This is a genomic window from Aquibacillus koreensis, assembly GCF_025154055.1.
Taxonomy (GTDB): Bacteria; Bacillota; Bacilli; order Bacillales; family Amphibacillaceae; genus Aquibacillus_C; species Aquibacillus_C koreensis.
This window is the reverse complement of sequence record NZ_JAOALK010000001.1, coordinates 1-46,398: the sequence shown is the minus strand read 5'-3', so window position 1 is coordinate 46,398 and position 46,398 is coordinate 1. Positions and strand designations below refer to the sequence as shown.

Sequence of the window (46,398 nt, the reverse complement as noted above, 5' to 3'; positions counted from 1 at the left end):
TGGAAGGAATGACCGATTTTTTTAAACTGCTTTTCACTTCACTTTTGATATCTTCACAAAAACACCCTACTTTTTCACTGGTCTCGAACCGTCCCCATGTTCACGACCTTAGCCGACTGTTATATACACTTCTTCAATTCGCTTTTCTGAGATTTTACTTACTTCAAAAGTTAAGTTTTTATATGAAATGGTCAACTGTTCTTCCTTTTTAGGAATGTAACCTAATTGGCCAACTAAAAATCCGTTTAAAGTATCATACTCATCCGATGGTAACTCCACGCCAATTTTATCTTCCACCTGATAAAGATGGGCAGTACCAGACACTAAATAATGGTGTGGGCTAATTTCGTTTATTTCTTCTTCCTCAACATTGGTATAATCATGCTCACTGCGGATTTCTCCTACGATCTCTTCGATAATATCCTCAATCGTAATCATACCGTCAGTTCCACCATATTCATCCAATACAATGGCAATATGAATGTTATTTTTCTTCATTTCCTGAAAAACCATGTCAATACTTTGCGTTTCTAAGACGAAATATGGATCTCGAAGCATGTCACGTAAGTTAAAGTTTTCTTGTGTACCGTCTTCTATAAATTGAATTAAGTCTTTGGAATGTAAAACACCAATGATTTTATCTATGCTTTCTTCATAAACAGGAAAACGTGTGTATCTTTTTAAACTAACTAGATTCACAATTTCTTGTAAATTAGCCTCAATGGAAAGGACAGCCATATCAGTCCGGTGGGTCATAATATCGGATACTACCTTATCATTAAATTCAAAGATATTATTAATCATTAATTTTTCACTCGTATCAATGGTTCCTCTTTCCCCACCAACATCAACCATCATACGTATTTCTTCTTCAGTAGCTTCTTCGTTCTCAGCATTTGGATCTACGCCAAATAAGCGCACGATAGCATTCGTTGAAAAATTTAATATTGCTACAAATGGATAGCTAACCTTGAACAAAATAGTTAATGGAATGACGGCAAAATTAGCGATCATTTCTGGCTTTTGTAAAGCAAGTTGTTTTGGTACAAGTTCACCAATTACTAAGGTAAAATAAGATAACAATATAGTAATCGTGATAACCGATACCGTTTTTAACATGGCCAGACTAAGGGGGACACCCAGATTATATAGTGCGCTAGACAGAGGTTCGGAAAAATAATCCGCAGCAAACGCACTTGCTAAAAATCCAGCTAAAGTAATCCCAATCTGGATCGTTGCTAAAAAGCGACCAGGGGAAGAAAGCAGGTGAAGAAGTTTAATTGCTTTTTTATCGCCTTGATCTGCCATCTTTTTGACTTTATTGTCGTTTAAAGAAACGAGTGCGATCTCTGATGCTGCAAAAAAAGCGTTGACGATAATTAAAATAACTAAAATGATAATTGCGGTTGACATGAAAAGCCTCCATTAATAAATATCTTTCTTATTATGCGTATTTAAATTAAATTCTATGTTATCACAAAGCGAAAAGCTACTCCAAAACTGGAGCAGCTTAACCCATTAACTCGCTTTTTCTAACTTTTCAACTTCTTTATCCTTCGTTAAGAACCATCCTGCGGCAGCTATTCCAATTAGAACGGTGTAGAAGAAGATCTTCCATTCTTTGGAGTGGGCAAACTCGTAAGAAAGGACGCCGATATCTGGATGACCGAGTGTTAATACAGCAAGCTTTACACCTACCCAACCTACGATGGCAAACGCTGCAATCTCAAGACCTGGTTTTGAATGTAATAATTTCACAAATAAGTTAGCAGCGAAACGCATGATAATTAAACCAATTAATCCACCAGCAAAAATAACAAGGAATTTTCCACCATCCATACCGCCAATTGCCGGTAAGTTGGTATTCGGTAATGTCATTGCAAGTGCCACAGCAGCAAGGATCGAATCAACAGCAAATGCGATATCCGCTAATTCTACTTTGATAACAGTTCCCCAGAAGCCTGACTTTTTTCTTTCCTTCTTTTGTTCGTCTTTTTTACTTTCAAACTTTTTAAATAAAAGTTTTCGGGCAATATGGTTAATGGCGATGAACAAGAGGTAAAGCGCACCAATTGCTTGCACCTGCCACACGTCTACAAGGAATGAAATGACAAATAGTGACGCAAGACGGAATACAAATGCTCCGGCTAGACCATAAAATAATGCTTTTTTGCGTTGCTCGTCTGGAAGGTGTTTAACCATAATTGCTAGAACTAACGCGTTGTCAGCAGCAAGTAAACCTTCTAGTGCAATTAGTAATAATAATACCCATCCGTACTCTAATAACAATGAAACATCCATGCTTTATTGTTCCCCTTTATATATGTGAATTTTTTTGCGTTAAGAAAGTGATAAATCTTTAGCTAAGAAGTGTAATCGACGTAGAGAAAAATTGAATGTACCAAGTATAAGAAAAACTAACACATTCGCAAAAGAGCAGATGCGAGTTGTTCTAATTATTTTTGCCCAACATGCTTTGCTTCTATTTTCTGTTCAATCTTCTCGAGCATTACTTTATCCTTTAACAACTCCTCTTTGTTTTTCTTGATTAAATCGTCAAAAGATATCTTCTTTTTATTCATCCGTCCCACCATCCTTTTTCAAAATTATATTATTTGAAAGTTCGTTATGGTTTTCTGGCAAAAATAAAACCTTTACCAGAAAGTGGTAAAGGTTTTAAACACAATAAAAGACCTTCACCATTGGTAAAGGTCTTGCTAACAACGATCGTTGCCAACAAAGCCGAGAGATAAATCTCCGTAATGACGACCTTGCTGTAAAAGCTACTCCCCTTTAGGAGAACTATTCAATTAATTAAGAATAATATATTCTAATTCAAAAAGTTTGTCAATAGAAGATTGTGAACAGGGGGACGGTTCTCCTGTTCACGTTGTCTTTCACTTACAGAAGGTAAGCTAATTTCTCAGTTGATTTGGAAACACAAGAACCGTCCCCATGTTTCCATTACCTATTCTAGATCGTTTGATTTTACGTCACTTAGGATCCATTGATTGTCTTGCCATTTTGCGTGGTAGATCATTTCTTTACTTCCAATCAATTCATTGTGTTGCGTTTGGATAATTTTGTAATTTTCTTCATTCACTTGTTCAATGGTAAAATCAGCTTCTTGGTCAAGCCAAACAGGTGCTTCTGTCGGTACAATGTGTAAACTTCCATCGCGCTCATCAATATAAATTTCTACAAGCGAGGATGCGCGTTCTTCAGACATGATTTCTTCAAAATGACGCTGCACATCACTTTTTGATTCGAACATGGTATTCAAATTGTTGTTATTTCCTGCCTCTAGCACAACTTCAAAATTTTGCTTGTAGTTTTGCATGAGCTCTATAGCAACTTCATCTGTAAACATTGGAATGTCATTTTCTTGTTCTTCATTATCTGAAGAGGGATTTTCATCCGGTTCTGTTTTGTTATTTTGCTCTTGATCTTGGTCCTGATCGGAGCTCTGGTCTTGCTCAGGGCTTTGGTTTTGCTCTTGATTCGTATCATTCTCTAAGTCTTGCTCGGAAGGTTGATCAGTATTTCCAGTACCGGCAGTATTGTTCTCATCATCATAAAACGTGTTCACACCTAAAATGGTAAATAATATCAACGCAGCTACAGTCGCAATCGTTGCTACTACTTTTTTCATGAATATTCCTCTCCTTCCCAGTTGTACTTCATTCTTTTTGAGGGCGTCCATAATATTCTCATGGATGTCTTCTTTCTGTTTCTGATTTAACTGATGGGTAGGAAAATTACCTAACTTTTGATTCGTAGTGCGTTGTTCATTCTTCATTGTAAATCCTCCCACCTTGAACCATTCGAATAGCTTTCATTGCACGGTGAAAATTGGTTCGTACTTTTGTTTCTTTCCAGTTCAAAATTGCAGCAGTCTCTTTCACAGATAATCCTTGAATACCTCTAAGGATTAGAACGTCTCGATAGCTTTTCTTTTGGTTGTTAATTGCTTGGTATAACGCCTGGTTTTGTTCGTTTTCAAGGAGGATTTCTTCTGGAGAAGACTCCAAATGATTTTTTCGTATATGCTCATCGAATGGTTTTGCGTGTTTACTTAGCCTTGTTTCCTTTTTCCTAGCATGATCAATAGCAACATGACGAGCGATGCTAAAAAGCCATGTTTTCGGACTTGCTTCTTCCTTATAAGACTTTAACCCCTTACCGGCTTTAATAAACACCTCTTGTACGAGATCCTCTACATCCTTAGAGCCGGTATAGTAAACGAGAAAGTCATAGACACAATCGCTGTATTGGTAAAACCATTCTGAAATAATTTTGCTCGTGTTTGACATATTATGGTCCCCCGTATCTGGTCTCTCTAACTTAGACGGATACAACTCATTTTTGTGTCACGTTTTTTTTGAAAAAAACGTGAACACAAGAACCGTCCCCATGTTCACGAAAAGAATATACCTTGGTATAATATCTTGCAAATTTGTCCTTCGATAAAATAAGGAGGAGAACGATATGTAAAGAAACTTTTTGGAGGCCTAATTATGATAAAAAAAAGCGTGTTATTGCTCTTTTGTTTGTTTGGCATAATCTTGTTTTTAAGCGGATGCTTTGGTGATTCTATTTCGATACCTGTTGGGGAGGAAGGGGAAAGTATATCTGTTGGTGGCAATGAAGAGGATGGTTTTACACTTGAGACTAAGAACGCAGATGGCGAAAGTGTTTCTCTGAGTTCTTCTAAGGATTTGCCGGATGATTTTCCAGAGGATATCCCATTCCCGGAGGAGTATCAGATCATTAGCACAGTTAAATTGAATGATGCTGGAGAGGAAGGGATGAATGTTTCTTATATGACAGAAACAACCTTTGATGAAGTTTGGGAATTGTATAAGAATTTTATGAATGATAATGGATTTGAAAGCAATACGGAAATGACTAGTAATGAATATAGCTCTTTAGTGATGCAAAAGGATAACGAATCGGTTAGTGTTACGGTCATAGCAGCGGAAGGGGAAAGCACGGTAACCGTTAATCTATCGTATATAAAAACAGCAAGTCCAGAATAAAACAGGGAAGAGACCAATCATTTTGTTGGTCTCTTCTTTTTTTTGCCCAGTAAATGAACACATTATTTAAATTAACCCTAGTTTTTTCGCCTTTTCTTTTGATACTACTTTAGGGCTAAAACCACCTAATTCTATAATGAAACTTTCATGCTCGGTACGAACATTGTAGAAGTCCTCTATATGTGTTCCTAGTATTTCTTTCACTTCTTTATCAAAAAAATTGCTAATCTCGAGACTAGCTTGCGGTGTAACCTGATATACTTTATCATATTTTTGTTTTGATTCCACATTGTGATCAAAAGTATGTTCAAGTTCCAATGGATTATAATTATTTTCTCGTTGATTATAGATTCTTTCAAGTAGTTTAATTACTTCAAAGAAGCCAATAAAGACAATACCCCACATGACGCCACTTGCGAATATAACCCATCCAATGATACCTTGTAATTCCCCCAAAACATAAAAGTCTTCACTAGTTCCAATATACAAGCCTATAAACATACCACCTACGATCACAACAACACCAATAACCAAAAAAGCAGAAACAACCAAATTCTTCCTCACATCCACACAAACACCTCCAAAAAATAAGGAAACACAGGGACAGACTTCATCAACACAGGGACGGTTCTTCTGTTTCCATTTTAATGATTTTAATTTTAATCATGGTAACCTGGGGCAAGTATCCTACATCTCATCCAAGAACGTTCTCACCAGAGACTCTTTCCCCAGAACCCTAACGTCTCTTACCCACACTAACTACATATGATCATTATCACTTTATAATTCTGTTAGATGATATAAACTAGTACCATAGAACGTATTAAAGGAGAAAAACATGGAGCAACTATATTCTATACTAGTCTTTATTCATATTTTTTCAGCGATCATGGGAATGGGTCCGGGCTTCTTCTTAACAACTATTCCTAAATCAGCATCAACGATGACAGAGCTGAGGCATGCGTATGCGATTAGACATAAGCTACACATATTTGTAATGATCGGAGGCACCCTTTTACTCATAACTGGTCTAGCAATGGGAGCAATTCATCCGTATTTGTTTCGCATGCCATGGTACATCATTAGCTTAAGCTTGTACCTCATTGCACTCGCGATGGGACCAACTGCACTAAAGTGGTATGCCAGGCCAATAAAACAATTGCTTGTAAACCACAAAGGAGAAGAAATCCCCAAAGAGTATGATCGTTTATCTAAGTCACTTTTCCTAGTAGAATATTTTGAAAACACTATTTTTATTATCATCATTATACTAATGATCTGGAAGCCTGTGTAGGGATAATAAATCTACCAGAAACTAACATTCATTCATCCCATAAAACTGTTACACAGAAACCACGTAAAAGCCGCAATCCTAATCTTTTTCGTGGTAATTTAGTGAAAAAACACAAAAATTATCTGAAAATTTTGTGATTAGGTGGTAAAATAGTAGGACAAGAATCATGATTTATAAGGAGGATACGAAGATGGCAAAAGAAAATAGTGTAGCAGAACCTGGTTTTTATGGTGAGTTTGGCGGCAGTTATTTACCACATGATTTACAAAACGTATTAACTATGCTTGCAGAGCAGTTTGAAAAATATAAAGATGACCCGGACTTTCAAGAGGAATTTCGCTATTATTTACGAGAATATGTTGGTCGTGAAAATCCTCTGACATTTGCTAGCAACCTAACAGAAAAAGTTGGTGGAGCAAAAATTTATTTAAAGCGTGAAGACTTGAATCATACAGGTGCACACAAGATTAATAATGTTATTGGACAAATTTTGTTAGCAAAACGAATGGGTGTACATCGTGTGATCGCTGAAACCGGTGCTGGCCAGCACGGTGTTGCAACAGCCACTGCATGTGCAATGTTTGGAATGGATTGTACGATTTATATGGGCAAATTGGATACGGAAAGACAAGCATTGAACGTATTTCGCATGGAACTTCTAGGTGCAAAAGTAGTAGCGGTTGAGAAGGGACAAGGCCGTTTAAAGGATGCGGTGGATGCGGCGTTAAATGATTTGGTTGAAAACTATGAAACGACATTCTATTTACTAGGTTCTGCGGTTGGACCACACCCATTTCCGACAATGGTGAAGCACTTCCAATCGGTGATTAGTGAAGAGTCAAAGCGTCAGATTCTGGAGAAAGAAGGGAAATTACCAGCAGCTGTTGTTGCATGTGTAGGTGGGGGAAGTAATGCAATCGGAGCATTTGCCCATTACATTGACGAGCCTGGCGTTCGTTTAGTTGGCGTTGAACCTACGGAAGCTGCAACCATTACAAATGGGGTGCCCGCAGTGATCCATGGTTTTAAATGTTTGACGCTACTGGATGAAAATGGCGAGCCACAACCGACGAACTCGATTGCTGCTGGTTTAGATTACCCTGGTGTTGGACCAGAGCATAGTCATTTAAGTACGACTGGACGAGCGGAATACGCTTCGGTAACAGGCCAGGAAGCGCTTGAAGCTTTTCAAGAACTATCAAGTGTAGAAGGGATCATCCCTGCATTAGAAAGTTCCCATGCCTTAGCTTATGCTACGAAACTAGCAAAAACGCTATCTCCTGAGGATTCAATCATTGTAAATTTATCTGGTAGAGGAGACAAGGATGTCGCTCAAGTATATGAAATGTTAAAAAATAAATAGGTCTATATTTTGACAAAAAAGAGATTTCTACTTGTAATTTCATAGAATATAAATAGAGCTTTTGTCGAAAGTGTTGCTAGTTTCAATAGAAAGACTATAATGAATGTAAGTCATACGACAAAGGCAAACTTATCGAAAGGTAAGGACGCAAAGCTAAGGACCTAAAACTCTCATGAGTCATGGTAGCCTAGTTACCGAAGAATTATCGGATCAATGTAAAAGATCACTATTCTGACGTTTCTAGGAGGCGGATTGGTTTTGAGAGAATTTTTTAAACGAATGTATAAATGCCGAATTAGAGGGATTCATAAAATTAGTGTGAGTGAAGGGATCTGTATCCGTTGTCATCAAACGATTGATCATTTGAGACACGATGTTCCACCACTTGCAGAAGAGCAAATCAGATAAATTAAAAAATATATGAGAAGCTGCCAATCGTATTAGTTGGCAGCTTTTTTGCTTTTTCTATAATTCTATTATCTTTATAAAAAAACGAAACTTTCAATCGATTATAGCGTATATTTAAATGAGATATGAAAGGAGAAAGATATGAAAAAAATCTTAATTGGAATTACCTTCATTTTGGTGTTGGGTGGTTGTGGATTTTTAGAGGATGTTAACAACTCTTTGGATTATACAAAAGAAGCAACGGAACATATCAATACATTAACTGATTTTGCAAAAGAAGCACCGCAAATGATAGAAGATGCTGCCAATGACCCAGCTGCAAAAGAGCAACTTGAAAGCCATTTAAATACGTTACAGGAAGAAATAGAAGGATTTAACACTGTTGACGCACCTGCTATGGTCGAAGATATTCATAATAATCTAGTAAATAAAAATGAAGAGATTCTTAATGAAATTAATAAATTGGTCGAAGATGGTCAATTGACAATTGAAAAAATAGAAAACGCCGAAATCTTTCAAACCATTAATGAAGTACAAGACCTAATGAAACAAATAGAAGACTTAGGGCTATAATTTTATAAATAAAAAAGCGATCATTACCTTTATTGAAATGTTCAGGTAATGATCGCTTTTTTATTCGTCTAATTTCTCCTAAATCTAGACCCTTTATGCTCATTTGGTTGTTCCTCACTAATCTTTGTAAAAATGTCTTGGAAAATCGATTCAATATCTTCATATTCCTCATCTGTAATGGGTTTTACTTTAGCTAACTCCCCATCTTCAACAATTGCTTCCACCAGGAGGTTTAGTTCCTCTACTTGATCCTCTCGCTCTAAAGCAAGAAACTGGCGGTCATCATGAACTAAATTACAGAGGACGGTGTACTCACCATAAGAATCTGGTTGTTCTGGGTCGCCGATGGAAATGGTAACCGGCTCATCAAAAATAGGTTTATCTAATCCATTTTTAATCCGTTTATAGTCGTTGAGATTAATAACCTTATTTTTCTCGGACCTCATATAAACGCTCCTCACTTTTTGGATTAGGAAAGGTGCTCCATTTACAGGGTATGTAATAAAAGTACCTATTATTACCAACACATTTATCTTTAGACTACATAACTAATAATAGAAATTGTTTCATGAATACTGATGCTCACTCCGTGGATTTCAATCAAAGTGTACGGAGTAGAGATGGTTTATAGGAACTAAGACATGGTTATTATCCTAATCTTGTAGAAAAAGGGTAGTACTTATGTCATAATTTGTAGAACGATTTTTCAAAACAGTATTTTACAGTTATTGTAATTCTGTGTTAATATATATTTGTTGTTGTCGAATTTGTAAGAAAATTCAATAGATTCCTTGTGTAAAACAATGCATATTGAGCGATTAAACATAGATAATAACTTTGTGTGAGGGGGTATGAGGGTTCAAATGCGTGGTAAAAGTGAAACAGAGCAGCTCTTAATGTTACTAACGGATGTACATAATAAAGGAAATGCAGGTGCAACGTTAAAAGAAATAATGATACAATTAAAGGAAGAGTTGCCTAAGATTACGAAACAAAAGGAATACTCTATGAAATAATGTTTTTCTAAGGAAACCTTTATTATAGACTTATAGAGAACATGTGCCACGGGGTGCATGCTCTTTTTTCTGATGTAAAATGACTGATTGACTTTCATTAAAACTTAATAACGATTGGAGAAGAAAAATGACGAAGGATAAAAAGAAAAAAGTGAATATATGGGTGAAATTAATTCTATCCACTGTGTTATTAGTTGTTTTATCTGTTGGTGGCTATAGTTTAACCGTCTATCAGAATGCTAAGGAAACTGTTAATGAACATCTCTATCATCAAGTAGAAACAATTGACCGTGAAGTGGTTAAGACGAAAGTGAAGGCGCAACAGTCACTAAATGTGTTGTTATTAGGCGTTGATGAACGTTCGTATGATAGAGGAAGGTCCGATGCAATGATGGTTCTATCGTTGGATCCTAGTGAAGACAAAGCACAACTCATAAGCATTCCGCGTGACACACGTACAGAAATTGTTGGTCGAGGAACCGAAGACAAGATTAACCATGCCTATGCATTTGGCGGACCTGATATGTCGATTGCTTCTGTAGAAAATCTACTAGATATTGAGTTAGATTATTATGTTCGCGTTAATATGGAAGGATTAGCTGAGTTAGTCGATGCAGTTGGTGGAATCACGATTGAAAATGATATTGCCTTTCAAGACTTTCAGATTGGAACACTGCAATTAACAGGTGAAGAGGCGTTAAGCTATGTCCGAATGCGAAAACAAGATCCTCGAGGTGATTTCGGAAGAACAGAGAGACAACGAAAAGTGATTCAAGGAATTATTGATCAAGGTGCTACGATTGGATCGGTGACAAAAATTAACGACTTACTGGGCGTTCTCGGTGAAAATGTAGCAACAAATATGGATTTTGATGATATGAAAAACGTAATGTTTAATTATAAGGATACAAGAAAGAACTTTAGCACGTACCAGTTACAAGGGAGTGGCACGTATATCGACGGCATCTACTATATGACTGTTACGGATGAAGAAGTAGAGAAAGTCCATAATATGATCGTGAAGAAAACTTCATAAAAAAAGAATTAAGTAGTATGAAAATTATCATGGCTGTCCACACTTCTAGAAAAAAAGTAGGGATAGCCATGTATGTTTTTCTTTTACTTATTTGGATTGTTATCATATTAATCGCAACTTGTACAAATGATGTATCCGCACTGATCGAACGTGGTGAGATTCAATTTTCAATTGATACGACCCCTGATTTTTCAGGCTTCTTCCAATTGTCTTTACAACAATCAACAAGTGTATTTGAATTGGGCGGACACGCCTGTATTTTCTTTGTGTTAACCATGCTTTTTTTATATGTCACCAAAGAAATAGTAGCAGCGATCATGTGCTCGATTGTTTTTGCCATTATAACGGAGATGATCCAACCATTCTTTGGTCGAGGTGCAGAACTCTTGGACTTATTAGCATATTTCTTTGGAATTGGATTGTATATGGTTCTATATGGGGTTGTAAGTTTGTGTTTGTTAATGGTGCAAGGGTTCTATCGCCTCTTAACTGTAAAATAAAGTCTACACCATCGTATAACATGTCATGCCAGTAAACGTCTTTTTAAAGGTTGTTGGAGTGTTCGTTTCAACTGTGCCGATGAAAAAGGCGTTTTTAGTTTGAATTATTCAATCAAACCTAATCTTCTATAGTACTTTTGCAAACTTTAGTATCATACACATGAATCCAAATATAAGTTAGTATTTATGACGATTGGCGTTATGTTTGTTGACATGTGGATTATAGTCAATTATAGTTTTTATATCAAACCAAAAAAACTGAATTTTTAGAAATAATGTTGTGCATCACATATTTATCATTAGTGAGGGGGATGTTCGTGGAGGATCAGTGGCGTGCATATGTAGATGAACAAGTAAATGTGCCGCCTTCTGCTGAAGGTGTATTACATGGTCTTACTTATGCAGTTAAAGATGTTTTTAATATAAAAGGCTACGTATCAGGTGCTGGAAATCCTGATTGGAAAAGAACACATCCTATCCCAAGTAAGTCCCATGCAAAGGCAATCGAACTTCTTATGCATGAAGGGGCTACTTTAAAAGGTACGACACATACGGATGAACTTATGTACAGTTTAAATGGTGAAAATTATTACTTTGGCACACCGATTAATCCCAAAGTACCTGAACGGATTCCTGGTGGTTCATCTAGTGGATCTGCAGTCGCTGTTGCGGCGGGATTAGTAGATTTTGCGTTAGGTACGGACACTGGTGGTAGTGTGCGCATTCCTTCCAGTTATTGTGGGATTTATGGATTTAGACCTACACATGGGGTGGTTCCGATTGAAGGGGTTATTCCGTTAGCAAAAAGTTTCGATACAGTTGGCTGGATGACCCAAACAATGGAACGTCTTGTACAAGTGGGACGTGTGCTTATCCGAGGTGGTTCAAAGGATCATGTAATAAAAAGAATCATCATTCCAGAAGATGTTTTGGAGTTGATCGATCTCGAGTTCCGACAAATTACGAACGAGAAAATTGACCAAATAAAAGAGCATGTCGATAAAGTTGAGTCTGTCCGACTTGCATCGGGTGGCTTAGGTGAATGGTTAGAAACATTTAGAGTTTTACAAGGTGCAGAAATTTGGGAAACACACGGAGCATGGATTGAAAAATACAATCCAACATTTGGTCCTGGAATCCGAGAACGATTTGAATGGACTAAATCTATCACAGAAGCAGAGGTGCAAGGGGCACTAGAAAAGCAAAAAGATATCCAAAAACGAATGCAGGACATTTTACAAGATGATGGTGTAGTTATTATGCCTACCGCACCATCCAGTGCGCCGATGTTAAATACTGACGGAGAAGCACTAGATTCCTTCCGACAACGATTGTTAAGGATGACTAGTATCGCAGGTTTGAGTGGGTTGCCGCAGGTTACGTTACCATTAGTTAACAAAGATGGAATGCCTATAGGTATATCCATTATTGCGAACCGGAAGAGTGACTTAGGATTGCTTGCGTGGACAGAGCAGATCTTAAACAAGATTGAAAAAGTCAGGGGAGGATAACAATGAGGTTATCAACGTTAAAACAAAATGGCTTAGAAACTGCTGCGATTAGGGTAAAAGATAACTTTGTCTTGATGGAAAGTATTAATCATAACGAAGGTAAAGAGTGGCCTGTTGAGATCTATGATTTATTGCAACAAGGAAAGTTAGAGGAAGTAATAGATTGGTATGAAAACGGTGGAAAAGCAAAGTTATTAGATTACGAAAAAATACCGATGAACGAAGTAATATATGCTCCGTTATACCGACGTCCAAGAAAAATATGGGGAGTAGGGCTAAATTATATTGACTCTTCCGAACAGTCCCTAGAGGATGTTCCCTATAGTGATCCCGTAAGCTTCATGAAACCAGACACGTCCATCATTGGACCAGAAGATAACATACAAATCCCGCATCAGTCAAAACATACTACAGCAGAAGCAGAGTTAGCCATTATTATTGGAAAAGAGTGTTATGACATATCTGAAGAAGAATCAGAAGGTGTGATCGCCGGTTACACGACAGCTTTTGATATGACAGAATCTAAGATCCATAGTGAGAATCATAGATTCTTGACACGTGCAAAGAGCTTTAATACATTTTTTAGTTTTGGTCCTGAATTGATTACAAAAGGAGCTATTTCAAATGTATCAGAATTGGTCATCCAAACAGTCTTAAACGGTGAAAAGAAACATGAAAATACGGTAATGAACATGAGGTATTCCCCCTATTTTATCGTTTCTTTCCATTCTAAAGTGATGACCTTACTTCCGGGTGATATTATTTTAACTGGAACGCCAGGAGCTGTCTTGATTAGAGATGGCGATGTAGTTGAATCGCATATTACTGGTTTTCAACCACTTATTAATAAGGTGGTTGGATAAGCTTCGCCCATTTAAGTGGGTGTAGGATATAATCTAAAGAAGAAAGAGACGACGAGATCATACTTGTCGTCTCTTTCTTCTCATCTATCACTGATATTCTTGTTCCTTATTTTTAATATATCCCGACAGTAATACTGCGACCATAAGGATCGTTGCAATGATATAGGTAATTGGGCCATGAGATAGGTTCAAGAACCCTTTAATTTTCACATCATCCAAAATCATTTCCCCGGCAGTCCATGCGAGAATGCCGGAACCTACATAAGCAATCCATCGAAACTTGTCCATTGCTTTTACAATCATTTTTGATCCGAAAATCATAATAGGGATACTAATTAAAACACCCATTGCAATCATTTTCATATCACCGTGTGCTGCACCTGAAATCGCAACAACATTATCTAAGCTCATGACAGCGTCCGCAACAATAATCGTGGAGATTGCTCTTAATAATCCAGAATGGGACTTAATAGTAGTGTTTTCTTCTTCCTCAACAAGAACGTTATACGCAATCCAAAGCAATAACAATCCACCAATTGCATGAACAAAAGGAATCTTTAACAGGAATATAACGATTAATGCAAAAAAGATACGCAATATGATTGCCCCAGCCGTCCCCAATAGTATCGCTTTATTCTGCTGGTGTTTTGGTAAGTTCTTTGTTGCCATGGCAATGACAACGGCATTATCACCAGAAAGAATTATATCAATTGCGATGATTTTCAATAGTGCAATGATTGCCCCTGATGATACTTCTGATAGTAGTGGTGTATAAAAGTCCAATCTTGTTTCCCCCTATATAATTCTATGTACAACGTAATCAAAAGCAACTAACAATCAAGGTTACACTTGCGTGGAGTGATAAAGGACCTTATGAATGCATAGAGGTGTAACCACGAATGTGAAGGTTGTCTATACTAAACGTATGATAAATATTGTGTGTTCATTATCTTTTCTGTAAAATTCCGTGGAAAAAATTCATGACTGGTATCTTGCTTTGCTTTATACCCACATTATTTGACTTACACTAGGTTAATTTTATCTGCCGTACTGATAAAATTTATGCTAATTATTTAAATTATTTTTGAAAAACTGGAAATAAATAATGGAGTGTATGACATTTGTCATATATAAATCCTGACGTTTATGACTTCTATCGGTTCTTGCATTTCTTTATCATATAGTTATAACCAAGCAAAAGTGTAGGAACGTTATGCTTAAGGAGGAAAAAATGAGTAGACAAAAACAAGCACAACTTAGAAAAGACGTAAAACCATTTGAAAAAGCTGATACAAAGTCGAGTGTGATGCAATTAGTCAACACGATCCCACCATTTTTTCTACTTTGGTTTCTAGCCTATCAAAGTTTATCGATATCGATCGGCTTAAGTATTGCCTTAGCTGTCATCGCAGCAGGGTTCGTAGTTAGAATATTTATTATTTTCCATGACTGTACACATCAATCGTTTTTTAAAAACCCGAAAGCAAATAGAATTTTAGGCACAATCACTGGTATCCTTACCCATTTTGCATTTGAAAAATGGAAGCGAAGCCACTCCATTCACCATGCTACAAGTGGTAACTTGGATAAGCGAGGAACCGGAGATATGTGGGTAATGACTGTGAATGAATATGTTAAAGCACCATTTTGGACAAGGTTGGCTTATCGTTTATACAGAAATCCACTCGTCATGTTCGGATTAGGACCATTCTTCCTATTTCTTGTTGATAATCGTTTCAATAGGAAAGGCGCACGTCGTAGAGAGCGCTTGAATACGTATTTGATCAATGCAGCCATCGCTGTTATTTATACAGGAATGATCTTATTGATCGGATGGAAGGCATTCCTCATTATTCAATTACCTATTCTATATATATCAGGTATGTTGGGTATTTGGTTGTTTTATGTGCAGCACCAATTCGAGGATTCTTATTTTGAAAATGAAGATGAATGGGATTATGTAAAAGCTGCAGTTGATGGAAGTTCGTACTATAAGCTACCAAAATTAATGCAGTGGATTACTGGTAATATTGGCTTTCACCATGTTCACCATTTAAGCCCTAGAGTGCCGAACTACCATTTAGAAAAAGCGCATGAATCAACGCCGCCGCTGCAAAAGGCGACAACAATAACATTATTGTCAAGCCTAGTTGCGATCGGTTTCCGTTTATATGATGAAGACAACAAAACATTTATAAGTTTCAAAGCGGCTAAAAAAAGGATAACAAAGCCAAAAGTGCAATTTATGCATTCTAAACCAAGTGTGCAAGATGAATAAACCCTTCTTTTGGAAGGGTTTTTTGTTTGAAAATTAGTTAGATACTGAATTAGCGTTAGAAGTCACTGAATTACGGGGGAAACTTACTGAATTAGTGGCAGAAGTAACTGATTAAACAAGAAAGTTACTGAATAGTTGTAAAAATTAACTGAATTAACAAAAAGCCAATTAAACTAGAGCGAAAAGCCCGGTGATTAACTTGGCTTATCCTACAAAAAGAAATATAGTAATAGTAAAAGGAGTTTATTATGCAAAATTGGTTTCACTTGTTCCCTAAAAATACTGGGGTAAGTCCATACTTATGGCTTGTCTTTTGTATAATGCCATTTTATTTTATTGTACGATCTTCATCCACTGTAGAAGTGATTATTGGAATTATCTTAACTTTACTATTTTTTGCTTCGTATCGACTATCTTTTTTATCGAAGGGCTGGCCGCTTTATTTTTGGGTTAGTACAGATATGGTAATCAGCTTAACGATGACGTGGTTGTTTGGTTATATTTATTTTTCTCTTTTCCTTGCGATGTTTATTGGCCATATTCAAAGGAAAGCAGGATTTATTACTTTATATGTGATTTTGCTAGTATCAACAATTGCATCGGTGATTATAGGTTTCTTTATGGAAACAGACATGTTCCTAACACAAATGCCATTTATTATTATTTGTGTGATTGGTGTCATTTTACTGCCTTTTAATATGTACAATCAAATAAAGCAGGATAAATTAGAGGAACAATTAGAAGATGCAAACGAACAAATCTCTAAGTTAATGGTAATGGAAGAACGTCAACGTATTGCGCGTGACTTACACGATACATTAGGGCAAAAGCTTTCCTTAATCGGCTTAAAAAGTGATTTGGCTGGGAAGTTAGTAACCGTTGATCCTGATACAGCCAAGAATGAATTAACAGATATCCGTCAGACAGCTAGAACAGCGTTAAAAGAAGTGAGAGAGATGGTTTCTAATATGCGAGGGACGAATCTAAAAGAAGAGATTGTCCATGTGAAGCAAATTTTAGATGCCGCACAAATCGAGGTTTCCATTGATGGGGACCTAAAACTTATTCAAACACCATCGTTTGTTGAAAATGTACTGAGTATGTGTCTGAAAGAAGCGGTCACAAATGTAGTCAAACATAGTAAAGCAACTGTTTGCCATATAACTATTTGCCAATCACCTGACGAATTGTTAATCCGTGTACAGGATGACGGAATTGGGATGCGTTATCCGATAAGTGAAGCGGAGGGGCATGGCCTTAGTGGTATGAGGGAACGACTCGAGTTTGTGAATGGAAGCTTAGATTTCAAAATAGAGCAGGGCACAACGCTCAATATTAGAGTGCCGAATGTAATCCAACAAATCGAATAGAGGGGGAGGTTCGTATGATTCGTATTGTGTTAGCGGAGGATCAACGAATGCTATTAGGAGCACTTGGATCATTACTTGATCTAGAAGAAGACATGGAAGTTGTGGGAAAAGCTAGAAATGGAGAAGAGGCCATATCACTTGTAAAACAACATGAACCAGATATTTGTATTATGGATATCGAAATGCCGTTGAAAAGTGGACTTGATGCGGCAGAAGCAATGAAAGATTTGCCGTGCAAAGTCATTATTTTAACTACATTTGCAAGAAGTGGCTATTTCGAAAGAGCGAGACAAGCAGGGGTGAGCGGCTATTTGTTAAAGGATAGTCCAAGTGAAGATTTAGCGAACTCTATTCGCGTAATTATGGATGGCAGAAGGGTTTATGCTCCGGAATTAGTAGACCTTGCTTATAGTGATTCCAACCCTTTGACTGAACGAGAAGAGCAGGTCATTGGATTAATGGCTGGTGGGAAAAATACGAAAGAAATCGCAAGTGAACTTCATCTAACAAATGGTACGGTCCGCAATTATGTTTCAGTTATTTTGGATAAACTTGAAGTCACCAATCGTATTGAAGCAATTTCCAAGTTTAAAGAAAAAGGTTGGTTTAAATGAAAGTGGGGAAAGGCTTAATCTCCACTTTTTTCTTTTGCGAATTAAGCTCTTCTGTGTTCCCCCTCGTAATTCCAATCCATTTCATCTGTTCGACATCCAATGATTTTCTACATAATTAAAACCCTCTATTTCCGGTCATCACATTGCCTAAATAAGATAAGTTGTATAGAAGCATGGACTTCGTATCATATACCAATGTAAGATAATAGATTAACCGCATCAAATCGTTTACCATGTAGATATAGTATTTGAGCGAAGGGAAGTGTGTTGCGATGGTAGTTTCGACAAATGTGCCTTTAAGAAAGTTAGGGCAGTCTGCATTAGAAATATCCGCTCTTGGTCTTGGTTGTTGGCAATTCAGCAAAGGAAGAGGTATGGTTGGTCGTTTTTGGGCAGAAATGGATCAACATGATATAAATGAAATTGTAAAGATGAGTTTAGAAGGTGGCATCAATTGGTTTGATACTGCTGAGGTCTATGGGAAGGGTGAGTCTGAAAAAGCGCTGGCAGAAGCATTAGAAAGTATTGGGCTTCCTGCGAACGATGCCTTGATTGCAACAAAATGGTGGCCGATGTTTCGGACAGCTTCTTCCATTACCAAAACAATTGACCATCGAATTGAAGCATTGGATGGTCGTACAATAGATCTTCATCAGATTCACCAGCCGTTCTCTTTTTCAAGTGTTGAAAAGGAAATGGAAGCTATGGTGGAACTCCTTAAAGCAAATAAAATCAAGCATGTCGGTGTTAGTAATTTTAACGAGGATAAGATGAAAAAAGCGCATCAGGTATTATCGAAGCATGGGTATTTTCTAGCTTCTAACCAAGTGAAATACAGTTTATTGGACCGTAGCATGGAGAAGAATGGGGTGCTTGAAGCAGCGAAACAACTTGGCATCACGATCATCGCATACTCACCATTGGAACAAGGGATTCTATCCGGAAAATTTCATAAGCATCCAGAACTTGTAAAAAAGATCCAAGGACCTCGTAAGTATATGTCCTTTTTTAAACCGGCAGGACTGGCAAAAACAAAGCCTTTAATTGATTTACTAGAAGAAAAAGCAAAAAAGTATGGTGTTAGTCAGACGCAAATTGCACTGAATTGGTTAATTCATTTTCATGGAGAAACCGTAGTAGCGATCCCGGGTGCGTCAAAACCTCACCACGTTCAGGAGAACATTGGCGCGTTGCAGTTTACGTTGTCTAAAGAGGACCTGGACGAGATCGATCAAGTCTCTAGACAAGTTGCTTTGTTTGATTGATTTAAAAAGTGGTAGTAATAACAGAAGTTGACTAACCTAAATCACCATAAATAAAATCATATAAAAACAGCGCTTGGATGATTTGAAATCCAAGCGCTGTTTTTTCATGTTGTACTCCAAACCGAAACCAATTAACAATCAAAGCTCATGTTTTGTATTGATTAATTTTCCAAATGCCAGTTGCGTATTCTTGAATCGTACGGTCACTTGAGAATTTTCCAGAGTGTGCAATATTTACAAGGCTTTTTGATAACCATTTACCTTTTGTGCGGTAGGCTTGATCAACTAATTGTTGTGTTTCTACATAAGCCTCAAAATCTTTCAAAATAAAATAAGGGTCGTTGGTGCTAAGGATGTGATAATAAATATCTTTGAATTCTGCCCCTTGATGTCCAAAATGACCATCTCTTAATTGGTGTAGGATCTGAGTGATTCGCTCATCATTTTGATAGAATTCATTTGCCTTGTACTCTCCATTCTGGTAATACTCAAATACCTCTTCGGATCGTAAGCCGAAAATAAAGATATTCGGATCGCCAACTAGATTCTTTATCTCAATATTTGCCCCATCAAGTGTGCCAATCGTCAATGCGCCGTTCATCATCATTTTCATATTGCCGGTTCCAGATGCTTCTTTTCCAGCAGTGGAGATTTGCTCGCTTAAATCTGCTGCGGGAATAATTTTCTCTGCCAAGCTCACATTATAGTTTTCCAGAAAAACAACCTTTAACTTATGCTTTACATCCGGGTCATAATTAACAATCGAAGCAACCGTGTTAATCAGCTTAATTACTTCTTTGGCAAAATAGTAGCTTGGTGCCGCTTTTGCTCCAAAAATGAATGTTCTTGGTGTGATATCTAAATGCGGATTTTCCTTGAGTTCGTTGTATAAATAAATCACATGAAAAATATTAAGTAATTGTCTTTTGTACTCGTGCAATCGTTTGATTTGCACATCAAAAATCGATTGCTCATCTACTTTAATCCCGGTGGTTTGATGGATGTAGTGTGCGAGCTCTTTTTTATTTTCTTGTTTAATCTGGTCCAATTTATCTAACAAAGGACGATCCTTCGCATACCGCAGCAAATGCGTTAGCTCTCGGGGACGGTGAACCCAACGAGGGCCTATCGTATCTGAGATTAATGTAGCTAGCCGAGGATTCGTCATTAACAACCATCGTCTATGCGTGATTCCGTTTGTTTTATTATTAAATTTGCTTGGGTACAGCGTGTAAAAGTTTTTCATTTCTTGTGTTTTCAAGATTTGCGTATGAAGCTTTGCAACACCATTTACACTAAAGCTTCCAACGATGGCGAGTCTTGCCATATGAATTTGCCCATCCGCAATCACTGCCATCTCATGGATGTTGTCACGAAGTGCTGGATGGTCAAGCCAAATCGATTGGCAGAAGCGTTCATTAATCTCATCGATAATCATATATAAGCGAGGGACGAGGGATTGAATCATCGCGATCGGCCACTTTTCCAATGCTTCTGATAAAATCGTATGGTTGGTGTAAGCAAAAACTTTTGTTGTAATTTCCCAGGATTTCTCCCAGCTAAATCCTTCCTCATCCATCAATATCCGCATTAATTCTGGTATTGCTAAACTTGGATGTGTATCATTAATCTGGATAACGACTTTCTCCGGTAAATGTAGTAAGGATTGTCGTACATTAGCTTTATAGTCGTTTATAATCTTGCGAAGACTCGCTGCGACTAGGAAGTATTGTTGTTTGATTCGTAATCTTTTTCCTTCTTCGCTAGAGTCATCAGGATAAAGAATTCCCGAAATTTGTTCAATGGAATGATGGTGTTCTAATTGCTGGTAATATTGTGATTCATCATGTTGTTTTTCCTCACCGGTCATGACCGGTTCAGCACTCCACAACCGCAGTGTATTAACAACCTTGTTTTGATAACCGACAACTGGTACATCATAAGGCATCGCGAGTACTTTATCTGTGTCCTCGTATTTGAATTCCAGTGTTCCATCATCACGCTTTAGCATGTGCACCTTTCCGCCAAACTCAATTTCGAATGCTTCTTCAGGTTTCCTCGTTTCCCATGGGTATGGATCTTTTAACCAATAATCAGGTAATTCCGTTTGATAACCGTTGATAAACCGCTGCTCAAACATCCCATATCGGTAACGGATGCCGTATCCATGCCCGGGGTACTGCATCGTAGCCATCGAATCTAAAAAGCACGCAGCTAACCGGCCTAATCCACCATTCCCTAACCCAGGATCATGCTCCTCTTTATACACGCGTGCTGGTTCAAATCCGAGTTTTGTCAACGTTTTATTACAAACTTCCCACATGCCGCTATTTAATAGATTACTTTCCAACAAGCGACCGATTAGAAACTCCATTGATAAATAATAGACTTGTTTTGGTTTCTGTTTTTGATAATACTTTTCAGAACGCAGCCAGTTTTTGTTGATCTCTTCATTCGTAATAGCACTGACGACATAATATAAATCCCTATTTGATGCATCGGTCATGGATTTACTGAACATTGTTTCTAGCTTAAGTCTTATTGTTTCCGCTAACTCATCAACCTTCCATTTCGTCAATGCTGAAGCCTCCTTGAAAATACAGATCAAATTTCGCTCGCTAGCCTTTCTTTTTATCTCGTTTAGGAAATAACATACCCGAGTGTATTGTAAAGTTCTGCATAGGCTTTGGCGGAGTCATTCCAGCTAAAGTTACTTTTATTCACGTTTTTTAATAAGGTTTTATAGTGTTCCTCATTGTGATAGATCTCTAAGGAATACCGCAGTACATGTAACAAGTCATGGGCGTTGTAGTCAGAAAAACTAAAGCCATTTCCTTCTCCAGTAAGTTCGTTATATGGAAATACGGTATCCTTTAATCCGCCAGTCTCTCTTACAATCGGTACGGATTTATACTGCAGTGCGATTAGTTGTGATAACCCACACGGTTCAAACTGCGATGGCATGACGAAAAAATCACTGGCTGCATAAAGCTGTCTTGCAAGTGCCTCGTCAAAGCCTAGATAGGAAACCAATTTATCCGGGTTACGTTGCCCTGCATGATAGAAAAAGTTTTCAAATTCATAGTCACCAGTACCAAGGACAACAAACTGTACATCCTCTTGTAAAAATTCATCGAGAATCGTTTGGACTAAATGTAGCCCTTTTTGCTCAACGAGACGCGTGATGATTACGTATAAGGGAATGTCTGGATTGACTGGTAAGCCTAACTTTTGTTGGAGACTTTCTTTGTTTTCCTTTTTCTTTACTCTTGAATACTTATAGTTGGATGTAAGGTGCGGGTCTTTCATTGGATTAAACTCATCCAAATCAATTCCGTTAATAATTCCAACTAGATCATCTTGTCTTTCTGTTAGAATCGAGTAAAGTCCTTCCCCGTAATAAGGCGTTTTAATTTCGTCTGCATAGGTTGGACTAACCGTTGTTATTTTATCTGCGTGAAAAATGCCGCTTTTCATACAGTTAAGTAATCCGTTCCATTCCATCCCGCCAATATGCTCTCGAGGTATATTAAATAGCTCATCAAATGTATCCAAGGGTAAAATTCCTTGGTATTTAATGTTGTGGATGGTAAAAACAGTTTTCATATTTTCAATAGGTTGTAGGATTTTAGCAAAAGCGACGGCTAAGCCTGCTTGCCAATCATGCCCGTGGAGAATGTCGGGTTTAAAGTCTAGTACGGCAAGCGATTCTATAACAGCCCGGCTAAAAAATACAAAACGCTCGCCATCGTCATAATACCCGTACACACCTTTTCTACTAAAATAATAATCGTTTCCGATGAAATAGTAGATGATCCCTTGATGTGTGTATTGATAAATGTTAGCTTCCTGGTTTCGCCATCCCACCGGTACATAGACCGAGGACACCCACTCTAGTTTGTCTTGCCACTTCGAAATAACTTCTTCATATAGCGGTAAGATGACTCTTACATCCGTATTTTCCTCTTGCTGGAGCACTTGTGGCAGGGAACCTACGACATCAGCTAATCCACCAGTTTTTACAAAAGGGCTACACTCTGATGCGACGAATAATACATTCTTTTCCATATAAATCGCTCCTTATATAATTGTTCTTTTGGCTATGATATACGGCTGCTCTTTTGCTCCCTTAAGAATCTGCTCTTTCGATATGCTTACATCTTTATCTAAAATAACATTTTCCAAATGGACACCAGGTTCAATCTTGCAACGTTGCATGATAATCGAATTTTTAACGGATGCTCCTTCACCAACATGTACCCCGCGAAATAGAATACTATTTTCGACGCTTCCATCAATGACACAACCAGTGGCAATTAATGATTTCGTTACGATGGATGTACCACGATACTTGGTCGGTGGTTGGTTGCCGACTTTTGTCATAATAGGCGTACTGTCGAAAAACAGTTTTTTATATGCATTGGTATCTAGCAAAGCCATATTTTGTCGATAATAGCTTTCGACAGAATTAACAATGGCGCTATAACCTTCGTAACGGTATGTTTGTATGTTTAGCCGTTCAAGATTTGCTTTAATGCCATCCAAAAAGAAGTGGCTTTTATGATTAGCAATACAGTCCTTAACTAAATCTAGTAATAATGACTTTCTAAGGATGTACACACCGGTAAAAATATGTGCATTTTCTGTATCATTGTTTAAACAAGTGACCCATCCGTCTTCATCTTGAACGACTTTAATACAAGCGTTATGTTCGGAATGGAGCGTCTCGTATGTGGTCGTTAAGATCGTAACGTCAGCATTTCGATCCAGATGGTGTTGAAACATCTTGTCATAAACCGTGTTAGAGATAAACTGACTTCCACTTATTAATACGTAGTCAGATTTTCCGCGTTCGAAATAATCTAAGTTGTTATGAAAATACTTGAGGTCCCCTTTTGAAATATCCGTTGGGTCATTCCAATCAGGGGGAAGGATGAAGAGACCGCCATGACGCCTGTCTAAATCCCAGTCCGCTCCTGAACCCAAATGGTCCATTAATGACCGATACTTATTCCTTGTGAAAATAGCCACTTCCTGGATGTTGGATTTCGCCATATTAGAAAGGGTGAAGTCGATCATTCGAAACCTTCCACCAAAAGGTACGGCTGCTCCACATCGAAAATACGTTAACTCATTTAAAAAATCATGTTCATGCTCTAAATTAATTAATCCCATCATAGTTTCCATGCTAGCAACTCCCCGGCTTTATTATCTCTATGCATTCATCATTTTCTTTTGATTCTCAATTGATAAAACAATTGGTTCCTGATCATCTGATGCGATGAGGGTAGTGTTGTCAGGAATCACGACGTCTTCTTTGGCAATCACACGTTCGAGGTACACATTCTTTCCAACACGTACACCAGGATGTAAAATAGATTGCTTGATCGTTGCGCCTTTTCCTACTTGCACATTTTCAAATAATATCGAGTGGTCTAGTGTGCCTGAAACGATACAACCATTGTTGACCAAAGACTGGTGGACAACAGCGTGTTCATCAATTAGCTGTGGCGGGAAGTTGGAGTCATGTGAATAGGTTCTCCACTCGTTGTTATTTAAGAAACGTTCTAAATCCTCTGCTAATAAATCCATATGTGCTTCCCAATAGCTTTCAATGGTACCAACATCTTTCCAATAGCCTTCAAATCGGTAGGCATAAAGGCGAAGGTTGTCAGCCAACATGGCTGGTAAGATGTTTTTGCCGAAGTCATGATCTGAATCTGGGTCTGTTGCATCTTTTTCTAGATAGTCCTTTAACACGTTCCAGTTAAAAATATAAATGCCCATCGACGCTAAGTTACTTTTTGCATGAAGAGGTTTTTCTTCAAAATCATAGATTCGTAGATCGTCTGTCGTGTTCAAGATGCCAAATCGAGATGTCTCCTTCCAGGGGACTTCAAGTACGGAGATGGTTACATCTGCTTGTGTTTTTTTGTGATGACGGAGTAGTTTGTCGTAATCCATGTGGTAAATATGATCACCAGAAATAACGAGCAAATAATCTGGATCATATCCTTCAATGTACGTTCTATTTTTCGTGATCGCATCGGCAGTGCCTAGGTACCAGTTACCACCGGTATGCTCGGTGAAAGGGGACAATGTGGTCAGTCCGTCATGCATCCGGTCCAAATCCCATGGTTTACCTACACCAATATGTTTATGAAGTTCCAGTGGGGAGTATTGTGTTAACACCCCAACTGTAAACATGTGCGAGTTTAAGCAATTACTTAATGCGAAATCAATAATTCGGTACCTTCCACCAAAAGGTACTGCTGGTTTTGCAAGATTTTGTGTTAACGCACCTAACCTTGTTCCAGCACCACCTGCTAAAAGCATCGTTACGCACTCTTTTTTCATTCACTAATCCTCCTTTAAAAGTGGTTGTGCAACTAGTTGAAACACACTGATTGCGAGTGGTGGAACTTTTACTTTGATATGCTGTTTTTGGTTGTGCCATTCTTCTGGAATTGTATAATGATACGAATTGTTCCGTTGATCTGAACCACCAAACGCTGCTGTATCTGAATTAAACACTTCCTGGTAAGTGCCAGGACGTAATACGCCAACTTTGTAATCGTAATAAACATTTGGAGTGAAATTGCAAATTATGAGAAGGTCATGAGAAGTATCTTTACTTTTTCTAACAAAAGCAATAACGCTTTGGTCCATGTTGTGTGGATCAATCCACTCGAACCCTGCTGGTTCATGATCAAGTGTGTATAGGGAAGGTTGCTTGCGATAAAAATGATGTAGGTCTTTAACATATTCAAATAGTTTGCTGTGTAAGGGGTAATCAAATAGAAGCCAATCTAACTCGTGTTGGTCTCTCCATTCAATATATTGCCCAAACTCTCCACCCATGAATACTAATTTTTTTCCTGGGTGAACCATCATATAGCCAAGTAAAAGGCGGAGATTAGCGAATTGCTGCCATTGATCACCTGGCATTTTATTTAACAGTGATTTTTTTCCGTGAACAACTTCATCATGAGATAGTGGTAGGACAAAGTTTTCACTATACGTGTACATAAATGAAAAGGTTAATAGGTTGTGATGCCATTTACGGTAAACAGGATCATATTCCATATAGGTGAGCATATCATTCATCCAGCCCATATCCCATTTGAAATTAAAGCCAAGTCCTCCAAGGTAAGTTGGTTTACTAATGCCTGGAAGATCTGAGCTATCTTCAGCCATCATTAATGTGGATGGAAAATACTGAAACACGACTTCGTTTAACTTTTTGATAAAGGCGATTGCCTCCAAATTTTCTTCGCCACCAAACCCGTTTTTGATTGGATCCTCACCTTGTCTATCAAAATTAAGGAAAATCATACTAGCTACTGCATCTACGCGGAGGCCATCGATATGAAATTCATCTAACCAAAACATCGCATTGGAGATAAGAAAGCTTTGTACTTCTGGTCTGCCAAAATCAAAGGTGAGTGTGCCCCAAGATTTTTTTTCTGCTTTTCTAGCGTCTGCATATTCGTAGAGGGCTTCCCCATCAAAGCGTCGTAATCCGTGGGCATCTTTACAAAAGTGACCTGGCACCCAATCCATGATTACCCCGATATCATTTTGATGGCAGCTATCTACAAAATACTTGAAGTCATTCGGATTCCCGTAACGACTAGTAACGGCATAATAGCCGGTAATTTGATAGCCCCAAGATAAGTCGAATGGATGCTCCGCTAACGGCAAAAGTTCAATGTGTGTGTATCCTAACTCTTTGACATATGGGATCACTAGTTCAGCAAGCTCCCTATATGTATAATAGCTTCCGTCCTCTTTCGTCCTCCAAGACCCAACATGCATTTCGTAAATCAGGATGGGTGACGCATAAGGATTGTACTTCTCTTTTTTAGTAATCCATGCATCATCATTCCACTGATAGATGTCAGAGGAAGGTGTCATTGATGCGGTAAGTGGGCGAAGTTCTGCCTGTAGCGCATAGGGATCCGCTTTTAAAAACGCTTCTCCATACTTCGGAGTGATTCGGTACTTGTATCGAGTGCCTTCATCGATATCTGAGAAAAATCCTGCCCAAAGTCCTGCTTTACTGATGCGTTCCAAGGCGTAATGGTGACCTGTCCAATTGTTAAAATCACCAGCTACTTCCACAGCTGTAGCGTTTGGAGCCCAGACAGTAAACCTGTATCCTTTTTGATTGTTATACTCGGTCAAATGGGACCCAAGTAATTGATGGCTATAGTAATTGGTTCCTTGATGAAATAAAAAAATATCTTCATCTACAATTGGAATTCGCGCCATGTGAACCCTCCCCTCGGTGTAAAAAAATTAAAAAGAGCGGAATATTTTCTTCTGTTGTGTCATATAAGTTGACGTCATGATGATATTTTGATCTATTATAAATAAGTATAGCACTATTTTTATGAAAAAGGTGTATAATTTTGGTAAACATGTAAGGAAACCTCACGCATTTTTTTGCTTTCTTGTCGATTTTCGGATTTAATAGAAACATAAGGAATATAGGAAGGTATTTGTGGTGGTTATAGGAAAAGGAGACTTTCGATGAAAAATATCGTTGCTTGGGTTGATGACAAAAACAAAATTACGGTGGAGAATATCTTGCTTGATTCGTTCACTGCACAACCTCCACAGGTGAGCAGTGGTCAAGATCGTTTGTTCGTAACATCGGTTAATAGAGTTAATGAGACAACAGCAGAGCTTAAGCTAGAAGGTCATTTTCCAATTGGAAAAGAAGTTACCCTTATTTGGGGAGAACATAACTGTCCAATTCATCCAAGGGCAGTGGTAAGAACGGCTTGGTTTGATGACCAGTATGATGCGAGTGATGAGACACTTGGCTATATCTATCATCCATCGAAAACCTCTTTTGCTATTTGGTCACCAACTGCAACGAACATGGTATTGGTATTGGAAAATAAAAAATATCCGATGGATCGGTGTCCAAATGGTGTATGGCGTACTACAGTTAAAGGGGACTCTAACGGTTGTTTTTATTATTTTTTAGTCACAGTTAATGGGGAAGAGAGTCTTGTCAATGATCCGTACGCTAGAAGTATGACGGCGAATAGTAAATACGGTGTGGTGATTGATCTAGAAAGCACGGATCCAGTTGGCTTCCGCTCTTCATCTTATTCAAAAGTGGAAAAGAAAGATGCGATTATTTATGAGCTTCACGTCCGGGATGCGACTAGTGCATTGGATACGGGCGTGAAGGGGAAGTTCCTTGGTTTGACGGAAACCCTTACACAAAATAAGGATGGCTATTCGACAGGGTTAACGTATATCAAAGAACTTGGTTGTACGCATGTGCAACTCCTTCCGCTCCAAGATTTTGCGCGTGTGGATGAGTTGAAACCAGAAGATGACTACAACTGGGGTTATGATCCATTGTATTATTTTGTCCCAGAGGGAAGTTATGCCACCGATGCAAATGATGCTTATGCTCGTATAAATGAGTGTAAACAAATGATTCATGCATTTCATAACCAAGAACTATCCGTGATTTTAGATGTTGTGTATAACCATGTGTTTAGTCAGGAGGATTCAAGCTTTGAAAAGCTAGTACCTGGGTATTATTTTCGCTATCAGGCAGATGGAAGTTTGAGTGATGGATCTGGCACGGGTAATGACATAGCAACAGAGAGGAAGATGGTGCGCGCATTTATTTTAGATTGCGTGGATTACTGGTTAACAGAATACCAGGTTGATGGCTTTCGTTTTGACTTAATGGGAGCAATCGATCTAGAAACGATGCAACAGGTCCAAACACGATGCCAACAAGAAAACCGTCCTATCCTTTTATTAGGAGAAGGGTGGGAGCTGGATACGGCACTAGCACCTCAGAAAAAGTCGACTAACTTTCATGCTGAGCAGCTACCAGGGATTAGTTTTTTTAATGATACGTTCCGCGACACGCTAAAAGGCAATCTATTTGAAGTAGCGCATGCAGGCTATGTAAATGGAAATGGCCAATTTTATGAACGGATGGCTGCTTTATTGTCTGGGTCTTGTCAGGAAGGGCTTGGTCAAAAGTTGTTTTCTGAACCGAGTCAATCAATCAACTTTGTGGAATGTCATGATAACCATACCTTATGGGACCGGTTAAAGCTATCAAATCCAGATGCTTCCGATGAGGTCCGAAGACGGATGCATCAATTGGCAACAGGGCTCACCCTACTAAGCCAAGGTATCCCCTTTTTGCATGCTGGTCAAGAATTTTTTCGAACCAAGCAAGGGGATGAGAACAGCTATATTTCAGGCGATGCGATTAATCAGTTAGATTGGGACCAAAGAGGCAAAGAGGATGCAAACGTCCAGTGGGTAAGGGGGTTAATAAAGCTTAGAAGGGAATATCCTTTATTTCGTCTGGGCTCAGCTGCCGAGATTGCATATCGGTTCCATGTGATTCAAGCACCTGAACCCGTATTTGGCTTTGTACTATTTGGTGAAAGAGAGGATTTTACTGTATTTGTTAACCCGACAGAAGATGTATTTACTGTGGAGATGCCAGCTGTTGGACAATGGAAAAAGATGATTAGTAACCTGAGTGGTGTAGGTTCTCCAACGAGCTGTCTGTTAGAACAGGTGGCGGAAATTTGGGCTTATGAATTGGTGGTTTGGAAGAAAGATAGATATTGAGATTGCTGATCTGTTAGCACTTTTGAGGGAGTCCTTGGAAGTGCTTTTTTTATGATAAGCAAACGGAGGCATTGAATCTAAATGGACATTTATTCCGTTATTTTGCTATTTTTTAAACATTTCCGCTTGTTTGCGGACATTTATTCCGCTATTGGGCAGACAACTTTAGAAATGTTCTTCAAAATAAACAAATAACGGAATAAATGTCCGGTTGGAAATGCAAAAGAATTTAAAAATATCTCACACCTTCACCCTCTTCAATTTACAACGCATGTTAATTTCACTTCGCATCAAAATCACCAATGAGGACACATTCATTAAAAAAAATGTGTCTATTTTTCCCTCTCTAAAATACATGTGATAAAGCCTTACATCCCAGTAATGAAAACGTTTCACTGGTTAGTTGAATATTCAGAATAATCTCAAAAATATTGTGAGATAATCTGACACGATGCTAGTATCGCTACATTTCAGGTGGTAGCCTATTCCATGTAAGAAAAATTAACAATACTCAGGAGGGGACAGTCTTTGAGAAACAGAAAAAATTATTTATTACTAATTGTTATGGGGTTATTATTTTCGGTCCTAGTGGCATGTTCAGCTGCCGATAATGCAGCAGGTGCTTCGGAGCCGGAGGAATCTGATCCAGAAACAACGGATGAAGGTTCTTCTGAAACAGAAGGGGAAGCTAGTGGAGAAGAGTCTGACACAATCAAAGTCGGTATCCTACATTCACTTAGTGGAACGATGGCAATTAGTGAAACATCTGTCAGAGACTCAGAATTATTAGCCATTAAAGAAATAAATGCCAACGGTGGCGTGTTAGGAAAACAAATAGAACCTGTAATCGAGGATGGGGCTTCTGATTGGCCGACATTCGCTGAAAAAGCTAAGAAACTATTACAACAGGATGAAGTTGCAACGATCTTTGGTGGATGGACTTCCGCAAGTCGTAAGGCAATGCTACCAGTAGTAGAAGAAAATAATGGTTTACTCTGGTACCCGGTTCAATATGAAGGTATGGAAGCATCACCTAATATTTTTTATACAGGTGCAGCGCCAAACCAGCAAATCGTACCAGCAGTTAGTTGGTTGTTAGAGAATCGTGGAACGAAATTCTTCCTATTAGGTTCCGACTATGTATTCCCTAGAACTGCGAACGCTGCTATTAAAGCACAGTTAGAAGCAGATGGTGGAGAACTAATCGGTGAAGAATATACGCCACTTGGACATACAGATTACAATACAATAATCGCAAAAATCAAGAGTGAACAGCCGGAAGTAATTTTCAACACATTGAATGGTGATAGTAACGTTGCATTCTTTAAACAGTTAAAGGACGCAGGAATATCTACTGATGATCTTACTGTTCTATCTGTAAGTGTAGCGGAAGAAGAGATTAAAGGTATTGGTGCAGATGTTATTGAAGGACATTTAACAAGCTGGAACTATTACCAAACAACAGATACACCAGAAAACGAAGAGTTTGTAGCTGCATATAAAGCAGAATATGGTGATGATGCTGTAACAGCTGACCCAATTGAAGCAGGATACTTTGGTGTTTATCTATGGGCTGCTGCAGTAGAAGCTGCAGGTACTACAGATGTTGACGCAGTAAAAGAAGCGGCAAAAGGTATCGAATTTGATGCGCCAGGTGGTCCGGTAAAAGTGGATGGGGATAACCAACACGTTTACAAAACGGTAAGAATTGGTGAAGTTCGTAGCGATGGTCAAATTGATGAATTATGGAATTCAGGAGAGCCATTAAAGCCGGATCCATACTTAGAAGGTTATGACTGGGCAAGTGATTTAAGTGAAGCTTTAAGTCAATAACATAAAAACGGAATGAGGGAAGATGAATAAGACATTCTTCTTCCCCTTCCTTTTTATACGTTAACTACACATTAGAAAGGAGATTTACCAATGAGCGAACTCATGTTAACACTATTCAATGGCGCTAGCCTAGGTTCGATACTTTTACTTATCGCATTAGGTTTAGCCATTACATTTGGATTAATGAACGTTATTAATATGGCACACGGTGAACTAATTATGATCGGTGCTTATGTCACGTATGTTATGCAAAACCTCTTTATTAGCTATCTTCCTTCTCAATATTTCGATTTCTATTTTATCCTCGCTATTCCAGTAGCACTTTTAGTAGCAGCAGGGTTTGGAATGATCATGGAGTTTTCACTCATACGGTTTTTGTACAAACGACCATTAGATAGTTTATTGGCAACTTGGGGTGTTGGATTAATGCTACAACAACTAGCACGATCTATATTTGGAGCACCTAACGTTGGGGTGAAAAGTCCAAGTTTCTTAAATGGTGGACTGGAAGTAGGAACACTTCTTTTACCGTATTCCCGTTTGTTTATTCTAGGACTTTCCATTACATGTTTAATTGGTATTTATTATTACTTCTATCGAACAGCAAGTGGAAGAAGAGTTAGGGCAGTTATGCAAAATCGTCAAATGGCAGAATGCTTGGGTGTATCAACTAGAAAAGTAGACTTGTTAACATTTGCGATTGGATCAGGGTTTGCTGGAGTTGCTGGTTGTGCAATTACGCTACTTGGCGCAATTGGTCCAGCATTAGGAACAAGTTACATTATTGATGCATTTATGGTTGTCGTTGTTGGTGGTGTTGGTGCATTGTTTGGAGCAGTTGCTGGTGCTTTTGGAATTGGTTTTTTCAATACTGCGTTCGAGTACTTAACCAATGCATCGATAGGAAAAGTATTAATTTTCTTATTAATTATTGCTTTTTTACAGTGGAGACCTTCAGGACTTGTTACATCTCGTTCAAGATCTCTAGATTAAAAAATGGGAGCGTTGATTATGCAAAATAGAATCTATCAATCGGTTTTCAGTAGAAAAATAGTATTTAGCCTTATTTTGCTGATATTGTTACTTGCTCCATTGTTTTTATCCGATTTTCGGTTAAATCTACTAGGTAAATTTTTAGCATTTGCGATATTAGCAATAGGGTTAGATTTACTTTGGGGCTACACTGGCGTATTAAGTTTAGGCCATGGGATTTTCTTCGGGTTAGGAGCCTATGCGATGGCAATGTATTTGAAATTAGAGGCGACAGGCGGTAAATTACCAGACTTCATGGCTTGGAGTGGGATCCAAGAGCTACCATTAATCTGGATACCATTCCAATATCCAATACTGGCTATTATACTCGGCATACTCATACCCGCATGCCTTGCCTTATTTTTAGGATATTTAACTTTCCGAAATCGGATTAATGGTGTGTATTTTACAATTTTATCACAGGCACTTGTACTCGTTATTGTCACCTTGTTTATTGGACAACAAAATTTGACTGGTGGAACAAGCGGGCTTACGAATTTTTCAACATTTTTTGGATTTCAAATAAATTCTGCTACAACTCAAACAGTTATCTACTTCGTCACAGTTGTAGCACTAGTGCTTGTCTTTCTTGGGTGTAAAAAACTAGTAAAAGGGCGTCTTGGTCGCGTATTAGTCGGTGTTAGAGACGGAGAAAATCGGATGCGATTTCTTGGCTATAACCCTTCTACTTATAAGACATTTGTTTACACGATTTCTGGTGCAATCGCAGGCTTAGCTGGTATGCTTTTTGTTCTTCAAGTCGGCATTATTTCACCAACGATGATTGGTATTGTTCCATCGATTGAAATGGTGTTATGGGTAGCCTTGGGTGGTCGTGGTACATTGATTGGCCCGGTAATTGGTGCAGTATTTATTAACGCAGCAAAAACTGGATTTAGTGAATCCTATCCTGATTATTGGACATATTTCTTAGGCGCTTTGTTTGTAATCGTAGTTGTTTTCTTACCGAAAGGAATTATGGGATTAGTAGAAAAGCTAAAAGAAAGGTGGAACAAGGTTGATGTCAAAGAATCCAGCAGTGTTGAGATCGAAAAAAATTACAGTTGAATTTAGTGGGTTTAAAGCTATTAACGAGCTAGACTTTCAGGTGAATCGAAATACTGTTCATTTTGTCATTGGCCCAAACGGCGCAGGGAAGACAACGCTATTAGATGTTATATGTGGAAATGCAAGGGCGAGTAAAGGCTCTATAACCTTCAATGAAAAATATGAATTAGCCAAAATGAGCGAGAACGAAATTGTTCACCGTGGTATATCTAGAAAGTTTCAAGCACCATCCGTATTTGCCCATTTAACTGTTTTTGAAAACTTAGAAATTGCGATGAAACAAAAAAAGACGCTTCGCTCCATCTTGCGTGCCAAGATGACAAAGGAAGAGGAGCAAAAGCTTACTGACATGCTTGATTTAATTGGGTTAACATCTGAAAAAGATAAATCTGCAGGATCCTTAGCACACGGACAAAAGCAATGGCTAGAAATTGCGATGGTGCTGATGCAAGAACCCGACCTTGTCTTGTTAGATGAACCAATAGCAGGTATGTCAAAACAAGAAAGAATAAAAACGGGGGAGTTAATTACAAAAATTGCGAAAGAACGTGCAGTTTTAATTGTTGAACATGACATGGATTTTGTAAAAGACTATGCAGATGTCGTTACCGTGATGCATGAGGGGCAGTTACTTTTTGAAGGCTCGATGGAGGATGTCCAAAAAGACCCTAAAGTACGTGAGGTTTATCTAGGAAGAAAGGTTGATGCAGATGCTGAAGTTACAGGGACTTGAAGCTGGCTATGATGAAAGTATGGTTATACGCAATATTGAACTACAAGTAAAAGACCGACAAGTAGTATGTATCATGGGGCGAAACGGAGTAGGCAAAACAACCTTATTAAAAACAATTATGGGAATTATCTCTCCACGTAAAGGGAAAGTCCTATTCATGGAGGAGGATATAACAAAAAAGCGTCCGTCACAGCGTGCCCAACAAGGAATTGGGTATGTCCCGCAAGGTAGAGAAATTTTCCCAAAGCTATCTGTCTATGAAAATTTATTAATAGGCTTAGAGGCTGGTAAAGAAAAGAAAGTAAAGGAAGAAGTATATGCGTACTTTCCGATCTTAAAGGAGTTTCGTAAACGAAATGGCGGTGACTTAAGTGGAGGGCAACAACAACAACTAGCAATCGCAAGAGCACTTGTTTCCAATCCATCTTTCTTATTATTAGATGAGCCAACAGAAGGAATTCAGCCAAACATTGTGGAACAAATACAAGAGGTTATTAAGGATGTGAAGCATACCTTGCACACCTCCATGATTCTCGTAGAGCAAGATTTAGAGTTTGTAAAAAGTGTTGCGGACTACGTGTATGTGATTGACCACGGTTCGATCGTTTATGAAAACAGTGTCGATCAGATTAATGATGATGAGGTGTATCATTATTTAAGCGTGTAAATAAAGGAGTGAAGAAAGTGAAGTTATCTCCAGTTGAGATGGAAAAATTAATGCTATTCATGGCAGGTGAACTTGCACAAAAACGTAAGGATAAAGGGCTCAAATTAAATCATCCTGAAGCAACTGCACTGATCAGTTGCTACTTATTAGAAGGGGCAAGAGAAGGAAAAACGGTTGCCCAGTTAATGCAAGAGGGGAAAAAAGTGTTAACTGCTGAAGACGTGATGGATGGTGTGCCAGAGATGATCGAGAGCGTGCAAATCGAAGCGACTTTTCCAGACGGTACAAAGCTAGTAACAGTGCACCAACCTATTGTTTAGATAGCTAAAGGAGGATGAATGAATGATTCCTGGAGAATATCGACTGAAGAAAGATGATATCGAAATAAATAAAGGAAGAGAAACCCTGACGATAAACGTGTCCAATACTGGTGATCGGCCTGTACAAGTAGGATCCCATTATCATTTTCCAGAAGTAAATCGAAACTTAGCCTTTGATAGAGAAAATGCAATTGGCATGCGTTTGAACATTGCAGCAGGCACAGCGGTACGTTTTGAGCCAGGAGAAGAGAAGGAAGTAGAGCTTGTAGCGATCGCAGGGAATCAGCATGTGTATGGATTGAACAACTTAACTAATGGAAGTGTAAAAGATAAACAAGCAATTCAGGCACGAATAAAAAGTGAAGGATTTAAAGGGGTTGGTGATCAAGCATGAAACTTACTCGTTCACAATATGCATCACTTTACGGACCAACAACAGGAGATCAAGTACGATTAGCGGATACAGATTTATGGATCGAAGTGGAAAAAGACTATACGGTTTATGGTGATGAAAGTGTGTTTGGTGGTGGAAAGGTAATCCGAGATGGAATGGGTCAAAGCGGTACAAGGACTCGTGATGAAGGTGTTTTAGATCTTATTTTAACGAATGCACTTATTATTGATTATACAGGAATCGTAAAAGCTGACATCGGGGTTAAAGATGGTCGGATTGTTGCAATTGGGAAAGGTGGAAATCCAGATGTGATGGAAGGCGTTGCCCCAAATATGATCATTGGCGCTTCCACTGAAGTAATTGCTTGTGAAGGAAAGATTGTAACCGCGGGTGCAATCGATGCACATATTCATTTCATAAGCCCGCAACAAGTGGATGTAGCTATTGCATCAGGTACTACGACCATGCTTGGTGGAGGAACAGGTCCAGCAACTGGAACGAATGCAACAACGTGTACACCTGGGGAGTGGAACATTCATCGCATGCTTGAAGCTGCAGAACACTTTCCGATCAATATTGGATTTCTAGGTAAAGGAAATGCTGCATCTGCGGATCCGCAGCGAGAACAAATAGCAGCGGGTGCAATTGGTTTAAAGCTTCACGAAGACTGGGGTACAACACCTGCATCGATTAGTCAGTGTTTAGCTGTTGCCGATGAGATGGATGTGCAAGTTGCGATTCATACGGATACGCTTAATGAAGCGGGGTTCCTGGAAGATACAGTTAAAGCGATTGGCGAACGTGTCATACATACGTACCATACGGAAGGTGCAGGTGGTGGGCATGCGCCAGACATTATGGAAATTGCATCCTATCCATACGTATTGCCGTCATCAACGAATCCAACCCGGCCTTACACGACAAATACGATTGATGAGCATTTAGATATGTTAATGGTTTGTCACCATTTAGATCACAATGTCCCAGAGGATGTGGCTTTTGCAGATTCGCGTATTCGCCCTGAAACGATTGCTGCTGAAGATATTCTTCATGATTTAGGTGTGATTAGTATGATTGCATCTGATTCTCAAGCAATGGGAAGAGTCGGGGAAGTAATCATGCGTACTTGGCAAACCGCAGATAAAATGAAAAAGCAACGAGGTCAATTAAAAGAAGATGAAGGAACAACTAACGATAATACACGTGTGAAACGGTATGTGGCGAAGTACACGATTAACCCTGCAATCACGCATGGGATGGGCCATGAAATAGGATCGATTGAGCCTGGTAAATTAGCAGATATGGTGATCTGGGACCGGAAATTTTTTGGAGCAAAACCAGAAATAATTCTTAAAGGTGGCATGATTAGCCACGCGCAAATGGGCGATCCAAATGCCTCGATTCCAACACCACAACCCGTCTTTATGCGTCCGATGTTTGGTGCGTTAGGGAAAGCGAAGTATAGCACGAGTTTAACTTTTATTTCTCAAGCCGCTTTTGATAAAAAAGTCCATGAGAAACTAGGATTAGAAAAAAAGATAGGGGTAGTCAAAAACTGCCGGAACATTGGCAAGAAAGACTTACCTTATAATGAAAAAACACCAAAGATTGAGGTTAATCCAGAAACATACCAGGTGAAAATCGATGGTGAACTAATTACGTGCGAACCATTTAATGAAGTGGCATTGGCGCAACGTTATTTCTTGTTTTAAGTTTTATATAAAAAGCGGCGTAATTAACACACCCGCTCCTCAAGTGAAATTGGCTCCCTTTCCGAGGAGGAATCACGAAAAATCCCAGAACCCGGATTTTTCTAAGTTCAGATTCCTCTTGCAGGCACGGCTTCAGCTAACTCAGAAGCAAAGTGCGCTTCTAAGTGGATCTTCAGCCCGTGCTGTTCCTGCAGGAGTGTCGCCAATTTCACTTGATCCGCTAGTATCTACTTCTAGATAAGTCGCTATTTAGATTTAAAATTAAATCAGAAAATTGATATTAACGATTGTTTATTTGCATGGAAATCATTAACAGTTGATTTTAAGAAAAATAACTTTTTACAATATTGAGTCTTAAACTATTCATTAATTAGGATGCTTAAAATAGCGTAGGAAGAATGCAGAGACTCCTACGGGAACAGCACGAGCCGAAGATCCACTCAGTAGCGCTTTTTGCTACTGAGTTAGCTGAGGCCGTGCCCGTGGAATGCGAAGCATTCTTCCGTAGCGGTGTCCTACCACCCAATCCTAGTTACATCGGAGTTTATATATATTCCGTCATAAATAAGTAATTAACTTATAGAAAACAGCCTATTTAAAACATTTTAAAGTTGGAGGTATCAATATGTTAACAAAAGCCGTTATCGGAAATGTAGAAACAGGGGAGCAAGAGCATCAAAATCGTGAGTGGATTGAGTTAGATTGGGAAGAATTAAACAAGCGAATTTTACGTAAAAAAACGGATAAAGGTACAGATGTTGCGATCGCCTTAGATGACAAACAACCGTTAAAGGTTGGCGATATATTGTATCAAGATGATAAATTACAAGTCGTTATTCGGACGAAAAAGGAAAAGGTTTATGTGGTCTATCCGAATTCGATTGTACAAATGGGCAAAATGGCATTTGAGTTAGGTAATCGCCATACGCCATGCCTGATTTCTGAGAATGAAATTGTCGTTCGATTTGATGAAACATTGGAACGTCTATTTGAAGAAGTGGGTGTTGACTATGAACAAACAGAGCGCAGATTTAAGCAGCCTTTCAAATATAGAGGACATAAGCACTAATCTTTTGTACTTAATGCATATTCACGACTCAGCATTTCCGATTGGATCTTATACGCATTCATTTGGAATGGAAACATATATTCAATCCGATGAAATACGAACAAAAGAGGATTTGTTTGAGTTCTTGAAAATGTATGTATTAGAAAATCTAGCGTACACAGATGGGATTTTTGTCAAAGAAGCCTACGAGCAAATGAAAGCAGAAGGCTGGGATGCATTAATTCGATTAGAAAGCATTTGTGATGCTAGTAAAAATGCAGTAGAAACACGAGATGCTAGTCGGATGATGGGGAAGCAGTTCTTGCAGGCTATTTTACCAGTATTTCCAAATGAGCATTTAAAAAAGTGGAAGCAATTTGTCGATGAAAAAAGAATCAAGGGACATTTTCCAATTGCTTATAGCTTATATACGGTCGAAATGGAATTTGACTTGTTTACAGCTCTACTCACTTTTATGTATTCATCCACGGTAGGATTAGTGCACAATGCGGTTCGAGCTATCCCTTTAGGGCAAAAAGCAGGGATTCAAGTGATTCATCAGTTAATACCAGAAATTCATAAAGCGACAAAGCTTGTGATGGAAAGAAGTTTAGAAGATGTTTCCAATCATGCGGTGGGTCTTGAACTTGCTTCAATGCAACACAAGTACTTGCAATCAAGATTATTTATTTCATAACGAAAAGTATGGAGAGGGGAATGGAGTATGAAACCAGTTATAGTAGGTGTCGGAGGTCCAGTAGGTTCTGGAAAAACATCCTTAGTGGAACGATTAACGATGGAAATGCATGGAGACTATAGCATTGGGGTAATTACCAATGATATTTATACAAAAGAGGATGCGGAATTTTTAATTAGAAAAGGGATTTTGCCAGAAGATCGAATTATCGGTGTGGAAACAGGTGGGTGTCCACATACCGCTATTCGTGAGGATGCATCGATGAACTTCGAGGCGATTGATGAATTGAAGCGTCGTTTCGATGATTTAGACATCATTTTGCTAGAGAGTGGAGGAGATAATCTATCTGCAACATTTAGTCCAGAGTTAGTAGATGGCTATATTTATGTGATTGATGTTGCGGAAGGTGGAGATATTCCGCGTAAAGGTGGACCTGGTGTAACGCGTTCAGACCTACTTTTAGTGAACAAAATCGACTTAGCTCCTTACGTTGAAGTAGATTTAGATAAGATGCAAATTGATGCAAAAAATGCTAGAAAGGAACGTCCATTTATTTTTACCAATGTGAAAAAAGGTGTTGGAATCGACCAAGTGATTGATTGGATCAAACACTACATGTTACTAGAGGGAACAGAAGAGGACGCGCATGCTACCGTTAGCGAATAAGGAAAGGGCTATGGCTCCAAAGAGCTATGGCAAATTAGATTTAACCTTTCAATTGTTACGTGGAAAAACTAGAATGGTCGACGTGTACCAACAGCCACCTTTAAAAGCAAGTAGAGAATTATATCCAGAAGGCACTGGAGATGTAACGGTATATTTAATGGAATCTTCCGGTGGACTAGTAGCTGGAGATCGAAATGAATTTCGCATCCATGTCGGGCAAGGGTCAAGTGTTACGTTACGACCGCAATCAGCAACAAAAGTGTACCCTGCATTTAACGATGCTCCAAGCACCCAACAAGTAACGGTTAAATTGGAAGACGATGCGAAATTAGAATGGAATCGTGAAGAGGTTATTCCTTTTCTAGATGCTAGATTCGATAGTAAGACATCGATTCAAATGACACCTAGTTCTTCGTTGTTATGGAGCGAAATTTTATATCCAGGTCGAGATAAACGAGGAGAAGCTTTTGCTTTTCAGGAATGCAACACACATGTAGATATTTGGATAGACGATCAATGTGTTGTTTACGATGCGCTACATCTTCATCCTAAGAAACAAGAATTGAAAAAGTTAGGTGCTTTAGAAAACTATAATTATATCGGAAACTTTTGGTGCTTTTCGCCTAAGGTTAATCTATCGGACGTTCATATGGATTCTATGCTCGTCCAACAGGACAATCATAAATCAGGGATGACAACATTAGAGTCTAACGGCATATTAATACGTTGGTTATCGAATAGTTTGCCGTTATTAAAGAAGGAAATGGATACTATTACAAACTATTTTAATGGTATTGTAAAAGAGAACTAATAGGCTGATAGTCAAATCAAACATAGAAAAACTGCACCCTAATTGTTTTGTGTTAAACAAATGGGGTGCAGTTTCATATTTCTAGTGGTTTTTTCTACTACGTTCTAACCATTCCATGGTCGAGCAATTCATTAAAGTCAATAATCCTTGTACAAAGCCGATGGATCAAATGTTGGTCATGACTGATCACAAGGACTCCCATATTACGTTCCTTTGCAATCTCAAGAACGGCATGCCAAATTTGTGCTTGTGTAATGGCATCGAGCATCGTTGTCATTTCGTCAGCGATTAAGAAGCGAGTATCCGGACCCAAAGCTCTGGCCACACAAAAGCGTTGTAATTCTCCACCAGATAATTCGTTTGGCCATCGATTAAGCCATTTTTGGTCAATCCCTAATTTTGCTAACAAAGCCTCATCCGGTTCCCAACCTTCATTCAACGTCTTTCTCATTTTCCATTTCGGATTTACAGCTTTTTCAGGGTGCTGCATTACTAATTGAATTGGTTGATACCCTTGTGTGGAAACGGGGACACCATCAAGAGTAATGGTCCCTTCGTAAGGTGTTTCGTATCCTGCTAAAGTGCGACCAAATGTTGTTTTACCAACTCCACTCGGCCCAACTAAACCAAGAATTTCTCCAGCATGTATGGTGAAATTAGCCTGACGAAATAACCATTGTTGTGTTCCGTATCGAAAACTAACATGATTTGCTTCAAGTTGCATGTATGCACCTCACTTTTGACTTGACTGTTTATGGAATTAGTAAAAATGGCCAGTTAGCTAACGGACATTTATTCCTTTATTTAGACTAAATTTCTCATTTTTGAAGCTACTCTCGGACATTTTTTCCGCTATTTCTTCACTTTGAAGGAATTTTTTTGCGTTTTCTATGAAATAACGGAAAAAATGTCCGCCAACTGGCTAAATGAATAAAAAAATACTTAGATAGCGGAAAAAATGTCCGTTTAATGATCGTGTTGTTCTGTCATTCATGGATTAAGATTGTGATAACCCAGCTGTAGCTGTTACTGGGCACTCGACCAAGTCCGACTTCTGAATGAATTAACGATTTTTACACGCTTACGAAGGAAATTACTAATCGATATTCGTACGAAAATCATTCTGAGGAAGTGCTCTCCATAATGCTTTACTGTAAGGATGTTGCAATCGATCGCCATTCCCTTCAAATTTGTCAGCTTCAGCGATTTCTAGCACAGTACCTTCATAAAATACTGCTACTTTATCTGCAATCTTTAAGGCAGATTCAATATCATGACTGATAAGCATAACAGCACAGCCTTGGTCAGCAAATTCTCTTAAATTATTTAATGCCTCTTCTATAACAACCGAATCAAGACCTGGTGTTGGTTCGTCCGCAATAATGACACGGGCACCACTTACCATGGCAGTAGAGACGAGAACTCGTCTCGCCATTCCTCCAGATAGTTGAAAAGGATACATTTTTTCTACCTCTTGATTTAAGTGGTATCGCTTGAATACTTTTTTCTGTGCCTCTTTCGGATTTTCTTTTCTAACTGACGTACGCACTTGTGCCCCCACACGCATTAAAGGATCAAGATAGTTCACGGACTGTGGAACAAGAGCAATTTCTTTCCCTCTAAGTTGCTCTTGTCTTTTGGGTGTTAAAACTTCACCGTCAAATGAAATATCCCCACTAGTTGTTGCGTTAACAGGAAGAATACCTAATATTGCATGTGCAAGTAAACTTTTTCCTGAACCACTTGCTCCAACGATCGCCAAAATTTCACCAGAAACAAGCTCGATACTTAGATTGGATATTACCTTTTGTGTGGTTTGGCGAAGACCACTTGTATATTGCTTAAATGAAACAGATAAGTTGTCCACTTTAAGAATTGACATGGGTTAACTCCTTTTATAACGAAATAACAAGTATTTATCGATGGGCATTATGCGGATCGATTAACATACGCAGATGATCCCCAACCTTGTCAAACATACGAACAATAATCAGTAAACAAATGCCTGGGAAAAATGCGAGCCACCACATTCCAACAGATAAATAACGCATCGATTCTGACAAAATGATACCGATTGCTGGTTCGTGCGGCGATAAGCCGAGACCTAAGAAAGTAACTGCCGCTTCATGTAAGATCGCGTGTGGAAACATGAGTAGTATGCCAACCAATATTTGTGGAATGATGTGTGGCATAATATGCTCTTTCGCAATCCACCATCGTGATTTCCCCATTTTTTTTGAAACTTGAACAAACTCTAACGATCTCACTTGCATCACTTCAGAACGGATCACGCGGGCAAGACTCGGCCAGTGAGTGAGCGCGATACCAAGAACAATACCTTTGAATCCACCACCAAAGGTAAAGGCAATTAGAATTAAGGAAACGAGATGCGGTACACTGAGAAACAAATCAATTAACCATGTAACGATACTATCTGCAACTTTTCCCATCGTTGCTGCAACTACCCCGAGAATAATAGAAATACAGGCACTACCAATTGCCCCAATTAGTCCTACTCCAATACTTAATGAAAGTCCCATGATTGTTCGAGAAAACATATCTCTTCCAAGCCAATCCGTACCGAATAAATGATCCAGGGACGGCGAGGCATTCCGAACTTCCAGATTCGTAGCTATACGATCTTCATTTAATAGAAACCCTGTTAAAACAACCGAACATAAAATTAAAGAAAAGAGGATACTAACTAGGAGCGTACGCTGTCGTTTATTTAACTTTTGCTTAAACACGCGCAAGTTACTTAGCTGCATAAGATTGTCCCTCCCTTGTCCTAGGATCAACAACTCGATAGATTAAATCAGCGATGAGATTTCCAACAAAGACAAAAATGGTACTAAAAAGGACTAATCCTAATAACAAAGGAACATCTCCTCTAAGACCTGCTTCTACTGTTGCTTGTCCTAATCCTGGATAAGAAAAAACTTGTTCTGCTAATACAGCTCCGCCAAACAATTCACTAAAAGCAGCGAACTGCAAAGTAATCGCCGGTAATACGATATTCCGTAAGCCATGCCTCCAAAATAACGTAAAGCCTTTTTCTCCTCGAGCTCTTGCAAAAACAATATAATCACTAGACAACACTTCTATTAACTTTTGCCGCGTATGCAACGCTACATTGGCTACCCCGATAATACTAAGGGTGAGAGCTGGAAGGATAAGGTGTTTGATTCGATCCATCATTGTTACATCTTCTGCAAGAACTCCTGAAGGTACACCCATACCGATAGGGAACCAATTTAGCCAGACAGCAAAAACAATTAAAAGAAGAAGCCCCATCCAAAAGGTAGGAGTGGAAGCGAGTGTATAACAAAAGCCCTTTATCACCCGATCCATCCATGTATCACGCTTCATTGCCGCAATCACACCCATAGAAAAGCCGATAATTCCTGATAAAAGCCAAGCTGTAATCATCAAAGCGAGCGAATTGTAAAACCGCTCACCGATCACTTCTGACACAGGTAGTCGATAGATCATTGATGTTCCTAAATCCCCTGATAAAACAGCGGAACCCCAACTAAAGAACTGTTGTATTACTGGTTCATTAAGTCCCCAATATTCCTCGATTTTTTCGCGTTGTTCTGCACTAACATGCAGCATATCTGCTCCGACATACGCCTGAATCGGGTCAATCGGAGAATTTTTAACCAATAAGAAAGAGATGAATGAAATGGAAACTAACAGAGAAGCAATTTTGATAGATTTCCAAAAAAGATAGGTTGCTAGATTCCAAGTGAATTGCCAACTCATTGCTTTATTTCCACTTCCATTCGACTAAATTATCAGTAACAGGCCAACCGTGTCCATGTGGGTGAATACGTTGATTCCCGATGTCTAACTGCTCATCGACTAGATATAAATGATCAATATTCACTAACCATACCCAAGGTGCATCCCCTTGTGCACTTAGACCAGTGTTCCCATCCCATTGCGCTTTTTGCCAGTACGTATTTGCCTCATTTTCATCCGTTGCAGCTAGAGCCTCATCCATGTACGCATCAACCTGTTCGTTTTGGTAAAAACCAGTATTATAATAATCTATTCCAGCGTTTTTACTACTATAAAGGTTGTACATCTCTAAAGGATCGTGACTTCCCCAACCGAATAAAACAGCTTCAGCGTACATCATTTTTTCAATTTCATCCCAGCTTTTTCCCTCGACTTGAATAGAGATACCAAGAGGCTTGATCATATCTGCTAAAGCAATGGCAAGCGATTGTCTAGTAACATCACTTGCAGGATAAAGAAGTGTGAATTCCGCTTTTAATCCATCCAATTGATAGATTCCGTCGTTACCTTTTTCCCAACCTGCATCTTCTAGTATTTTACTAGCAGCTTCCATATCACCATCTTCTAAAACTGTTTCAGGATTCCACCATGGTAATCCATCTACAGATGTGTAGGCAGGAGTTCCATAGCCCTCTAAAACACCATCAACGAGTAACGCTCGATTAACTGCGACATTAATTGCTTTTCTGATTGCAGGATCGGCCGTTACATCATTACCAATCGGGTATCCTTCGTCTGTTTTCTGACCCGATTTCACATAAGGGAATTGCAAGCCACGATTGTCTACCGTTTGCACAGACTCAAGACGCATACCTGCAACCGTTTGATTACTAAACGCAGCAGGGATATATGCCATATCAACGTCACCGGCTTTAGCTGCAGCAAAAGCGGCATCTTCTCCTAAAAACAAAAACGTGATCTTTTCAAAATACGGCTTTTGATCGTAATAATTTTCGTTTTTTTCTACAATTAACTGTTGCCCCTTGTCCCACTGTACAAACTGAAAGGGACCAGAACCAATTGGATTCTCGGCATATGTATCATCATGCGCATGTTTTGGTACAATACCTGTCGTAACTAGTGTATGGATAAAGGTAGAACGAGGCTCATCTAGTGTGAACGTCACAGTAAAATCGTCTTCGGTTTCTATTTTGTTTACTATGTTCAAATCCAATACAGAGCCAGCATTCTTTGCTGTTTCAAATGTGTACTTTACATCTTCTGACGTCAGTGGTTCTCCATCAGAAAAGACCACATCGTCACGCATATCAACTGTCCAAGTTAAACCATCTTTACTGATGTTGTATGCAGTGGCCAAATCATTGACTATGTTTAGGTCATTATCTCGTTTGAGAAGGGTGCTTTGAAAAAGAGGGGAGCCATATCTACCCCAGCCTTTTGTTGGATCAAAGCCTGTATCTGGTTCGGAACCTACTGCGAGGATTAGATCTTTATTTTCCCCTTGAGCTTGTGTTTCTTTATGTACATTTGCTTGTGTACATCCGGAAACGATTATGAACAAGAAAGCAATAAAGCAAATAAATGTAAGTTTCTTCATGATCGAATCTCCTAACACGCCATTTTTTTAAATAAAAAGAATATTTAGGCGATTAATATTTTCTTATTGTAACACAAAAATAGATAATCGTGACACGAAGAGTGCGCTTGTAGATAATATATTTAGTCATCAAGCCTGCTTTTTAATGACACTTTGATAGAAAGTGCGACGCAAGTAGAAATGATATAATTGCTTTACCGTTCCGGAAATACACTTCGCTTTCCGTGGGCTCGCGCTGAGCCTCCTCGGTCACAAAGAACGCTCCCTGTGGGGTCTCAACGTCTTCGCTGTCC

At 38.7% G+C, this 46,398-nt stretch carries 45 protein-coding genes and 1 riboswitch; of the genes, 27 read left to right on the top strand and 18 right to left on the bottom strand.

Features of this window, described 5'->3' with window-relative positions; translation table 11 throughout:
* Positions 1–108: 108 nt before the first annotated feature.
* The 5 genes from NYQ66_RS00225 to NYQ66_RS00205 form a co-directional block, all read right to left on the bottom strand.
* Positions 109–1,413, bottom strand: a complete 1,305-nt coding sequence (locus tag NYQ66_RS00225; protein WP_259865499.1) for a hemolysin family protein — start codon at positions 1,411–1,413, stop codon at positions 109–111.
* Positions 1,414–1,518: 105 nt separating this feature from the next.
* On the bottom strand, positions 1,519–2,301 hold the full coding sequence (locus tag NYQ66_RS00220) for a TerC family protein (protein WP_259865481.1): 783 nt from the start codon (positions 2,299–2,301) through the stop codon (positions 1,519–1,521).
* A 155-nt stretch (positions 2,302–2,456) separates the two neighbouring features.
* Positions 2,457–2,582: an FbpB family small basic protein gene (locus tag NYQ66_RS00215; protein ID WP_259865472.1), complete on the bottom strand. Its 126-nt coding sequence runs from the start codon at positions 2,580–2,582 to the stop codon at positions 2,457–2,459.
* Between the two features lie 386 nt (positions 2,583–2,968).
* Positions 2,969–3,799: a hypothetical protein gene (locus NYQ66_RS00210; RefSeq protein ID WP_259865454.1), complete on the bottom strand. Its 831-nt coding sequence runs from the start codon at positions 3,797–3,799 to the stop codon at positions 2,969–2,971.
* Positions 3,789–4,313 (bottom strand): RNA polymerase sigma factor, encoded by a 525-nt coding sequence (locus tag NYQ66_RS00205; protein WP_259865450.1) that lies wholly within the window; start codon positions 4,311–4,313, stop codon positions 3,789–3,791. Before NYQ66_RS00205 ends, NYQ66_RS00210 begins: the two co-directional genes overlap by 11 nt.
* 204 nt (positions 4,314–4,517) lie before the next feature.
* On the opposite strand from NYQ66_RS00205, the gene NYQ66_RS00200 reads away from it, so the two are divergent.
* Complete coding sequence (locus NYQ66_RS00200) at positions 4,518–5,039, top strand: hypothetical protein (RefSeq protein WP_259865441.1); 522 nt, start codon at positions 4,518–4,520, stop codon at positions 5,037–5,039.
* A gap of 66 nt (positions 5,040–5,105) precedes the next feature.
* On the opposite strand, the gene NYQ66_RS00195 is transcribed toward NYQ66_RS00200, so the two are convergent.
* Positions 5,106–5,609: a hypothetical protein gene (locus tag NYQ66_RS00195; RefSeq protein WP_259865431.1), complete on the bottom strand. Its 504-nt coding sequence runs from the start codon at positions 5,607–5,609 to the stop codon at positions 5,106–5,108.
* Positions 5,610–5,877: 268 nt separating this feature from the next.
* On the opposite strand from NYQ66_RS00195, the gene NYQ66_RS00190 reads away from it, so the two are divergent.
* The 4 genes from NYQ66_RS00190 (at position 5,878) to NYQ66_RS00175 (ending at position 8,677) form a co-directional block, all read left to right on the top strand.
* On the top strand, positions 5,878–6,333 hold the full coding sequence (locus NYQ66_RS00190; RefSeq protein ID WP_259865429.1) for a DUF2269 domain-containing protein: 456 nt from the start codon (positions 5,878–5,880) through the stop codon (positions 6,331–6,333).
* 190 nt (positions 6,334–6,523) lie between these two features.
* Positions 6,524–7,696 (top strand): tryptophan synthase subunit beta, encoded by a 1,173-nt coding sequence (trpB, locus tag NYQ66_RS00185; RefSeq protein ID WP_259865426.1) that lies wholly within the window; start codon positions 6,524–6,526, stop codon positions 7,694–7,696.
* Positions 7,697–7,808: 112 nt separating this feature from the next.
* A riboswitch (cyclic di-GMP riboswitch) is annotated at positions 7,809–7,895 on the top strand.
* A gap of 59 nt (positions 7,896–7,954) precedes the next feature.
* Complete coding sequence (locus tag NYQ66_RS00180; RefSeq protein WP_259865423.1) at positions 7,955–8,104, top strand: hypothetical protein; 150 nt, start codon at positions 7,955–7,957, stop codon at positions 8,102–8,104.
* Positions 8,105–8,245: 141 nt separating this feature from the next.
* A complete protein-coding gene (locus tag NYQ66_RS00175; protein ID WP_259865413.1) occupies positions 8,246–8,677 on the top strand; it encodes a DUF6376 family protein in 432 nt (143 codons plus the stop codon).
* Between the two features lie 68 nt (positions 8,678–8,745).
* Here NYQ66_RS00175 and NYQ66_RS00170 read toward each other — a convergent pair whose 3' ends face one another.
* On the bottom strand, positions 8,746–9,123 hold the full coding sequence (locus NYQ66_RS00170) for a hypothetical protein (protein ID WP_259865400.1): 378 nt from the start codon (positions 9,121–9,123) through the stop codon (positions 8,746–8,748).
* A gap of 417 nt (positions 9,124–9,540) precedes the next feature.
* Between NYQ66_RS00170 and NYQ66_RS00165 the strand changes: the two genes are divergently transcribed.
* From NYQ66_RS00165 to NYQ66_RS00145, 5 genes are all read left to right on the top strand, one after another.
* Positions 9,541–9,693 carry a hypothetical protein gene (locus NYQ66_RS00165; RefSeq protein WP_259865397.1) on the top strand — a complete coding sequence of 51 codons (153 nt, stop codon included), beginning with the start codon at positions 9,541–9,543 and terminating at the stop codon, positions 9,691–9,693.
* A 127-nt stretch (positions 9,694–9,820) separates the two neighbouring features.
* Entirely contained in the window at positions 9,821–10,729 is a 909-nt protein-coding gene (locus NYQ66_RS00160; protein ID WP_259865395.1) for an LCP family glycopolymer transferase, read from the top strand.
* Between the two features lie 17 nt (positions 10,730–10,746).
* The gene (locus NYQ66_RS00155) at positions 10,747–11,229 is read left to right on the top strand and encodes a VanZ family protein (RefSeq protein WP_259865385.1); all 483 of its coding nucleotides are present in this window, start codon (positions 10,747–10,749) and stop codon (positions 11,227–11,229) included.
* A gap of 317 nt (positions 11,230–11,546) precedes the next feature.
* Positions 11,547–12,740, top strand: a complete 1,194-nt coding sequence (locus tag NYQ66_RS00150) for an amidase (RefSeq protein WP_259865381.1) — start codon at positions 11,547–11,549, stop codon at positions 12,738–12,740.
* Positions 12,741–12,742: 2 nt separating this feature from the next.
* Positions 12,743–13,603, top strand: a complete 861-nt coding sequence (locus tag NYQ66_RS00145) for a fumarylacetoacetate hydrolase family protein (protein WP_259865375.1) — start codon at positions 12,743–12,745, stop codon at positions 13,601–13,603.
* An 87-nt stretch (positions 13,604–13,690) separates the two neighbouring features.
* Here NYQ66_RS00145 and NYQ66_RS00140 read toward each other — a convergent pair whose 3' ends face one another.
* Positions 13,691–14,386 carry a TerC family protein gene (locus tag NYQ66_RS00140; protein WP_259865372.1) on the bottom strand — a complete coding sequence of 232 codons (696 nt, stop codon included), beginning with the start codon at positions 14,384–14,386 and terminating at the stop codon, positions 13,691–13,693.
* A 448-nt stretch (positions 14,387–14,834) separates the two neighbouring features.
* Between NYQ66_RS00140 and NYQ66_RS00135 the strand changes: the two genes are divergently transcribed.
* The 4 genes from NYQ66_RS00135 to NYQ66_RS00120 all read left to right on the top strand — a co-directional run bounded on the left by NYQ66_RS00135 (position 14,835) and on the right by NYQ66_RS00120 (position 19,130).
* Positions 14,835–15,881, top strand: coding sequence for a fatty acid desaturase (locus NYQ66_RS00135; protein WP_259865369.1), 1,047 nt, complete (start codon positions 14,835–14,837; stop codon positions 15,879–15,881).
* Between the two features lie 248 nt (positions 15,882–16,129).
* Positions 16,130–17,251, top strand: a complete 1,122-nt coding sequence (locus tag NYQ66_RS00130; RefSeq protein ID WP_272480053.1) for a sensor histidine kinase — start codon at positions 16,130–16,132, stop codon at positions 17,249–17,251.
* Positions 17,252–17,265: 14 nt separating this feature from the next.
* Positions 17,266–17,865: a response regulator transcription factor gene (locus tag NYQ66_RS00125; RefSeq protein WP_259865365.1), complete on the top strand. Its 600-nt coding sequence runs from the start codon at positions 17,266–17,268 to the stop codon at positions 17,863–17,865.
* Between the two features lie 272 nt (positions 17,866–18,137).
* Entirely contained in the window at positions 18,138–19,130 is a 993-nt protein-coding gene (locus NYQ66_RS00120; RefSeq protein WP_259865348.1) for an aldo/keto reductase, read from the top strand.
* Between the two features lie 145 nt (positions 19,131–19,275).
* Here the strand turns inward: NYQ66_RS00120 and NYQ66_RS00115 are convergent, their stop codons facing one another.
* From NYQ66_RS00115 to glgB, 5 genes are all read right to left on the bottom strand, one after another.
* Complete coding sequence (locus NYQ66_RS00115; RefSeq protein WP_259865343.1) at positions 19,276–21,708, bottom strand: glycogen/starch/alpha-glucan phosphorylase; 2,433 nt, start codon at positions 21,706–21,708, stop codon at positions 19,276–19,278.
* A 62-nt stretch (positions 21,709–21,770) separates the two neighbouring features.
* Positions 21,771–23,198 (bottom strand): glycogen synthase GlgA, encoded by a 1,428-nt coding sequence (gene glgA, locus NYQ66_RS00110; RefSeq protein WP_259865335.1) that lies wholly within the window; start codon positions 23,196–23,198, stop codon positions 21,771–21,773.
* A 12-nt stretch (positions 23,199–23,210) separates the two neighbouring features.
* The gene (glgD, locus tag NYQ66_RS00105; RefSeq protein WP_259865322.1) at positions 23,211–24,317 is read right to left on the bottom strand and encodes a glucose-1-phosphate adenylyltransferase subunit GlgD; all 1,107 of its coding nucleotides are present in this window, start codon (positions 24,315–24,317) and stop codon (positions 23,211–23,213) included.
* Between the two features lie 27 nt (positions 24,318–24,344).
* Entirely contained in the window at positions 24,345–25,487 is a 1,143-nt protein-coding gene (locus NYQ66_RS00100) for a glucose-1-phosphate adenylyltransferase (protein ID WP_259865318.1), read from the bottom strand.
* A 3-nt stretch (positions 25,488–25,490) separates the two neighbouring features.
* A complete protein-coding gene (gene glgB, locus NYQ66_RS00095; RefSeq protein ID WP_259865304.1) occupies positions 25,491–27,404 on the bottom strand; it encodes a 1,4-alpha-glucan branching protein GlgB in 1,914 nt (637 codons plus the stop codon).
* A gap of 261 nt (positions 27,405–27,665) precedes the next feature.
* Here glgB and pulA point away from each other — a divergent pair, with 261 nt between their 5' ends.
* The 13 genes from pulA (at position 27,666) to NYQ66_RS00030 (ending at position 40,743) form a co-directional block, all read left to right on the top strand.
* Positions 27,666–29,762 carry a type I pullulanase gene (gene pulA / locus NYQ66_RS00090; protein ID WP_259865300.1) on the top strand — a complete coding sequence of 699 codons (2,097 nt, stop codon included), beginning with the start codon at positions 27,666–27,668 and terminating at the stop codon, positions 29,760–29,762.
* Positions 29,763–30,326: 564 nt separating this feature from the next.
* The gene (urtA, locus tag NYQ66_RS00085; RefSeq protein WP_259865525.1) at positions 30,327–31,595 is read left to right on the top strand and encodes an urea ABC transporter substrate-binding protein; all 1,269 of its coding nucleotides are present in this window, start codon (positions 30,327–30,329) and stop codon (positions 31,593–31,595) included.
* Between the two features lie 90 nt (positions 31,596–31,685).
* Entirely contained in the window at positions 31,686–32,588 is a 903-nt protein-coding gene (gene urtB, locus NYQ66_RS00080) for an urea ABC transporter permease subunit UrtB (RefSeq protein ID WP_259865284.1), read from the top strand.
* Positions 32,589–32,606: 18 nt separating this feature from the next.
* Entirely contained in the window at positions 32,607–33,695 is a 1,089-nt protein-coding gene (gene urtC / locus NYQ66_RS00075; RefSeq protein WP_259865280.1) for an urea ABC transporter permease subunit UrtC, read from the top strand.
* On the top strand, positions 33,649–34,428 hold the full coding sequence (urtD, locus tag NYQ66_RS00070) for an urea ABC transporter ATP-binding protein UrtD (RefSeq protein ID WP_259865266.1): 780 nt from the start codon (positions 33,649–33,651) through the stop codon (positions 34,426–34,428). The genes urtC and urtD overlap by 47 nt, the downstream gene beginning before the upstream one ends.
* Positions 34,406–35,095, top strand: coding sequence for an urea ABC transporter ATP-binding subunit UrtE (gene urtE / locus NYQ66_RS00065; RefSeq protein WP_259865517.1), 690 nt, complete (start codon positions 34,406–34,408; stop codon positions 35,093–35,095). The genes urtD and urtE overlap by 23 nt, the downstream gene beginning before the upstream one ends.
* A gap of 17 nt (positions 35,096–35,112) precedes the next feature.
* On the top strand, positions 35,113–35,415 hold the full coding sequence (gene ureA / locus NYQ66_RS00060) for an urease subunit gamma (RefSeq protein WP_259865261.1): 303 nt from the start codon (positions 35,113–35,115) through the stop codon (positions 35,413–35,415).
* A 22-nt stretch (positions 35,416–35,437) separates the two neighbouring features.
* On the top strand, positions 35,438–35,809 hold the full coding sequence (gene ureB, locus NYQ66_RS00055; RefSeq protein ID WP_259865250.1) for an urease subunit beta: 372 nt from the start codon (positions 35,438–35,440) through the stop codon (positions 35,807–35,809).
* Complete coding sequence (gene ureC, locus NYQ66_RS00050; RefSeq protein ID WP_259865248.1) at positions 35,806–37,521, top strand: urease subunit alpha; 1,716 nt, start codon at positions 35,806–35,808, stop codon at positions 37,519–37,521. Before ureB ends, ureC begins: the two co-directional genes overlap by 4 nt.
* A 625-nt stretch (positions 37,522–38,146) precedes the next feature.
* A complete protein-coding gene (locus NYQ66_RS00045) occupies positions 38,147–38,590 on the top strand; it encodes an urease accessory protein UreE (protein WP_259865245.1) in 444 nt (147 codons plus the stop codon).
* Positions 38,532–39,266, top strand: coding sequence for an urease accessory protein UreF (locus NYQ66_RS00040; RefSeq protein WP_259865242.1), 735 nt, complete (start codon positions 38,532–38,534; stop codon positions 39,264–39,266). The genes NYQ66_RS00045 and NYQ66_RS00040 overlap by 59 nt, the downstream gene beginning before the upstream one ends.
* 27 nt (positions 39,267–39,293) lie before the next feature.
* A complete protein-coding gene (gene ureG, locus NYQ66_RS00035) occupies positions 39,294–39,932 on the top strand; it encodes an urease accessory protein UreG (RefSeq protein WP_259865239.1) in 639 nt (212 codons plus the stop codon).
* Complete coding sequence (locus tag NYQ66_RS00030) at positions 39,913–40,743, top strand: urease accessory protein UreD (protein ID WP_259865219.1); 831 nt, start codon at positions 39,913–39,915, stop codon at positions 40,741–40,743. Before ureG ends, NYQ66_RS00030 begins: the two co-directional genes overlap by 20 nt.
* A 97-nt stretch (positions 40,744–40,840) precedes the next feature.
* Here NYQ66_RS00030 and NYQ66_RS00025 read toward each other — a convergent pair whose 3' ends face one another.
* From NYQ66_RS00025 to NYQ66_RS00005, 5 genes are all read right to left on the bottom strand, one after another.
* Positions 40,841–41,467: an ABC transporter ATP-binding protein gene (locus NYQ66_RS00025; protein ID WP_259865208.1), complete on the bottom strand. Its 627-nt coding sequence runs from the start codon at positions 41,465–41,467 to the stop codon at positions 40,841–40,843.
* Between the two features lie 372 nt (positions 41,468–41,839).
* Entirely contained in the window at positions 41,840–42,625 is a 786-nt protein-coding gene (locus tag NYQ66_RS00020; RefSeq protein ID WP_259865202.1) for an ATP-binding cassette domain-containing protein, read from the bottom strand.
* Between the two features lie 34 nt (positions 42,626–42,659).
* Positions 42,660–43,511 (bottom strand): ABC transporter permease, encoded by an 852-nt coding sequence (locus NYQ66_RS00015; protein WP_259865198.1) that lies wholly within the window; start codon positions 43,509–43,511, stop codon positions 42,660–42,662.
* On the bottom strand, positions 43,498–44,508 hold the full coding sequence (locus NYQ66_RS00010; RefSeq protein ID WP_259865196.1) for an ABC transporter permease: 1,011 nt from the start codon (positions 44,506–44,508) through the stop codon (positions 43,498–43,500). The genes NYQ66_RS00015 and NYQ66_RS00010 overlap by 14 nt, the downstream gene beginning before the upstream one ends.
* A 4-nt stretch (positions 44,509–44,512) precedes the next feature.
* Entirely contained in the window at positions 44,513–46,105 is a 1,593-nt protein-coding gene (locus NYQ66_RS00005) for an ABC transporter substrate-binding protein (RefSeq protein ID WP_259865193.1), read from the bottom strand.
* Positions 46,106–46,398: the final 293 nt, after the last annotated feature.

Bases quoted from the DNA above. Each gene is read 5' to 3' on its own strand.
- NYQ66_RS00010 (WP_259865196.1), bottom strand. From the start codon at position 44,508: ATGAGTTGGCAATTCACTTGGAATCTAGCAACCTATCTTTTTTGGAAA.
- NYQ66_RS00025 (WP_259865208.1), bottom strand. From the start codon at position 41,467: ATGCAACTTGAAGCAAATCATGTTAGTTTTCGATACGGAACACAACAA.
- NYQ66_RS00100 (WP_259865318.1), bottom strand. From the start codon at position 25,487: ATGAAAAAAGAGTGCGTAACGATGCTTTTAGCAGGTGGTGCTGGAACA.
- pulA (WP_259865300.1), top strand. From the start codon at position 27,666: ATGAAAAATATCGTTGCTTGGGTTGATGACAAAAACAAAATTACGGTG.
- glgB (WP_259865304.1), bottom strand. From the start codon at position 27,404: ATGGCGCGAATTCCAATTGTAGATGAAGATATTTTTTTATTTCATCAA.
- urtA (WP_259865525.1), top strand. From the start codon at position 30,327: ATGGGGTTATTATTTTCGGTCCTAGTGGCATGTTCAGCTGCCGATAAT.
- glgA (WP_259865335.1), bottom strand. From the start codon at position 23,198: ATGGAAAAGAATGTATTATTCGTCGCATCAGAGTGTAGCCCTTTTGTA.
- glgD (WP_259865322.1), bottom strand. From the start codon at position 24,317: ATGGAAACTATGATGGGATTAATTAATTTAGAGCATGAACATGATTTT.
- NYQ66_RS00125 (WP_259865365.1), top strand. From the start codon at position 17,266: ATGATTCGTATTGTGTTAGCGGAGGATCAACGAATGCTATTAGGAGCA.
- NYQ66_RS00045 (WP_259865245.1), top strand. From the start codon at position 38,147: ATGTTAACAAAAGCCGTTATCGGAAATGTAGAAACAGGGGAGCAAGAG.
- urtB (WP_259865284.1), top strand. From the start codon at position 31,686: ATGAGCGAACTCATGTTAACACTATTCAATGGCGCTAGCCTAGGTTCG.
- NYQ66_RS00130 (WP_272480053.1), top strand. From the start codon at position 16,130: ATGCAAAATTGGTTTCACTTGTTCCCTAAAAATACTGGGGTAAGTCCA.
- NYQ66_RS00165 (WP_259865397.1), top strand. From the start codon at position 9,541: ATGCGTGGTAAAAGTGAAACAGAGCAGCTCTTAATGTTACTAACGGAT.
- urtD (WP_259865266.1), top strand. From the start codon at position 33,649: ATGTCAAAGAATCCAGCAGTGTTGAGATCGAAAAAAATTACAGTTGAA.
- NYQ66_RS00200 (WP_259865441.1), top strand. From the start codon at position 4,518: ATGATAAAAAAAAGCGTGTTATTGCTCTTTTGTTTGTTTGGCATAATC.
- NYQ66_RS00190 (WP_259865429.1), top strand. From the start codon at position 5,878: ATGGAGCAACTATATTCTATACTAGTCTTTATTCATATTTTTTCAGCG.
- NYQ66_RS00160 (WP_259865395.1), top strand. From the start codon at position 9,821: ATGACGAAGGATAAAAAGAAAAAAGTGAATATATGGGTGAAATTAATT.
- NYQ66_RS00215 (WP_259865472.1), bottom strand. From the start codon at position 2,582: ATGAATAAAAAGAAGATATCTTTTGACGATTTAATCAAGAAAAACAAA.
- ureB (WP_259865250.1), top strand. From the start codon at position 35,438: ATGATTCCTGGAGAATATCGACTGAAGAAAGATGATATCGAAATAAAT.
- NYQ66_RS00015 (WP_259865198.1), bottom strand. From the start codon at position 43,511: ATGCAGCTAAGTAACTTGCGCGTGTTTAAGCAAAAGTTAAATAAACGA.
- ureC (WP_259865248.1), top strand. From the start codon at position 35,806: ATGAAACTTACTCGTTCACAATATGCATCACTTTACGGACCAACAACA.
- NYQ66_RS00210 (WP_259865454.1), bottom strand. From the start codon at position 3,799: ATGAAGAATGAACAACGCACTACGAATCAAAAGTTAGGTAATTTTCCT.
- urtE (WP_259865517.1), top strand. From the start codon at position 34,406: ATGCTGAAGTTACAGGGACTTGAAGCTGGCTATGATGAAAGTATGGTT.
- NYQ66_RS00225 (WP_259865499.1), bottom strand. From the start codon at position 1,413: ATGTCAACCGCAATTATCATTTTAGTTATTTTAATTATCGTCAACGCT.
- NYQ66_RS00135 (WP_259865369.1), top strand. From the start codon at position 14,835: ATGAGTAGACAAAAACAAGCACAACTTAGAAAAGACGTAAAACCATTT.
- NYQ66_RS00020 (WP_259865202.1), bottom strand. From the start codon at position 42,625: ATGTCAATTCTTAAAGTGGACAACTTATCTGTTTCATTTAAGCAATAT.
- NYQ66_RS00120 (WP_259865348.1), top strand. From the start codon at position 18,138: ATGGTAGTTTCGACAAATGTGCCTTTAAGAAAGTTAGGGCAGTCTGCA.
- NYQ66_RS00005 (WP_259865193.1), bottom strand. From the start codon at position 46,105: ATGAAGAAACTTACATTTATTTGCTTTATTGCTTTCTTGTTCATAATC.
- urtC (WP_259865280.1), top strand. From the start codon at position 32,607: ATGCAAAATAGAATCTATCAATCGGTTTTCAGTAGAAAAATAGTATTT.
- NYQ66_RS00145 (WP_259865375.1), top strand. From the start codon at position 12,743: ATGAGGTTATCAACGTTAAAACAAAATGGCTTAGAAACTGCTGCGATT.
- NYQ66_RS00170 (WP_259865400.1), bottom strand. From the start codon at position 9,123: ATGAGGTCCGAGAAAAATAAGGTTATTAATCTCAACGACTATAAACGG.
- NYQ66_RS00030 (WP_259865219.1), top strand. From the start codon at position 39,913: ATGCTACCGTTAGCGAATAAGGAAAGGGCTATGGCTCCAAAGAGCTAT.
- NYQ66_RS00155 (WP_259865385.1), top strand. From the start codon at position 10,747: ATGAAAATTATCATGGCTGTCCACACTTCTAGAAAAAAAGTAGGGATA.
- NYQ66_RS00175 (WP_259865413.1), top strand. From the start codon at position 8,246: ATGAAAAAAATCTTAATTGGAATTACCTTCATTTTGGTGTTGGGTGGT.
- NYQ66_RS00220 (WP_259865481.1), bottom strand. From the start codon at position 2,301: ATGGATGTTTCATTGTTATTAGAGTACGGATGGGTATTATTATTACTA.
- NYQ66_RS00040 (WP_259865242.1), top strand. From the start codon at position 38,532: ATGAACAAACAGAGCGCAGATTTAAGCAGCCTTTCAAATATAGAGGAC.
- ureG (WP_259865239.1), top strand. From the start codon at position 39,294: ATGAAACCAGTTATAGTAGGTGTCGGAGGTCCAGTAGGTTCTGGAAAA.
- NYQ66_RS00205 (WP_259865450.1), bottom strand. From the start codon at position 4,313: ATGTCAAACACGAGCAAAATTATTTCAGAATGGTTTTACCAATACAGC.
- trpB (WP_259865426.1), top strand. From the start codon at position 6,524: ATGGCAAAAGAAAATAGTGTAGCAGAACCTGGTTTTTATGGTGAGTTT.